49 protein-coding genes and 1 pseudogene (1 of these 50 cut by a window edge) are annotated in these 56,364 nt (G+C 56.5%); 14 read left to right on the forward strand and 36 right to left on the reverse strand.

The window, feature by feature from the left end; all coding sequences use genetic code 11:
• From B1526_RS00735 to B1526_RS00760, 6 genes are all read right to left on the reverse strand, one after another.
• Positions 1 to 846: the 5' portion of a S9 family peptidase gene (locus tag B1526_RS00735; RefSeq protein ID WP_095614224.1), read on the reverse strand. 1,608 nt of this gene lie to the left of the window's left edge; 846 of the gene's 2,454 nt are visible here — the first part of the coding sequence; the start codon lies at positions 844 to 846; the stop codon falls past the left edge of the window.
• Positions 847 to 912: 66 nt separating this feature from the next.
• Positions 913 to 2,091 carry an App1 family protein gene (locus tag B1526_RS00740; RefSeq protein WP_407640976.1) on the reverse strand — a complete coding sequence of 393 codons (1,179 nt, stop codon included), beginning with the start codon at positions 2,089 to 2,091 and terminating at the stop codon, positions 913 to 915.
• Positions 2,092 to 2,453: 362 nt separating this feature from the next.
• Positions 2,454 to 2,852, reverse strand: a complete 399-nt coding sequence (gene gcvH / locus B1526_RS00745; protein WP_095614226.1) for a glycine cleavage system protein GcvH — start codon at positions 2,850 to 2,852, stop codon at positions 2,454 to 2,456.
• 73 nt (positions 2,853 to 2,925) lie between these two features.
• Positions 2,926 to 3,996, reverse strand: a complete 1,071-nt coding sequence (gene nudC / locus B1526_RS00750; RefSeq protein ID WP_095614274.1) for an NAD(+) diphosphatase — start codon at positions 3,994 to 3,996, stop codon at positions 2,926 to 2,928.
• Between the two features lie 143 nt (positions 3,997 to 4,139).
• Complete coding sequence (locus B1526_RS00755) at positions 4,140 to 5,030, reverse strand: alpha/beta fold hydrolase (RefSeq protein ID WP_235606960.1); 891 nt, start codon at positions 5,028 to 5,030, stop codon at positions 4,140 to 4,142.
• 43 nt (positions 5,031 to 5,073) lie between these two features.
• Positions 5,074 to 5,709, reverse strand: coding sequence for an NUDIX hydrolase family protein (locus B1526_RS00760; RefSeq protein WP_095614227.1), 636 nt, complete (start codon positions 5,707 to 5,709; stop codon positions 5,074 to 5,076).
• A 586-nt stretch (positions 5,710 to 6,295) separates the two neighbouring features.
• Between B1526_RS00760 and B1526_RS00765 the strand changes: the two genes are divergently transcribed.
• Both B1526_RS00765 and B1526_RS00770 read left to right on the forward strand, forming a co-directional pair.
• Complete coding sequence (locus B1526_RS00765; RefSeq protein ID WP_095614276.1) at positions 6,296 to 6,694, forward strand: thioredoxin family protein; 399 nt, start codon at positions 6,296 to 6,298, stop codon at positions 6,692 to 6,694.
• Between the two features lie 295 nt (positions 6,695 to 6,989).
• Positions 6,990 to 8,042, forward strand: coding sequence for an aggregation-promoting factor C-terminal-like domain-containing protein (locus tag B1526_RS00770; protein ID WP_095614228.1), 1,053 nt, complete (start codon positions 6,990 to 6,992; stop codon positions 8,040 to 8,042).
• 191 nt (positions 8,043 to 8,233) lie between these two features.
• Here B1526_RS00770 and B1526_RS00775 read toward each other — a convergent pair whose 3' ends face one another.
• From B1526_RS00775 to rfbB, 5 genes are all read right to left on the reverse strand, one after another.
• On the reverse strand, positions 8,234 to 8,713 hold the full coding sequence (locus B1526_RS00775; protein ID WP_095614229.1) for a hypothetical protein: 480 nt from the start codon (positions 8,711 to 8,713) through the stop codon (positions 8,234 to 8,236).
• A gap of 217 nt (positions 8,714 to 8,930) precedes the next feature.
• On the reverse strand, positions 8,931 to 10,892 hold the full coding sequence (locus B1526_RS00780) for a DUF4012 domain-containing protein (protein WP_095614230.1): 1,962 nt from the start codon (positions 10,890 to 10,892) through the stop codon (positions 8,931 to 8,933).
• A gap of 179 nt (positions 10,893 to 11,071) precedes the next feature.
• On the reverse strand, positions 11,072 to 11,962 hold the full coding sequence (gene rfbA, locus B1526_RS00785) for a glucose-1-phosphate thymidylyltransferase RfbA (RefSeq protein ID WP_095614231.1): 891 nt from the start codon (positions 11,960 to 11,962) through the stop codon (positions 11,072 to 11,074).
• 12 nt (positions 11,963 to 11,974) lie between these two features.
• On the reverse strand, positions 11,975 to 13,423 hold the full coding sequence (locus tag B1526_RS00790) for a sugar nucleotide-binding protein (RefSeq protein ID WP_095614232.1): 1,449 nt from the start codon (positions 13,421 to 13,423) through the stop codon (positions 11,975 to 11,977).
• A gap of 90 nt (positions 13,424 to 13,513) precedes the next feature.
• Complete coding sequence (gene rfbB / locus B1526_RS00795; protein ID WP_095614233.1) at positions 13,514 to 14,533, reverse strand: dTDP-glucose 4,6-dehydratase; 1,020 nt, start codon at positions 14,531 to 14,533, stop codon at positions 13,514 to 13,516.
• Positions 14,534 to 14,655: 122 nt separating this feature from the next.
• On the opposite strand from rfbB, the gene B1526_RS00800 reads away from it, so the two are divergent.
• From B1526_RS00800 to B1526_RS00810, 3 genes are all read left to right on the forward strand, one after another.
• Positions 14,656 to 15,621, forward strand: coding sequence for a glycosyltransferase family 2 protein (locus B1526_RS00800; protein ID WP_095614234.1), 966 nt, complete (start codon positions 14,656 to 14,658; stop codon positions 15,619 to 15,621).
• Positions 15,622 to 15,817: 196 nt separating this feature from the next.
• Positions 15,818 to 17,218, forward strand: a complete 1,401-nt coding sequence (locus B1526_RS00805; RefSeq protein WP_235606961.1) for a flippase — start codon at positions 15,818 to 15,820, stop codon at positions 17,216 to 17,218.
• An 8-nt stretch (positions 17,219 to 17,226) separates the two neighbouring features.
• A complete protein-coding gene (locus B1526_RS00810; RefSeq protein ID WP_095614236.1) occupies positions 17,227 to 18,066 on the forward strand; it encodes a glycosyltransferase in 840 nt (279 codons plus the stop codon).
• Positions 18,067 to 18,106: 40 nt separating this feature from the next.
• Here the strand turns inward: B1526_RS00810 and B1526_RS00815 are convergent, their stop codons facing one another.
• From B1526_RS00815 to B1526_RS00850, 8 genes are all read right to left on the reverse strand, one after another.
• Positions 18,107 to 18,985, reverse strand: coding sequence for a glycosyltransferase family 2 protein (locus B1526_RS00815; protein ID WP_095614277.1), 879 nt, complete (start codon positions 18,983 to 18,985; stop codon positions 18,107 to 18,109).
• A gap of 16 nt (positions 18,986 to 19,001) precedes the next feature.
• Entirely contained in the window at positions 19,002 to 20,027 is a 1,026-nt protein-coding gene (locus B1526_RS00820; protein WP_095614237.1) for a glycosyltransferase family 2 protein, read from the reverse strand.
• Positions 20,024 to 20,920, reverse strand: a complete 897-nt coding sequence (locus tag B1526_RS00825) for a glycosyltransferase (protein WP_095614238.1) — start codon at positions 20,918 to 20,920, stop codon at positions 20,024 to 20,026. The genes B1526_RS00820 and B1526_RS00825 overlap by 4 nt, the downstream gene beginning before the upstream one ends.
• Positions 20,921 to 20,990: 70 nt before the next feature.
• A complete protein-coding gene (locus B1526_RS00830) occupies positions 20,991 to 21,743 on the reverse strand; it encodes a DUF4422 domain-containing protein (protein ID WP_235606962.1) in 753 nt (250 codons plus the stop codon).
• Between the two features lie 22 nt (positions 21,744 to 21,765).
• Positions 21,766 to 22,650, reverse strand: a complete 885-nt coding sequence (locus tag B1526_RS00835; protein WP_095614239.1) for a glycosyltransferase family 2 protein — start codon at positions 22,648 to 22,650, stop codon at positions 21,766 to 21,768.
• Positions 22,651 to 22,868: 218 nt separating this feature from the next.
• Complete coding sequence (locus B1526_RS00840; protein ID WP_095614240.1) at positions 22,869 to 23,768, reverse strand: capsular polysaccharide synthesis protein; 900 nt, start codon at positions 23,766 to 23,768, stop codon at positions 22,869 to 22,871.
• A 40-nt stretch (positions 23,769 to 23,808) separates the two neighbouring features.
• Positions 23,809 to 25,053, reverse strand: a complete 1,245-nt coding sequence (locus B1526_RS00845; RefSeq protein ID WP_095614241.1) for a nucleotide sugar dehydrogenase — start codon at positions 25,051 to 25,053, stop codon at positions 23,809 to 23,811.
• Positions 25,054 to 25,114: 61 nt separating this feature from the next.
• Positions 25,115 to 26,650: a sugar transferase gene (locus B1526_RS00850; protein ID WP_095614242.1), complete on the reverse strand. Its 1,536-nt coding sequence runs from the start codon at positions 26,648 to 26,650 to the stop codon at positions 25,115 to 25,117.
• Between the two features lie 360 nt (positions 26,651 to 27,010).
• Between B1526_RS00850 and B1526_RS00855 the strand changes: the two genes are divergently transcribed.
• Together B1526_RS00855 and B1526_RS00860 are read left to right on the forward strand one after the other, a co-directional pair.
• Positions 27,011 to 27,508: a hypothetical protein gene (locus tag B1526_RS00855; protein WP_133088390.1), complete on the forward strand. Its 498-nt coding sequence runs from the start codon at positions 27,011 to 27,013 to the stop codon at positions 27,506 to 27,508.
• Positions 27,509 to 27,552: 44 nt separating this feature from the next.
• Positions 27,553 to 29,283 carry an MDR family MFS transporter gene (locus tag B1526_RS00860; protein WP_095614244.1) on the forward strand — a complete coding sequence of 577 codons (1,731 nt, stop codon included), beginning with the start codon at positions 27,553 to 27,555 and terminating at the stop codon, positions 29,281 to 29,283.
• A 17-nt stretch (positions 29,284 to 29,300) separates the two neighbouring features.
• On the opposite strand, the gene B1526_RS00865 is transcribed toward B1526_RS00860, so the two are convergent.
• The 4 genes from B1526_RS00865 to B1526_RS00880 all read right to left on the reverse strand — a co-directional run bounded on the left by B1526_RS00865 (position 29,301) and on the right by B1526_RS00880 (position 34,213).
• A complete protein-coding gene (locus tag B1526_RS00865) occupies positions 29,301 to 30,497 on the reverse strand; it encodes an acyltransferase family protein (RefSeq protein WP_095614245.1) in 1,197 nt (398 codons plus the stop codon).
• A gap of 61 nt (positions 30,498 to 30,558) precedes the next feature.
• Positions 30,559 to 31,923 (reverse strand): Nramp family divalent metal transporter, encoded by a 1,365-nt coding sequence (locus B1526_RS00870; RefSeq protein ID WP_095614246.1) that lies wholly within the window; start codon positions 31,921 to 31,923, stop codon positions 30,559 to 30,561.
• 102 nt (positions 31,924 to 32,025) lie between these two features.
• Positions 32,026 to 32,772, reverse strand: coding sequence for an HNH endonuclease family protein (locus B1526_RS00875; protein ID WP_095614247.1), 747 nt, complete (start codon positions 32,770 to 32,772; stop codon positions 32,026 to 32,028).
• A 49-nt stretch (positions 32,773 to 32,821) separates the two neighbouring features.
• Positions 32,822 to 34,213, reverse strand: a complete 1,392-nt coding sequence (locus B1526_RS00880) for a Maf family nucleotide pyrophosphatase (RefSeq protein ID WP_095614248.1) — start codon at positions 34,211 to 34,213, stop codon at positions 32,822 to 32,824.
• 156 nt (positions 34,214 to 34,369) lie between these two features.
• Between B1526_RS00880 and B1526_RS00885 the strand changes: the two genes are divergently transcribed.
• Positions 34,370 to 35,575 carry an acyltransferase family protein gene (locus B1526_RS00885; protein WP_157908655.1) on the forward strand — a complete coding sequence of 402 codons (1,206 nt, stop codon included), beginning with the start codon at positions 34,370 to 34,372 and terminating at the stop codon, positions 35,573 to 35,575.
• Positions 35,576 to 35,870: 295 nt separating this feature from the next.
• Here the strand turns inward: B1526_RS00885 and B1526_RS09040 are convergent, their stop codons facing one another.
• From B1526_RS09040 to B1526_RS00900, 4 genes are all read right to left on the reverse strand, one after another.
• Positions 35,871 to 36,017, reverse strand: coding sequence for a hypothetical protein (locus B1526_RS09040; protein WP_157908656.1), 147 nt, complete (start codon positions 36,015 to 36,017; stop codon positions 35,871 to 35,873).
• The gene (locus B1526_RS00890) at positions 36,014 to 36,379 is read right to left on the reverse strand and encodes a hypothetical protein (protein WP_133088392.1); all 366 of its coding nucleotides are present in this window, start codon (positions 36,377 to 36,379) and stop codon (positions 36,014 to 36,016) included. The genes B1526_RS09040 and B1526_RS00890 overlap by 4 nt, the downstream gene beginning before the upstream one ends.
• Before the next feature lie 12 nt (positions 36,380 to 36,391).
• Positions 36,392 to 36,886 (reverse strand): hypothetical protein, encoded by a 495-nt coding sequence (locus B1526_RS00895; RefSeq protein WP_133088395.1) that lies wholly within the window; start codon positions 36,884 to 36,886, stop codon positions 36,392 to 36,394.
• A gap of 714 nt (positions 36,887 to 37,600) precedes the next feature.
• Entirely contained in the window at positions 37,601 to 38,539 is a 939-nt protein-coding gene (locus B1526_RS00900; protein ID WP_157908657.1) for a restriction endonuclease, read from the reverse strand.
• Between the two features lie 298 nt (positions 38,540 to 38,837).
• Here B1526_RS00900 and pdxS point away from each other — a divergent pair, with 298 nt between their 5' ends.
• From pdxS to pdxT (B1526_RS00920), 4 genes and pseudogenes are all read left to right on the forward strand, one after another.
• Positions 38,838 to 39,713, forward strand: coding sequence for a pyridoxal 5'-phosphate synthase lyase subunit PdxS (gene pdxS / locus B1526_RS00905; protein WP_095614253.1), 876 nt, complete (start codon positions 38,838 to 38,840; stop codon positions 39,711 to 39,713).
• A gap of 18 nt (positions 39,714 to 39,731) precedes the next feature.
• Entirely contained in the window at positions 39,732 to 40,382 is a 651-nt protein-coding gene (gene pdxT, locus B1526_RS00910) for a pyridoxal 5'-phosphate synthase glutaminase subunit PdxT (RefSeq protein WP_095614254.1), read from the forward strand.
• Positions 40,383 to 40,503: 121 nt separating this feature from the next.
• Positions 40,504 to 41,748 (forward strand): acyltransferase family protein, encoded by a 1,245-nt coding sequence (locus B1526_RS00915; protein ID WP_095614255.1) that lies wholly within the window; start codon positions 40,504 to 40,506, stop codon positions 41,746 to 41,748.
• Positions 41,749 to 41,909: 161 nt separating this feature from the next.
• Positions 41,910 to 42,389: pseudogene (gene pdxT / locus B1526_RS00920) on the forward strand (pyridoxal 5'-phosphate synthase glutaminase subunit PdxT); the annotation flags it as partial.
• Positions 42,390 to 42,478: 89 nt separating this feature from the next.
• Here the strand turns inward: pdxT (B1526_RS00920) and B1526_RS00925 are convergent.
• Positions 42,479 to 43,180: a hypothetical protein gene (locus tag B1526_RS00925; protein ID WP_095614257.1), complete on the reverse strand. Its 702-nt coding sequence runs from the start codon at positions 43,178 to 43,180 to the stop codon at positions 42,479 to 42,481.
• A 49-nt stretch (positions 43,181 to 43,229) separates the two neighbouring features.
• Positions 43,230 to 46,811, reverse strand: a complete 3,582-nt coding sequence (locus B1526_RS00930) for an ABC transporter ATP-binding protein/permease (protein WP_095614258.1) — start codon at positions 46,809 to 46,811, stop codon at positions 43,230 to 43,232.
• A 261-nt stretch (positions 46,812 to 47,072) separates the two neighbouring features.
• On the opposite strand from B1526_RS00930, the gene B1526_RS00935 reads away from it, so the two are divergent.
• Together B1526_RS00935 and B1526_RS00940 are read left to right on the forward strand one after the other, a co-directional pair.
• Positions 47,073 to 48,893 carry an AMP-dependent synthetase/ligase gene (locus B1526_RS00935; RefSeq protein WP_095614259.1) on the forward strand — a complete coding sequence of 607 codons (1,821 nt, stop codon included), beginning with the start codon at positions 47,073 to 47,075 and terminating at the stop codon, positions 48,891 to 48,893.
• 378 nt (positions 48,894 to 49,271) lie between these two features.
• On the forward strand, positions 49,272 to 50,294 hold the full coding sequence (locus B1526_RS00940) for a glycosyltransferase family 1 protein (RefSeq protein WP_268802215.1): 1,023 nt from the start codon (positions 49,272 to 49,274) through the stop codon (positions 50,292 to 50,294).
• Between the two features lie 104 nt (positions 50,295 to 50,398).
• Here B1526_RS00940 and B1526_RS00945 read toward each other — a convergent pair whose 3' ends face one another.
• The 7 genes from B1526_RS00945 to B1526_RS00970 form a co-directional block, all read right to left on the reverse strand.
• Positions 50,399 to 51,268 carry a glycosyltransferase gene (locus B1526_RS00945; protein WP_095614261.1) on the reverse strand — a complete coding sequence of 290 codons (870 nt, stop codon included), beginning with the start codon at positions 51,266 to 51,268 and terminating at the stop codon, positions 50,399 to 50,401.
• 14 nt (positions 51,269 to 51,282) lie between these two features.
• Positions 51,283 to 52,269: a glycosyltransferase family 2 protein gene (locus tag B1526_RS00950; RefSeq protein WP_157908659.1), complete on the reverse strand. Its 987-nt coding sequence runs from the start codon at positions 52,267 to 52,269 to the stop codon at positions 51,283 to 51,285.
• Between the two features lie 13 nt (positions 52,270 to 52,282).
• Positions 52,283 to 53,191 (reverse strand): capsular polysaccharide synthesis protein, encoded by a 909-nt coding sequence (locus B1526_RS00955; RefSeq protein WP_095614263.1) that lies wholly within the window; start codon positions 53,189 to 53,191, stop codon positions 52,283 to 52,285.
• On the reverse strand, positions 53,178 to 53,345 hold the full coding sequence (locus B1526_RS09045) for a hypothetical protein (RefSeq protein ID WP_157908660.1): 168 nt from the start codon (positions 53,343 to 53,345) through the stop codon (positions 53,178 to 53,180). The genes B1526_RS00955 and B1526_RS09045 overlap by 14 nt, the downstream gene beginning before the upstream one ends.
• Before the next feature lie 171 nt (positions 53,346 to 53,516).
• Complete coding sequence (locus B1526_RS00960) at positions 53,517 to 54,626, reverse strand: EpsG family protein (RefSeq protein ID WP_095614264.1); 1,110 nt, start codon at positions 54,624 to 54,626, stop codon at positions 53,517 to 53,519.
• Positions 54,627 to 54,744: 118 nt separating this feature from the next.
• Positions 54,745 to 55,575, reverse strand: a complete 831-nt coding sequence (locus B1526_RS00965) for a DUF4422 domain-containing protein (protein ID WP_157908662.1) — start codon at positions 55,573 to 55,575, stop codon at positions 54,745 to 54,747.
• Positions 55,576 to 55,849: 274 nt separating this feature from the next.
• A partial coding sequence (locus B1526_RS00970; RefSeq protein ID WP_162287912.1) for an ATP-binding protein occupies positions 55,850 to 56,364 on the reverse strand: 515 nt, incomplete at its 5' end.

The raw sequence follows: 56,364 nt of genomic DNA on the forward strand, positions 1-56,364 counted from the left end.
CTCACCTTCCGGGTCACTCACCGGCAGCATGAGGACCTCACTCGTCGTCTTCGACCCGGTCCCGATCACGAGATGGCGTTCATCGAAGGACACACCAATGCCGGCCCAGAACCGCTCATCCTCCTCACGGTAGACGTCCACGTCATCGGACACGTCGGTGCCGACCTTATGCCTGCGGATGAGCCACGGACGCTGCGCGTCATCGAGGACCGTGTAGAACACATAGCGCGCGTCGGGCGTGAAACACGCCGCCGCGATGCCTTCGAAACGTTCGGGCAGCTCATGTCCCGTCGCGATCTCGCGAATCGTGAAATCATAGCGCTCGTCACCGTTCGTGTCGACGCCGAGCAGCATCCACCGGCCGTCCTTGCTGATGTCCATGCCGCCGACGCGGTAGAACTCATGGCCTTGCGCCTCGATGTTCGCGTCAAGGACGATCTGCTCGCCGTCAAGCGTCCCCGGCTCCTGCTGCGCATCGATGAGCGGCGGATTCCAATCATCCTCATCGGTCACCGGAATACGGCATTGCACCGCGTACTGCTTGCCCTCCTGCGTGCGCGCGTAATACCAGTAGCCGTCCATGCGCGTCGGCACCGACATGTCCGTCTCCTGCACATGCGAACGGAACTCCTCGAACAGGCGCTCGCGCAATGGTTCGAGATGCGCCATGCGCGCAGCCGTATAATCGTTCTCCTCGCGCACATACCGTTGCAGCTGCGGGGATTCCTTGTCGCGCATCCACTCGTAGGGGTCGTCAAAGACGTCATCATGGAAACGGCGCTCGCTTGCGATGCACGCGGCGTGCGGCGGCCGCATATCCGCCTGTTCGTTGTGCTCGTTGGTCATGCGCCGATTATACGCACGCACCCGCCATCCCCCCTTCGCTGTCCGTGCCGGTTCCTGCGCACCCGCTCAGCGGAACTGCTCAAGGTAGGGCAGCATCGTCTTCATCATGTTCGCGCCGGTCGCGCCGGTGAACACCGGCACATCGGTGTCGGGAACCGGTTGCGTCGTCGCGAATCCGGACATCGGCACGAGGCCGCCGCCCGCTTCACGCGGCGACAGCTGCCGGATGCCGATCGCGAGCACACGTCCCGGATACCGCTTGACAATCTGCGCATACGTCGTCGGATCCTTCTGCCCGTCGTCACCGAGCAGGATGAACTTCATGTCCGGGAAGTCCTCCATGAGCTGTTCGGCGTATTCGAGCTTGTGCTGCACGCCGGACGGCACGAAGGTCTTCGGCCTTGGGTCGAGGTCGCGCAACAGGAGCGGGCCGTCCGGGAACCCGTAGTCGGTGATGAACCCGCGGATCTGGCTTTCGACGTTCCACGGCGACGTCGACAGGTAGAAGAACGGCGCGTTCGGGAACATCGCGCGGATCTTGTTGTACATGACGGCCATGCCCGGCACGGACGCGCGCTTGTGCGGCGACAGCAGCATCATGTTGTAGACGGCCTTCCACAACGTCGGCACCTGCGTGACCATGATCGTGTCGTCGACGTCCGAAATGACGCCCACGTTCGTGTCGCTCGGGATCGTGAACAGTTCCGCCTTGACGGGTGGACGCCGCGGCACCGTGCAGCTTATCGTGTGGATGCCCGGCTGCAGGCGGTGTTCGGCGAGCAGGTCGAGGTATCCGGCCGAGTCGGACATCGAATAGTCCATTGTCTGGTTGCGCGTCGAATCGATCGGATCATAGACTTCCATCGTGCCGACCTGCACGGTCTTGAGCGGCACATCATCGATGTCGATGCGCACACGCTCATGCGCGGCCGGCACTTCGAGCATCGCGTGGATGCCGCGCATCGGCGTGTGCGGTTTCGCGCGCGTCGGCGCATAGATCGTGCGGCATACGAGGCGCGAGTATTCCTCGGTGCCGTATCCGACATACGTTTTGACGCTCGGGAACCAGTTGAGCCGCCGCACGAGCGACGTCGAGACCTTGATCCACACGCCGAAGAGCGCGATGACCGCCTTCCTGACAATCGTCTTGACCGGATTCGCGACGCGCAGGCGACGTTTGCGTACGAAACGCCGACGTGGCACGCCCGTCGCGATCTCGCCGAGCGGTACGGCGACCGTCGGCATGTCGTCCGCCGCGGTCGCCGCGGACGTCGTGCGCAACGCGACGGCGGCCGCCGCGCCGATGCCGTCGCCGTTGTCCTCGTTCGTCTGCGCCCTGAGCGCCTCCGGATCCTCGACGATCTCGGCGTCCGTCGCGCGCGAACTGCTCACGCGGCGTGCGGCGCGCCCCTGCTGCTCGATTTCGTCGAGTGCGCGGTCGAGCAGTCGTTTCGTCGTCCGCAGCCGCCGTTCCGATGACTGGGGGTCGCTCATGTCAGGTTCCTTCGTTTCCGTATCCGTCATGTTCCACGTATGTTTCACGGGTCCCTCCCGTGGGGGTCGGCGAGCGCCGCGTGGTGCACATATGCGCCACGCGGCGCGCCGTGTCACTTCGTGATGATGGCCGCGTATTCTTCCGCGCTGAGCAGTTCGGGCATGTCGTCGTCGAGTTCGATCTTGACGAGCCATCCCTCGCCGTAGGGGTCGTCGTTGATGATCGCCGCGTCGTCCTCGGCTTCGCGGTTGACGTATTTGACCGTCCCCGCGACGGGGCTGATGACCGGTTCGACCGCTTTCGCCGATTCGAGCTGCACGAGTTCGTCGCCCGCTTCGATATGTGTGTCCACTTGCGGCAGGTCGACGAAGACGATGTCGCCCATGCGTTCCGCCGCGTATTCGGTTATGCCGATGACGGCCGGTTCGACCGAGTCATCGACCCACACGTGGTCCTCCGAATACTGCAGGTGCTTCGGGATGTCGAGCCTGTCCGCCTGTTCCTGTGCCATGTCGTCCTTCTTTCGTTCCTATGTGTTTTTCGTTCCTATGTGTTCCTGTACGTGTGTTGTTGGGCGCCGACGTTCAGATCTCGCGACCGTACCATTCCTCGATCATGACGCGCGCGATCGTCGCTTTGCCGGGGACTTCGATCTGGCCGGTCACGAGCAGTTCGGTGTATTCGTCCCTCGTGACCCACCGCGCGTCGGAGACTTCCTCGCCGTCCACGTGCACGTCTGTGTTGAGCGCCTGCCCTTTGAATCCCATCATCAGTGAGATCTTGTACGGCCATGGTTGCGAGCCGAGGTATTTGACTTCGCCGACACGCACGCCCGTTTCCTCGAAGGTCTCACGCCGGCATGCATGTTCGAGGTTCTCCCCCGCTTCGACGAATCCGGCCGATACCGAGTACATCAACGGGTTCTTCCACGCTCTGTTGTGCTGGATGAGCAGCCGGTCCTGCGCATCGACGACCGTCATGATGACGGCCGGTTCGACGCGTGGGAACAGCACACGGAAGTCGTCCTCCGCGTTTGTGCACCGCTGCGCCCATCCGCTCATCGCCTGCTCGACCGGATATCCGCAGTGTGGGCAGTGGCGTTGGTATGCGTACCAGTTCGACAATGCGAGCATCGTCGTCGCCTGTCCGATCTCACGTGCCGACGCGCGTGGCGCGAAGCCGCGCAAGTCGACCCAATCGAATCGTGCGACGGCGGACGCGAATATGCTGTCGTGCACATCGTGTGCGGTGTCGGCTTCGTCGAACGCGTCGTCGACGCGCCGCGCATCGTCGCCGCCGACGGGGTCCACGACGACGTCGCTCACGTCGAGCGCGACGACATGCTGCGACTGCGCGCCGTGATACGCGCCGAGGTAGATCGCCTTGACTTCCGGATGGTGCGGGAGCGCGTCCGCGACGTATGCGCCGGGCAGTGTCGCGAGACGCATATGCGCGGCCGACTGCCGCACAAGCGCGCACTGCCCGAACGGCACGGCGAGGAGCCCCGCGCGCGTGAGCACGACGCTCGTGCCGGCTTCACGTAGGACGTTCCCGATGAGCCTCGGGTCGGCGCGGCGGTCCACGCCGTAGTCGATGTCGCCTTGTGCGAGCGGCAGATACGGCAGCACCTGCGTGAGCGCGAGCGATGAGAACATCGGTATCATCTCCTAGGTCCCGCGGACGGTGTGACCGTCCATTCCCGGCCGCGCCGTCCGCGACACCGTCCCCTCCACTGTAGGGCACGGTGTCGCATGACGCCGCCACACCGGCTACGCGTTGCGCGATACGTCCGTCGTCCTCAGCGTACGCCGCCAATCGCACGCGGCACACGCGAAACGAGGTCGAGGAGCGCGTCCGCTACGATCTGCGGACGTTCCCACGCGCTGAAGTGCCCGCAATCCTCGATCGCCGTGAACGCGACGTCTGTTTGTGTCATCTGTTGTGCGATCGGTTCCATGACCGTTGGGCTGCTCGACGGATCGTTCGTACCGCATATGACGGCCGCAGGTGCGGTGATGCGCGCGAACTGGTCGTTGAGGTCGGGCCTTCCCCCCGCCATCCGTTCGCGCCATGCGATGCCCGCGGGCTGCTGTTCGCGGATCCATGTGCCGAACTGTTCGATGTACGCGGACGATTGCTTGACGCTCGAATCCCCCGGTTGCACGTCGACGAAGAACATGACGGGGTCGGTCGTGTGCCGTTCGACGCATGTGCGAGCGATGCGCACACGGTTGTCGCGTGACGCTTCGCTGTCGGCGTCGCCTTTCGTGTCGAGCAACGCGATGCCGGCGACCGCTTCGGGATGGCGGCGTTGGATGTCGAGCACGACGTAACCGCCCATCGACAATCCCGCCCAGATGGCCTGTCCGTAGCCTGCCGCGTGCAGCAGCTCGACGTAGGCGTCAGCGATGAGGTCAAGACCTTGCGGATACGTGCCGTCCTCGGCGAGTGTCCCGCTTGCCGCTTCGCTCGGCACGGGCGATGCGCCCGCGCCTGGCATGTCCGGCGCCCAGATCGGGAACTGTGTGAGCTCCTGCGCGTCGGTCGTCTCCATAAGCGCCGTCGCGCAGCGGTCCCACATCCTGTGGTCCACCGGGAATCCGTGGACCAGGATGAGCGGGATCCCTTCCCCATCGCGGTAGATGTGGTTCTCGATCGTCAACGTCATCGGCTTGTGCTCCTTGTCCATCCGTGTTCTTCCGTGTACCCTGTGTGCGCTCTTCCGCCTGTGTTCACAGTCCCGTCCACGCGAGCGCCTGTCGCACAATATAGTCGTGTCCGTCACTCATCTGTCCGAGGAATTCATCGAACGACGCGGAGCGTGGATCGACCCATTCGACGTCGAGCGTCTCGTCCTGCGGCTTGCAATCGCCTGCGATCGGCACGATGTAGCACAGCGCGATCGCATGCTGCCGTTCGTCATGGTACGGCGAGACACCCGGCGTCGGGAAGAACTCGGCGACCGTGAACGGCGTGAGCCCCTGCGGCAGCACCGGAAGCGCGATGTCCCCGAGGTCCTTCGCGATGTTGCGTGCGATTGCCTCGCGGATCGTCTCATGGTAGAGCACACGGCCCGCGATGAGCGTGCGTTCGACGATCATGCCGCTGTCGGAAACGCGCAGCAGCGAACCGATCTGCGTGACACGGCCGAAATCGTCGACGCGTACGGGGACGACCTCGACGTACGCGACCGGCATCTCCCTGCGCACACGCGCGAGTTCGCGTTCGTCGACCCAACCGGGAGGCGTCACGCGCCCCGAACCGCGCGCACGTGTGAAGTCCTCAGGTGTGATGTGGTCGAATTCGCCACGGCGGCGCCCCGCATCGTAATCGTCGTCGTCCGGCACTTCATCATTCAGAACTGGCATGTACCCATTATCGATGCGCCACGTCCCGAAGGAAAGCGGCGTGTCGGACGCACACCACAGCGTCCCACTCCGCAGAGCCGGCCTACCAACCCACCCACAAACCACCCCGTTCGCGTCCCACTCCGCAGACCCGGCCTACCAAACCACCCACAGCATCCCACGCCGCAGACCCCACCTACAACCCCACCCGCAAACCATCCCGTTCGCGTCCCACTTAGCAGCTACGTCCCGCCAACCTACCCGTAGCGTCCTATTCCGCAGAACCCATCTGCAATCCCACCCGCAAACCACCCCGTTTGCGTCCCAATCCGCAGAGCCGGCCTACCAAACCACCCACAGCATCCCACTCCGCAGGCCCCATCTGCACCCCCACCCGCAAACCACCCACAGCGTCCCAATCCGCAGGCCCGGCCTGCACAACCTCCCACCCACCGCGCGGACGCCAAGCACGGTGACGCGGCCGACCCCAGCAGATTCCCCTTTCGGCTTATTCAGACTCCGCCAAGGTGATTCGTGGAATGTTAGGGAAGGAATGCGGTTGTTCCAAACAACGCATCCGATCACGAACGTCATTAAGGAGACCACCATGGCAGTTCAGGAAATCACAACGGAGACCTTCCCGCAGGCCGTCAAGGACCATACACTCGCACTCTTCGACTTCCACGCCACTTGGTGCGGCCCGTGCCGCGCCTTCGGCCCGATTTTCGAAAAGGCGAGCGAAGCGAATCCGGATGTCTTCTTCGGCAAGATCGACATCGACAAGAACCAGGACCTCGCCGCGCAGGCGGACGTCCAGGCGGTGCCGACACTCATGATCGTCAAGGAAGGCCACATCATCTACCAGGAGCCGGGTGCACTGCGCGCCCCGGACCTCGACGATATCATCGAGCAGGCGAAGAAGCTTGACGTGCAGGCCGCGCTCGCCGAAGCCGAGAAGAACCATGAGGATCCGCATGAGGTCCTCGAGGAGAACGAAGACAAGTAACCCCAACGTTTTCCACAGGCAGTCCGACAACGTCCGCCCGACATGACGCCGAGGCGGACGTCGTCGTTCTGCCGCGCTTCCTGCACCGTGGCACACCCCAATCATCCATATATGGACACGGATGTATGAAGTGTGAAGATATGGGAATCGACGGACCGATCCGCAGTGCGTGAGCTATAATGTTGCGCAGTGTGCATTCCGGCGGCGACCTCGAACGGCCGCGCGCACCGCCGCCCTCCCTGAGTCGAGGGATCCCATACCGCCGAGGATTATTGGACGTACGTTTAGGAGCACAATGGCTACCCATCATAAAGCAGACCAACCAACGCTTCGATCGCTTACGAAAAGGCAGTGGATTCGCATCGCCTCCGTGGTCGCAGTCGTGGGTCTGGTCGTGGCTGGAGGTGCGGCCACACGCAGCATCTATTCTCATGCCAATGCCGCACCTACCGCCGAACCGACCGCATATTCGATTTCCGACGCGCATGCGGCGTCGCGCGGCAACGCACGTGACGCGCTCGAAGGCGAGCCGACATATGTGAACGTCACGATCAATGGCAAGACGCGCACCGTGCTTGGCACGAACTTCACCGATGTGAAGTCGGTCCTCGACGCCGGTGACATCACGCTTGAGAGCGGCGATACCGTCGAACCGTCGCTCAAGACGAAGGTCGACGAATCGACGACGATCACGATCAGCCGTGCGGGTGCGAAGATGGAGACCGAGGAATCGAAGATTCCGTTCAACACCGTCAAGAAGGAGACGTCGTCGCTGCCGAAGGGCACCGAGAAAGTCGAGACGGAAGGCCAGGAAGGCATCCTCGAGAAGACGAACCTCGTCGAACGCAGCGGTGACAAGATCATCTCGTCGAACACGTTCGCTTCGTGGGTCAAGAAGGCCCCCGTCGAGAAGGTCATCCTCGTCGGCACCGCGGAACAGCAACCGCAGACGACGACGGACACGTCGAACAATTCGTCTTCGTCGAACTCGAATGCGAACAACAACGCGCAGTCCGCGAGCAACAACGTCGGCACGACGGCACCGGTCGGCGAAATGCAGCAGTGGGCGCACGACTATCTGCTCGCGAACGGTGGCACGGAAGCCGACTTCACGGCGACCGTCTACATCATCTCCCATGAGTCCGGATGGTCCGTCTCCGCGACGAATCCGGGTTCGGGCGCATACGGCCTTCCGCAGGCGCTCCCGGGCAGCAAGATGGCGTCGCACGGTGCGGATTGGGCGACGAACTACCAGACGCAGCTCAAGTGGTTCTGGGATTACTGCAAGAGCCGCTACGGCTCGGTTCAGGGTGCGTACAGCTTCTGGCAGGCGAACCACTGGTACTGATCGGCGGTGGTGTGCGGTACCGCTCAGTACCGCACACCATATCGGCAATCCGATTCCGATAGATATACGGTGAGGGCTCCAATGGCAATCCATTGGAGCCCTCACCGTATATTCGCGGCCTGTGTCCCGTCTGCTCAATCCATGCGCGTATCAACGCACGGTACGGTTCATGTCACCCATAGGGGAACGGGTCACTCGGCATGTTCGGCCGTGCTGGTGGCCTTGCGGCTGGACGCGCTGTAGTCGACGCCCTTCTTGCGGCCACGCTTCTTCATGACGCCCTGCCTACAATCGTTCACATCGAAGATGATCGTCTTGTCATCCGGGAACGGTGTTCCCTTGAGCTGCGCGAACGCGACCTCGTCATCCTCGACCTCCGGGAAATCGAAGAACTTGAGGATGGCGTTGAGCACAACCGGCAAATTGAGCGTGACGGAAGCCGTCGTACGGGTGGGTTTCACGAATTCAATGGCGTTGACATCCGATTCATTGCATTCGCGGATGGCGATCTGCTTGGTATGGGGGTTCGTCAGGATCTGCACATAGCGCGGGGCGCCCAATTCCTCCACCGTGTTCTTGTTGAAGCGCGCGTATCGTGGCGTCACCGTCAGCACGCACTTACCAACAGTCGCAGAGGGATTGACCGGCTCAAAACCTTGTAAAACCGACATATTCAAACTTCCTTACGTCGAGATTTTGACTGTTTGCCCTTTAACTATATATTTTACCGTCGATTTTTCAAAATCCGAAGTGTCGCACGGCGACCGCTTCCTCATTATCCAATATGTATCCGTCGTACCTACCGCAATACTGAATGCAAAGGCGTGGGGGTGGCACAGCATATGCCGTGCCACCCCCACGCCTGTCATGATGCGCGCATCGCATCACTCATTCGACGCGACACAGTTTCGTATACGTGACGGACGGTTTCTCCGATGTCGTCGGTGTCTCGTCAATGCCGAGTTTCTGCATCGCGTACGGAGAGACCGTCACATCGAACGAATACGTGACTTCACTTTCCGGCTGCACCTGCGTCAGCGTCGTGTAGATGAGCCTAGAGTTGAGCGAATCGGCGACCGGCGTCCCGCTGTTGCCGGTGACTTCGAAGTTGCTTATCGCACCTCCCGCCGGTGGCATGAAGACGATCCGTTCCATGCCTGCGCCTTTGCTTTGTGCGTATGACATGCCGGTGAGATATTCCGGCAATGTCATCGATTCCTCTTTCGTCATCGTGTTCTTGATTGTGTACGTCACATGGTATTTCGCAGGTCCCTGTTCGCCGCAGTCGAGCTGTGTGATTGTTGTGGACCGCTTGAGATACCAGCCCATCTTCGAAGGATTGTTCTCGGTGAAATAGATGCCGACTTCCGGTTCGGTCTCGTCGATAGGAAGTGTGGATGTCAGTTCCATATCGCTGAACAGTTTTTCGAGTGTGGGGTCGAAGGAGTACACGGACAGATGACGGTTCTTTCCGAGTTCTATCATCTGTGACGCGAGGCTCACGATCTTGCCTTTCTGCAGATCACCCATGAGGCGCTTCACACAGGCTTCCGCGACGGTGCTGAACATCGCGTCGGTCTCCCGGTAATCGTATTCCCTGTATGCGGTGTTGATCAGGAAGTCCGCCGTGTTCGAGCCGTTCAACACGGTGCCGTCGGGCAACGTCACGTCACCGAGCACCCTCACGAGTGCCTGTACGACGAGGGGGTCTGCGAATACGACGCCGTTGAGTTCGGTGTCCTTGCCGGTTTCCGTCCGCTCCCAGATGTCCTTGAACATATCCGCGGCGTGGGCGTTGTCCGGCGAATTCGCTATATCGCGCACATCATAGCTCAGATGCAGGGGGCCTTGCTGCTGGTAGAGCAGCCATTCGTCCGTCGTCACATTCGTCGCGGTGATATCCTTGCCGCCGAATTTGAGGTTGTTGACGAAGTCCCCGATCTTTATTGCGCCGTCAGTGATTGTCACCGTGCCAACGGCGCCGATAAGGCCGCCGCCGCCGCGCATCTCCGCTGGCGTCGTCGCAAGCACCGCATAGGTCTGCTTGCCTTTATATCCAAGCCATTCAGGGAGTTTCGGAGCGTATTCGAACGTCCCATCCTGCACGTACATGTTGATTGCATCGAGCTGTGTACGGCTGTCAATGAGCGTATCCGCAACGATGCCTATACGTGGCACCGGGATTTTGTCGAACGCCTCGGTGTTCCGCTGCAGCGACCGTGCCGCCGTCTCGAGTTCCGGGAGCGCTTTCAGAATCGGTTCGGCATTGACGTGCCCGTCTTTGTAGATTGATTTGACGTCGATCTGTTTGACCGCGTCCGCGTATTTCGGTGCCGTGTCCTGTGCCATATCGTCGACGACGTCCGTCATCATCCGCACGACGCGCATGCTGCCTTTGATGCCGGGAATCTTCTCGGTGAACGACCACAAGCCGCCGTTCGTGATGTCTTTCGCCGCGCGAGTCTCCTTCTGCACATCGGCGATGACACCATCGAGGTCGTTGAGCCGGTTCTGTTTGACGGCGTCCTTGACGACGGCGATTGCCGCTTCCTCATGTTGCTTGACGAGGAGCGCCTGCGTGCCGACCGCGCCGAAGAACACAACAATGACCGCCGCGATCGCGATGAGGATCCATCCCCACCAACGGATGCGCCGGTACCACACCGGCTTGTCTGTCTCATCGGCCGCCTCGGTCTCATCTGCGTCGGCGGCATCAACCGCCTGGGACTGTGCCACGGGGCTTTGCGATCCGTCTACCGTATCGGTGCCGGCATCATTCACCGCTGCACCATCCTGTGCGGCCTCATTGACATGCTCGTCCATATGCTCGTCATCGTCATGTGTCGGCATAGCGATTCCTCTCAACCGTATTCTTCAGGTTCGAAGTTTGGGCCATCCATCATGCCATCCATGATTGGCCCCATAGACAGCGGTACCGGCATGGACGCTCACATGGAGATGCGTGCTCATGCCGGTATGCCATTGTAGCCACGCACTGCGAATTCAGACGTGGCATTCACCGAATCCACTCAGTCGTCGTGTCCGACCTTGATCTTGTTGTCGGCCACGTCGAGCAGATGCCTGCCGTAAGGGCTTTTGCCGTATTTACGCCCGGCTTCGACGAGTTGTTCCTTCGTGATCCAGCTGTTTTCGTATGCGATTTCCTCGATGACCGAGATCGGCATGTTCTGCGCACGTTGGATTGTTCGTACGAATTCGCCCGCTTCGAACAGGCTGTCCATCGTGCCGGTGTCGAGCCATGCATATCCGCGGCCGAGGGTCTGCACATGCAGGCTGCCATCGTCAAGATACATGCGGTTGAGGTCGGTGATCTCAAGTTCTCCACGTGGGGACGGCGTGACGCGCTTCGCGAATTCGACGACACGTTCGTCGTAGAAATACAGGCCGGTCACCGCATAGTTCGAAGCCGGATGTTCCGGTTTCTCGACGATGCTCACGGCTTTGTTGTCGTCATCGAATTCGACGACACCGTAGCGTTCCGGATCGTCCACATAATATCCGAACACGGTCGCGCCGTGGTCGAGCGTCGCCGCACGCCGCAATTGCCGCCCCAGACCGTTGCCGTAGAAGATGTTGTCGCCGAGCACGAGCGCGCATGCGTCACCGTCGATGAACTCCTCACCGAGCAGGAACGCCTGCGCAAGGCCATCTGGGCTCGGCTGCACCTTGTATTGCAATGAGACGCCGTATTGCGATCCGTCGCCGAGGAGACGCTCGAAATTGGGCAGGTCCTTCGGCGTCGAGATGATGAGGATGTCACGGATGCCGGCGAGCATCAATGTGCTCAGCGGATAGAAGATCATCGGCTTGTCATAGACCGGCAGCAGTTGTTTCGACGTGACGGTCGTCAGCGGATAGAGGCGCGTGCCGGAGCCGCCGGCGAGGATGATGCCTTTCATGCCTGTCCCCTTTCACCGCTTCGCCGCGGCCACATAGGCGTGCAACGACTGCCGCCAATCCGTCGTCTCGAAGCCCGCGTCCTCGATCTTTGCAAGGTCCAATGTGCTGTAGGTCGGGCGGGGGCTCACCGGGGCCTTCGCATGCGCGAAGTACTCCTCGGTGCTGATCGGCCGCACATGCTCGCCGTTGTCGTTCGTCTCGGCGAACACGTCCTTCGCGATTTGCGCCCAGCTCACGCTCTCTCCCGAGCCGGTCAGGTTGTAGGTGCCATACGGTGCGTCCGAGTCAAGCAGGAAGAAGATCGCCTTCGCCATATCATCGGTGAACGTGAGACGGCCGAACTGGTCGTCGACGACCGTCACCTCGTCCAATGCGTCGTTGCCGTCGGCCACGCGGTCGGAAAGCGCCATCATCGTCTTGACGAAATTGCGGCCATCGCCGATGACCCAGCTCGAACGCACGATGTAATGCTTGTCCGCCATCGCCACGGCGATGTCGCCGGCGGCCTTCGACTGACCATAGACGCCAAGCGGGGCGAACGGTTCGTCCTCACGGTGCTGTTGCGTTGTCCCGTCGAACACATAATCCGAGCTGATATGCACGAGTGTCAGATGGTACCGCTGCGCGGTTTTCGCGAGGAGCGCCGGCCCTTCGGCGTTCGCCTTCCATGCGAGCGCGCGTCCTTCTGGTGTTTCGGCCTTGTCTACGGCCGTATAGGCGCCTGCGTTGATGATCGTGCCGTACAGGCTCCAGTCGATCTGCGCATAGGCGTCCGGATCGGAGAAGTCGAATTCGTCGATGTCGGTGAATTCGAAGCCCTTGAGGCCATGCGCCTCGACGTATGCGCGAATCGCGCGGCCGAGCTGGCCGTTAGCGCCCGTCACCATCGTACGCTTCGGCTCCATTGGTTTCGCGTCCTTGAGCATCGGATGGTGCAGGTCGGCTTCGCTACGCTCTGACTCGTCAAGCGGAATCGGCCATTGAATCGCCAGTTCAGGGTCGGCGAGGTTGACGAACGTGTACGTCTTCTTCATTTCGAGCGACCAGTGCGCATTGACGAGGTACGAATACGCGGTGCCGTCCTCAAGTGCCTGGAAACTATTGCCGACGCCACGTGGCACGTAGATCGCACGGGACGGGTCGAGTCGCGTCGTGTAGACCTGCCCGAACGAATCACCGGGCCGCAAGTCGACCCATGCGCCGAAGATCTCGCCTGTCGCGAGCGAGATGAACTTGTCCCATGGCTCGGCGTGGATGCCTCGCGTCACACCGCGCTTCGCGTTGAAGCTGATGTTGTTCTGCACCGGCTCGAAGTCCTCGGGCAGCCCGAGGGCCGTCATTTTCGCCTTCTGCCAGTTCTCTTTGAACCAGCCGCGGTTGTCGCCGTGCACCGGCAGGTCGAAGACGAGCAGTCCGGGGATGTTCGTCTTCGTGACCTTGAGTTCCTTTTCGAATTCCATATCGTTCCTATTCCACGCTGTTCGCAGTCATTGCCTCGATGATGCCATTATGGGGTCCCGTCACGGTGACTGGACCCCATAATCGTTGCATCACTGGCCTTGTGCCTTGTATTTCGCTTCGGTCGCGGCCTTCGCCGGTTCCCACCATTGCGGGTTGTCGACGTACCATTGCACGGTCTGGCGCAATCCGGATTCGAAGTCGGTGTGCGTCGGACGCCAGCCGAGTTCGGTTTGCAGCTTCGTCGAATCGATCGCATAGCGGCGGTCATGGCCCGGGCGGTCCTTGACCCAGTCGAAGGCGTCCTCCGGCTGGCCCATGACGCGCAGAATGTCTTTAAGCACCGTCAGGTTGTTGCGTTCGCCGTTCGCGCCGATGAGGTACGTCTCACCGATGCACCCCGTCGTCAGGATCGTCCACACCGCGCTCGAATGGTCCTCAGTGTGGATCCAGTCACGCACATTGAGGCCATCACCATAGAGCTTCGGACGGATACCTTCGATGATATTCGTGATCTGGCGTGGAATGAACTTCTCGACATGCTGGTATGGGCCGTAGTTGTTCGAGCAGTTTGAGATCGTCGTGCGCAGCCCGTAGGTGCGGTGCCATGCGCGCACGAGCATATCCGAACTCGCCTTCGTCGACGAATACGGGCTCGACGGGTGGTACGGCGTCTCCTCGGTGAACTTCGCCGGGTCATCGAGCGCGAGGTCGCCATAGACTTCGTCGGTGCTCACGTGATGGAACCGCACATCGTATTTGCGCGCCGCTTCGAGCAGACGGAACGTGCCTTCGACGTTCGTCTTGAGGAACGGCTCCGGATTCGCGATCGAATTGTCGTTATGCGATTCGGCCGCATAATGCACGATCGCGTCATGCCCCGGCACGAGTTCGTCGAGCAGCTTCGCGTCGCAGATATTGCCGTGGACGAACTCCACCTGATCTCCAAGCAACGGTTTGATGTTCTCGAGATTGCCGGCGTACGTCAACGCATCGAGGACCGTTACATGCACATCGGGATGGTTGTTGACCACGTAATGCACGAAATTCGAACCGATGAAGCCGCAGCCACCGGTCACGATGATGTTCTTGGGAATAAACGCATCAGTCATGGCTTCCACTCTAGCAACAGCTCGCTATCATCAAGGCTTGAAACCTGAGAATGTAATGCATCTCGCTATGTACGAGTAAGTTATATCCAAGCGTAATGAATGTATCTAGGAGTCAGTATCCCATGAAACCTGTAGTAGAGATTCTCATGGCCACGTACAACGGGGCGGACTACGTCAGGCAACAGATCAATTCCATCCAATCCCAAACCTTAAGCGATTGGAAGCTGAACATCTGCGATGACCGTTCGACGGATGGCACCTTGGACATCATCACCAGCATCGCACGTGAAGACCCACGCATCAATATAATCTCGCAGGACATCAAATTCGGCTCTGCACAGGCAAACTTTACGTACCTGATGAGCCAAGCCAGCGGCGATTACGTCTTCCTGGCCGATCAGGATGACATCTGGCATCCCAACAAGCTCAAGCTCTTCATGGACCGTATGCATGAGGCCGAGCGCCGCTATAGTGCCGACACTCCCCTACTCGCTTTTTCCGATCTCACGGTTGTGGACGTCGAAAATCATGTCATCGCGCCTTCATTCCTCACCTACATCGGTCGAGACCCGCACCGCACCAGTCTGAATGAGCTGCTCGTACAGAACCTGGTCACCGGTTGCGCGAGCGCTATGAACCAAGCAATGGTCCAAGTCGTCCAATCCTTCAGTGTCAACGACTCCAAAGCCATGATGATGCATGACTGGGTCTATGCTCTGCTGGCAGCTTCCGTTGGCCATCTGATATATGTAGACGAGGCGACCGTGGATTACCGCCAACATGGCACCAACGTCATGGGCGCACATCCGTACTCATCATGCAAGACGCTTCTTGGCCTCATCATTCCGAGCGGCCGAAGGAAACAGGACCGCATCACGCGCTTGCGCCAGACCATCGAGCAAGCCAAACTTGTTCGAGCATCCATGCAATCTCGCGCATTATCCCCAGCGCGCAGCACACTTGATGCGTATTGCGACATACCCAGCCAAACCCGCATGCAGCGCATCCACACGCTCTTCACATATGGTTTCTGGCCGAACAAGATCATGGACCGCATCAGCCAGCTCCTTACAGCGCTCTCGCTGTAGCATGTCATAGCATGAGGCTCGATCTATATTCGAACCAGAAGCGGACGAATTCGGGTCAGACGTAGGAAACACGGCCAACAGCATCCCGGAGGACACCCAACAGCATGAATCAATCAACATCGTCAGTGGAGTATCAGGCATCATGAATACACCAATCAAGCAGCCGAAGATTCATTCGGTGAAATACAACGTAATCATGAACGCGATTCTCACGACGTCCACGTTCCTATTCCCACTCATTACCGTCCCATACGTTTCACGAGTGCTGGGGCCGGACAACAACGGCATCGTGTCATGGGCCTACACCTTCGTCGGCTATTTCTCGCTTGTCGCGCAGCTTGGATTCACGATGTACGGTACGAGAGAGTGCGCAAAACTCAGGGATGACCGAGCAGCGCTCAGCAAGACCGTACAGGAGCTGCTCATCATTCTGTTCGCTTCCACGGCAATCGTGTATGTCGTCTATGTAGTGTGCCTGTTCGTCATACCACGCACGCGAGAGCAACTACCACTTATGTTCATTGCCGGACTGTCCATCTGGCTCACATCATGTTCGGCGGAATGGCTGTACCGTGCCATCGAACAGTACAGCTACATTACCATCCGCAACATCGCGTTCAAGGTGCTCAGCATCATCCTGCTGTTCATCTTCGTACGCAACACGAACGACACATTGGCCTATGCGACGGTCCTGCTCGTAGGCACGATCGGTTCGAATATACTCAATCTGCTGCGTCTGCGCGTCTATGTGACGTTCTCGCGACACTATACGATGAACATCCGCAGGCATTTCAAAGCGATGTTCACATTCTCCGTCTCCAACATCGCGTCCGGCATGTATGGGCAGATAGACATGCTGCTGCTCGGCTTCCTCACCTCCAACTATGCGTTGGGCCTGTACCAGCTCGTGTACAAGATCCGCAATATGTGCAATTCCGCGGTGGGTGCCGTCAGCGGCGTCATGCTGCCACGCCTTTCCTATTACGAGGCGCAGAAGGGCCACGAGGCCACGACCAAACTGATGGCGAAGAGCTTCAACTTCCTCGTCATGCTGGGTCTTGCGCTGATGGCCGCCGTCGTCATCTGCGTCCAGCCGATCATCCTGTTGCTCGGCGGTCGCGACTACCTGCCCGGCTGGTCGGCACTCGTCATCAGCTCCCCAATGATTCTGTTGGGGCCTATCGGCTCCATGCAATCGCAATACATGGTTGCGGCAAACCGCGAGAAAGAGTACACCTACACCACCGTCACCGGTTTGGTGCTCGCCATCATCTTCGAGCTCATTTTCATCCCGATATGGGGCATCAACGGCGCCGCATTCGGCCTCGTGCTCACTGAGATCTGCGTGTATGCGCTGCGCACCTACATCATCCGTGATTTCATCAAGGAAGTGCACAAGCATACCGATTACTGGAAGATCATCATCTCATGGATCGCCGGATGTGCCGCGGCCGTGGCGATTTCGTGGCTGTGCCGGACGTGGTCCCCCATTCCGCGCATTCTGCTCGCCGCCGTCGGGTTCTGCATGCTCGACGCCATGCTGCTGATCCTCACGAAGGAATCGTTCCTACGGTCCATGCTCCACAGAAGGAAGTAACGAACATCATGGTCATCGCCACTCCCTCGACGAGTTCTGAGATATCTCGCACACCCCAACGTGCCCGCGAGCGCTCCGTCGACATCATTATCATCCTCTACGAGCAGGGCATCGAAGAGATAACTTCACTGGAGTATTTTCTGAACTCCCCTACTGTGCATGGCGTATACATCCGTGACAACAGCAGCCACCCGCACAAGGTCAGCGCCACGCTCCACAACCGCGACCTCATTCACTACCGTTGGATGGGTGGTAATGTCGGGCTTCCCAAGGCGTACAACAACGCCGTCGCCGAGTGTGATGCGCCGTTCATCTGCATCATGGATGATGATACTGCGGTACCTGATGATTTTTTGGAGAAGGCATCCGCATATTTCATCGATGAACCTGCCGTCTATCTTCCGCTTGTGCGCACACAGCGCGAACTTATCAGCCCACATCTGCAGTTCGGCTACCGCGTTCAGGTGATTGCCGATGGTGATTTCTCCGATGCCACGCATATGAGTGGTATTAACTCCGGCATGATTCTCGCGCGCGACGTCTTCACGACCGTGCGCTATGACGAATCGCTGTTCCTGGATGAGGTGGACCACGAGCTGATGGTCCGGGTCCATGAACATGGCATACCGATCATCGTCATGGACGACATCGTGCTTCATCAGTCATTCTCGTATGATTCGAACAACATGCAGGCTGACATCCACCGCTTCCACATCTGGAAACAGGACACACGTACGTACTATGCGATGTTCGGCAAAGACGGCAAGCGCGCCGCAAGCATCCGCATCCGTGCGCGCCGCCGCAACCTGATCAGGAAATACAAGTCCTTGCGTTTCCTGTTCATCTGATTGATGTCATCCTCTCCCCTATGACGCTCTGGCATGCAGGTCAGTGCACATACGTCTCCAGCACCTTGAGCGAACGCACATAATTGCCGAGTGTGAAGATCATCTTGCGCCGTGTGTCCGTGCTCATGCTATCGGTCGACGCGTCCTCGACATGGTGCACGACGATACGCGGGTCGTAGTGCATCGTCAGCCCAGCAATCTGGCAGCGCGCCCACAGGATATGCTCTTCGAAATACAGAAACGTGCGCGGGTCGAAGGCCTCGTCGTAGTGCTGTACGAAAGCGGGCGTGAAGATGAGACATGCACCATGCAGCATATAGGGACGATTCGTGTCGGCTTCCGCCGTGGCGTGCGTGTATGGGTTCGACGTCCAGGCATGGCCGCTTAGACGCTGCTTGAGATGCACGAGCGGCGAGTACAGGTGCAATCTCAGCAGCAGCAGGATGCGGCGGAAGCGGCGTAGTTGGCGGCGCATCTCCTCCTGAGTGTGGATAATGCCATAGCTAGGGTTCTGGTGGCATCCGTCTTTGAGTGAAATGATGTCGGGGCCGATGACGCCGCAATGGGTACGCGCATAATCCTCGATGCACAAGGTCATGAAGTCGTTGCGATCGAGCATCGCATCGTTGTTGATCGTCACGATGTAGTCGCAGTGCAGTTGTTCCTTGCAGTAGTGGTATCCCATGTTGTTGCCGCAAGCAAACCCCTCGTTGGCGTCGTTGTGCAGCAGTGTGACATCATCGGCGTTGGCGTATTGGGCCTGCAGCCGTTCATAGCTGCCATTCGCCGAGTCGTTGTCGACAACGACGATATGGTAATCGCCGCCGGCGCAGTGCTCACGAATCGACGCGACGCATTGCGTCGTGGCGTCGTCGACCAGATAATGCAATACGACGAAACCGAATCGTGGCGTATCCATGGTCATTCTCTCCTCGTCACGCATGGCGCATCCTCATACCGCATGCCGCTGCGGCACGCAGCACCGGATTGCGCATCATCATGTATTTGAGCTTGATTGGCGCACTGAGCACGGATGTATCAATACCAGCCAATCGAGGCCGCAGTTTCCGGACCCGTGTGTTCATCGCCGACAGCCGCCGCCCCGCTGGGGCCAGCATCATCGCTGCCTTGCACTCCTGGAAATACAAGTTGACCTGTTCCTCCTGCCATGCGGCATACAGTTGCGGATCCCCATCCAATCCGTATGCGTGCATGAGCCGCGCACGGGCATCGATGGCTGGATGGTATAACCCCTTGGCGTGGTTGCGGTAGGTGCGTTCCCCCAATCCGCCGACACGGTAATGGTATTCTGCGACATCGAGGTATACGATCTCGCGGGCCGCCGCGAACGCCTGCATATTGAAGATGTTGTCCTGCATCCGGGGCAGCTGTGGATCAAATGTCAACCGTTGTGCTTCGAGGAAGGCGCGGCGGTACAATTTGCCCCACGGCACCCCGATTGCCGTGACGAATCCTTGGGGCTGGACATACGAACCGTCAATCAGCTGATGGTACAACGGCCGTTTGTGTTCCTCATCACCGGCGGTGAACGACTGCGGGAAGAAATGCTGCCGTGCTTCCTGACCATCACCAAAGGCGACACATGCGCTCATGACAATATCCGTATTCTCATGTGCGGCCGCCACGAGCGTGTCCAAATATTCAGGTTCGAGTGTGTCGTCGGGATCGATGAAGCCGATCCACATACCGCTTGACTGCGCAAGCCCTGCGTTGCGTGCCGCGGAGACGCCCCCGTTGGGCTGGTCGATGAGCCGGATGCGGGTATCGCGCTGCGCGTGTTCCGCAATGACCGCAGCGGAACGGTCCGTCGAACCGTCGTTGACGGCAAGCACCTCGAAATCGGTGAATGTCTGCTTCGACAGCGAATCCAGACATGCGCCGATGTACTCCTGTTGGTTGTAGACCGGTATGACAACCGATATTGTGGGTGTCTTCGTCATTTCCGGTACTCCTTGACCTGCATGCGCGCACCGTCCTGTATGCCGCGCGCATAGGCGCGCAGTTTGGCGATGCGGTTGGACTCGAAGAGCAGCGAAAGCGCCATCAGCATCGGGATCTCCGTCACACCTTCCATTCCGGTCCACCGATGGTATTTCTTCCAATAGATGATGCGGTTGCGCGTCTGGTAATAGCAGCGTGTGGGGCCGTATCCAAGCTTGTACAGCGGTTTCCACGTCAGCGCACCGCCCGGTCCACGGCGTGGCACACGCAGCAACGTCTGCTCTGACTTGCCTTTTTCGTGGATGAGGCACGCCTTGTTGTCCTTGATGATCGTGTATCCATTGAGCAGCAGACGTTCGTTGAAATCGAAATCCACATAATCGATGAACAGGTCGTCATCGAAACCACCGACCGCGAGTGCCGCTTCCACATCGTTCAACGTCCCCGACGTGATCGCCCCATGTTTCGCCGCATGGTCAAGCCGTTCGAGCGGCGGCATCGCCATCGCCTTGTACTCCGCCATCGTCATGCGGTTACGATCGAGGATGAATGGGCTGACGAGCGCAACGGTGCCGGACAGGTGGCGTTCCAGCTCGTCACACATGCCTTCCGTCGGCACACTGTCTTGATCGAGCAGCAGGATATGCTCGTAGCCGCCATCATGCGCGGCTGCCAGCAACTGATTGAGTGCAAAAGCGATGCCGCGGTTCTCGGTGTCGGCGATCACTTGCACGTTGTCGAACTCGTCTTCACACAGCGCATGCACGGCCGCCGCGTTCGCCGAACCGTTTTCGTAGATGAACACCTGACGCACCTGTGGCGCGGTGGCGTGCAGGTTCGTCCGCAGCCGGCCAAGGTCGGGATTGTAGGAGACGATTCCAGCGCAACGCATCAGCGACGGTTCCTCGATTTCTTGTGAAGGCTTTTCGGCAGTGGATTGGTTTGTGATACGGCCATGTGGGTCACAGGCTGTGCAGATACATGAGCGATTTAGTGCGCGCTTTCAGATTCGCCCTCCATGCCGCTTCCTCGGGCATATACACCGGATACCGTTTGACACGCAGTCGCTCGGCATCGACCCATACGTTGAGTAGGCGCTCGGCGAGGAAACCGAACAGGCGTTTGTTGTAGCTGTCGTATCCGTTGACGTCGACGCGGGCACGTGCCTCGTCCAGAATGTCGAAAAGCCATGTCATATAGTCATCGAACCGGTCCGAGGACATGACGAACATGTTGTAGCAGCTCAGGTCATGGCGGTGCATGAGCGCATCGAAGGCAGGAAGGAAAACCGGTGTCCGTTCATGCACAATCGCACGCACCGTCTTCAGGTCATCGATGTTGTGGAATTGGGCGAATTGGGCACCTATCGTCTTCGTCAAGACCCAAGGTTCCGGAAGCACGATGTCGTACTGTTCCAGATCCTTCGAAAACCAATCGGCGGGCACGATGCGTTTTTTGTGGTGATCGGTGTAGAAGTAACGGCGGTAATGCACGAATCCCACGTTGCCGTCATCGATATGCGCATTCTTCCACACCCAATACTGCGCCGTCAGCTCACAGAACTCAGGGTTGAGCGTCGAGATGTTGTCCCCAGTGTCATCGCGTACCGCGATCGAGGCATTGTTGGCCGCTGCACCGGCGAGTATCGGCGTGTAGCCCGGAAGATCGGGAGCATCAAAATCCTTGTGGGAGACGATATACATGTGGGTGGGCATCGTATGCAACATCGGTTTCACCTCATGCACGTCTCAATGCGCGCCGGGCATCGAGTGTCCCTTTGCGGTTTCCCGCATACCGGAATATGCAATCAACGAAGAACCAGCCCATGTCGACGATTTTGCCCTGCTTGAGAAGCCCGAGCATCGTGTGTTTCACGAGGGCGAACCCTTCCCCGGTGATGGGCGCATCGCCGAGGATATCGCGGTGCTTTTCCATTTCCACACCTTGGATGTAGTTGCGTTTGAATTGTTGATTCCATGTGAAATTATGCGAATGGACGACTTCTGCTTCCGCCTCATATACGACGTACCATCCGGCGTGCAGCAGACGGGCGGCGATGAACATATCCTCATTCGTCAGCACCGGATCTTCGAATCCGCCGACCTGCTGATAGGCGGTACGGCGGTATGCGGCGCATACATCCGAAGCACGGAACGCTCGTATACCCATCCGCTCGATGTCCTGCGGCTTAACGGTGAAGGACTGCGGACCGTAGGTATAGTTGCGCACGAGGCTTTCGGCAGCGTGGGCATCCGCTCTCGGTATCTGACGCCCGTAGACAAGCCCAACATGCTCATTGCGGAAGGGGTCCAGAATGGATGCGATGTACTCGGAATCCTTCGGGAGCGCGTCCTGCGTGAGAAACAATACGAACTCGCCCGTGCTTTCACGCAGCGCCATGTCCCTCGTGCCGCCATGGTTGAAATCCTTGCGGTCAATGACGATAAGACGTACATGAGGATGTCTGCGGACAACATCGCGCGTATCGTCATCAGAAGAGGAGTCGACGACGATGATCTCATCCGGCACCCTGCTCTGATGCTCCAAACAGGTCAGCAGGTCGTCAATCATCGTTCCCGCGTTCAATGTGGGAATGATGACCGAAACGTTTGTCTGCGGCATTATGGATTCCTTTCGGGAGCACGGGGCACCGTCCACATACGCTGTAAACTGCCCTGCCAGCGGTTATCACCCAGTGTACTCAACCGTGCCTGATCGCGAGCAACCACATGGTCCGGTATACCGGCCGATCTGATGGTGTCCCACCGGCAGCGATGTCGAATGCACATCGTAGCACAACAGTATCCATACCACATGGAAGACCATCGCCACGGTTCCACCTACCATGCACCCTCAAGCAAAGCGCCGTACACCGTACCATGCACCGGTACAGCCCCTAGATTCTTATAGGAGAACTTGTATGCATAGGTATCTGCCGGGAGCGTAACCGACGGTTCGGCGAGCTTATCCGCCAAATACAACCGGTGAATGTTGTTCTCCGGCACTACGTCTATCATCGTCTTCACTTGCGGGATATGTGTATAGGCCGCGGACAGCATCACATCGATCATGAAATAGTCGGGGATCCTGTCGGCATGCGCATACATCGTGACGAACGCTTGGTACATGTACGAGAACAGCGGATTCCCTTTCGCGCCACCCATGAAATACCCTGTCCAATTGCGCGTTGGTGCCGTCTCATGGTTCGGGATCGAATAGAACGGATACTGTGCGATGTCCGGAGAAAGATCGGCGGTCAGATAGATCGTCGCATCCATCCACATGCCGCCATATTCGTGGAGCAATGCGAAACGGATGATATCGGACAACGTCGTGATTGTGATCTTGCCATTGCGCAGTTTGTCCATGATCGATGCATCAAGCGTCACATAGCGCGCGAGCGTGTCCTTCGTGATGATATGCACAGGACGCCCATTGGCATGTCGCCGTATGCTGTCGATGCACGCACGGACGATCGGCGGTTCCGTCCCGTTGAGGCCTTGCCACCACATGACCCAGATGGGACCGTCATTGGGCAATGAACACGTCTCCAAAGCCGCCGCATCGAAAGGGATGTCCTTCATGAAGCTGTTCCAGGACGTGTCGACGAGTTTCGCGTAATACGCAGCCGCATCGCGATGGGTCAGATGGTGGAACAGGCTTGTCACGCCCATCCGCGGCCCGCACAAGCGAGCCGCGCTGCCGACGTACTGCAGGTTCTTCCTGATTTTCCCCATCATCGCAGACAGTCCCTCCGCATACTTCCGGTAGACGATGGACTCAGTCGCGTTTGAACAGGTCTCGCGTGTAGACCTTGTCCGTCACATCTTTGAGCTCGTCGTTCCAGCGGTTCGCGACGATGACGGTCGCCTCGCCCTTGAACGCATCAAGGTCATGCGTGACGGGGCTTCCGAAGAACTCCTTGTCATCGAGCGTCGGTTCGTAGACGACGACCGGAACGCCCTTCGCCTTGATGCGCTTCATGATGCCCTGGATGCTCGACTGGCGGAAGTTGTCCGAACCGGATTTCATCGTCAGGCGGTAGATGCCGACGACCGGCTTCTCGGCGTCTTCAATCTTCGACAGGATCTGCTCGGCGATGAAGTCCTTGCGCGTGCCGTTGGACGCGACGATCGCCTCGATGAGGTTCTGCGGCACATCAGCATAGTTCGCGAGCAGCTGCTTCGAATCCTTCGGCAGGCAATAGCCGCCATAGCCGAACGACGGGTTGTTGTAATGGCCGCCGATGCGCGGATCAAGGCAGACGCCGCGGATGATCTCGGCGGTATTGAGGCCGCGCGATTCCGCATAGGTGTCGAGCTCGTTGAAATACGCGACGCGCAACGCGAGGAACGTGTTGGCGAACAGTTTGATCGCCTCCGCCTCCGTCGTGCCGCAGATGAGTTCGGGGATGCCCGTCGTGCCATCGGCGTTCACGCGCGCATGTTCCTCGGGTGCAGCGCCCTGGGCGAGCAGGTCCGCGAAGGTGTGCGCGGCGTCGACGGCCGCGGCGTCATCCATCGGAGCACCCACGACGATGCGTGACGGGTGCAGGTTGTCATAGAGCGCATGGCCTTCGCGCAGGAACTCCGGGGAGAAGATGATCTTGGCGTCGCCGGTCTTCTCACGCAGTTGCGCGGTGTAGCCGACCGGAATCGTCGACTTGATGACAATCCAGCAATCCGGGTCGTATTCGCGAATCGCCTTGATTGCGGCCTCGACGCTCGACGTATCGAAGTAGTTCTTTTTCGAATCGTAGTTCGTCGGCGTCGCGACAACGGCGTAATCGGCTCCCGTATAGGCGACGGCCGGATTAATCGTCGCCTGGAAATCAAGATTCATCGTGCCGTCACGTTTGCCGTCGAGGAACCATGTGATCTCGGTGTCCACAATCGGACTCGTGCACTCGTTGAGCATCGCGACCTTCTCAGGCACAATGTCGAGCGCGTGCACCTCATTGTGCTGCGCAAGCAGCAATGCGACGGACAATCCCACATAGCCGGTGCCGGCGACTGCGATCTTCATCAGTGTTCTCGATTCTTCTTGACTTGGGTGGATGAGGTTGGGTTATAGGAAACAGTTGGTATCAGTACGCACCGCTCGGATGAAGCACGGTGCCGATCGTGCGCATGATGTAGACGACGTCTCCGAGGACGCTCCAATCCTGCACATAGCTCACGTCGAGCTGGCGACTTTCCTCTTCGTTCAGGTCATTGCGACCGGAGACCTGCCACGGTCCGGTAATACCCGGCTTGACGAGCAGACGCGTCGCATAGACCTGATCGTATTCGGCGACCTCGAACGAGCGCTGCGGGCGTGGCCCGACGACACTCATCGACCCCATGAACACGTCGACGAACTGCGGAAGCTCGTCAAGGCTTGTCTTTCGGATGAAGTTGCCGACCTTGGTGATGCGCGGGTCATGCTTGAGCTTGTACCGTGCGCCCATCTCCTGTCCGTTCGCCTCAAGCACTTCCTTGAGGTGCTTGTCTGCGTCGACGCGCATCGAACGGAACTTATGGATATAGAACGGTTTGCCGTGCAGGCCGATGCGCTCCTGCTTGTAGAACACAGGACCGCCATCTTCGATCTTGATTGCGAGTGCAACGGCGAGCATGATTGGCGACGAGACGATGATCGCGATCGATGAGACGACGAGGTCGAACACGCGCTTCTTGATGCGCGACGCCGGCGTGTATTGCGGCAGGCTGATCGTCATGATGCTCATGCCTTGGATGTTGCGCAATTGCGTCGCATGCTCGGCGATGTCCAACGCCGATGTGATCAACGCGATCTCGAGGTTGAACGCCTCCATCTGTACGGCGAATGTGCTCAGATTGTCGGAGAAGCGGTCGAGTACATCGGTCACCATGACGGTCTGCGCGCCGGTCTGCGCGATGCGCGCGGCGAGATCGTCCCCGTAGGTGATCGGTTGGATGAAATCACCCCAAGCCTCCTCGACCTCGGTGTTCAGCAGGTTCCTGTCGGGGTCGGCTTCGATGAGGCCGGTCTGTGGATTCACACGGATCGGGCATACGCGCACAGGCTTGTAATTGAGTTGCTTGCGCTGGTTGAGGAATTTGAGGATCTGCCCGATGCCTTCCGGGGAACCGACGATGACGGTCGGATAGGAGTATTCACCTTTGCGGTGGCGTACGGTGAGGAAGCGGCGCGCGATGAAACGCACAATCATTTCGACGCCCCAGACACACAGACATGTCACGGTGACGTCGGCGAGCGAGATGTTCGTCTGCATGACATAGTTGAACGCACAAATGCCGATCCATGCGATGCATGCGGCTTTGAACAGCAGGACGTTGAGTTGGTAGCCATCGGCGAACACGTGGCGGTGGTAGACGCCGGCGACACGTGCGCAGAACACCCACAGGACCGCGCACACAGCCGCATACAGGTATGCGTTGATCGGCACGTTCCATTGCAGACGTGTTGTGAAGACGTGCATCTCCTTATACAACGCCATGACGCCCAACCCCACGCAGAAGAACACGAGGGCGTCGAACACCATGAGCGCAAGATTCATGACGAAGCGCCATTGCAGCACTTTGGCGGATTGCCGATCCACTTTCTCGGCAAGCTGCGCGTCACTCTGCACCTGACTCATGTCTCTCCTCTTCAGCCGACGTTCCGTACGATGCGTCCACGGCATTGCATCGACACGCGGAACATCACCCCGTTCCGCACATACGAAACTTCATCATAACTCGCACCCTGTTCAATATCGCAGCCGTGACCTTCCGTCCACGCGGGCATGCGGTTGCGCCGCAGGCATGAGCGTTTCTCGAACAGTGAAGCGGGGATGGGCTTCTGTCTAATATTGAGACAAGGTGTCTCGACTACGCCGAATATCCATGCATCCACGCAGGTCACATGCGACGGCGAGGAATGCGCCCCTGTGCGCCAGATGTACGCCGCCGACGCATGGCGCCGCACAACCATGGATGCCGATTCGAAGGAGGCCATCATGGCAGAACACACGGAATACGTCGCGAATGGGGACGACGACGCGATCGACGAGACGACGGTCACCGTACCGAACGAGGAAGACGAAATCCAGACGGGCGAAATCGACGCCGTGGCCGCGCAGGACGACGATGACGCCGATGTGGAGGACGCAGCCATCGAGGATGACGAACTCCATCAGTTCGAACGCCGCATCGATGAGATCCTCGCGACCGGCGAACTCGATGAGACATTGCGCGTCATCGACGAGGAAGGCGTCGCGCAGGTGCTTCCGGTGCTCGACAGCGAACCGATCTCGCATCTGCTTGACGGCATCGAGGAGATCGGCGGCCGCGCGAATGTCTTCGTGCGCACCGCGGACGGCATCGCCGTGCTCAACGTCGCCGAATACAGCCCACAGCATCAGAACGACTCCCGCTCCGCCGATGACACGCCGACGGGAGAGACACCTGTCGTGGACACGACCGAAACCGCGGAAGCAGAACCAACTCAGGGCTGAACTGCGTCACGCGCCCCACCCACCCATCAAGAACCCAGGAACGCATGGCACAAGACGAACAACATGAGCATCCACAGGACAAGCGGACCGGCAATGGGGCCGTTCCGGCCATCAAGGCGGGGCGCCCCTACACGCGCGAAGTACACCATGAGCCAGAACCGCCCGCCGTCCACCATCGCGGGATTGCCGGATTGTCCGTCATGCTCACGCGCGACAAGGCATACCGCAACGGGCATCTGACACGCCCCGCGTTCATTTCGCTCGCGATTCTGACGTTCATCACGTTCGTCGGCAATTTCACGCAATTGCAGCTGAGCGCCGCATTGCCGACGCTCGTCGATGATTTTGACATCTCGGTCACGCTCGGCCAATGGATGACGTCGATCTTCCAGCTGACGATGGGCGTCATGGTGCCGCTCACCGCATATCTGACGAGACGATTCTCGACGCGGCAGATCGTCATCGCCTCGATGGTCGTGTTCACGGTCGGCTCGGTGCTCGCATGGCTCAGCCCGACATTCCCGCTCGCATTGTTCGGGCGTTTCCTCGAAGCGATCGGCACCGGCGTCATGTGGCCGGTCCTGCAGATCACCGTGTTCTCGATCTTCCCGCTCGACCGCCGTGGCATGGCGATGGGCGTCGTCGGCATGGCGATGGCCGTCGCACCGGCGATAGGCCCGACGCTCGGTGGCGTGCAGACCGATATGAACGGGTGGAGGTCGATCTTCCTGACGCTCACCGTCATCGGCTGCATCTCGATTCTGCTCGCGGTCTTCGGATTGCATAACTTCGGCGAATCGGACAAGACCGCGCACGCCGACTTCTCCTCGGTGGGGCTTTCCATCATCGGTTTCGGCGGCCTGATGTTCGGCTTCACGAACGTCCAGGCCTATCCGTTCACCGCACCAGTCGTGTGGCTGCCGATGGTCGTCGGCCTCGCCGGCATCGTGTGGTTCGTCCTGAGACAGTTCCGCAATGAGAAGCGGTTCAAGGCCGGCAAGACGAACCGTCCCGCATTGCTTGACCTGTCGGTGCTGCGCAACGCGCACTTCTCCGTCGGCACGATTATCGCATCATTGAGCTTCTTCGCGTTCAGCTCGCTCGTCGTGCTCATTCCGCTCTACATCCAGAACTGCCGTGACTATTCGGCCACGATAAGCGGCCTTGTCATGCTGCCGGGAGCGATCGCGCAGGCGATCGCCCAGTTCTTCGGCGGCCGTGCGCTTGACCGCTTCGGAGCGCGCCCTGTCGCGATGGTCGGCACAATCCTGTTGTGCCTGGGCACGACGATGATGAGCCTGATCGGCATGGGCACATGGATCTGGTACATCTCGATATGCCAGTTCATACGCCAGATTGGCATGGGTTTCGTCATGATGCCGGTCACGACATGGTCGCTCAATTGCCTCAAACCCGCCGAGGTCTCAGCTGGTTCAGCGGTCACGAACACGGTGCGGCAGATCGCCGGCGCCATCGGCTCCCCCGTCATGATCCTCACGATGTATGTAATCGCCGCAGCCCAGATGAATGCCGGACATTCGGGCATCGAAGCGAATGTCATCGGCATCGAATGGGCGCTGCGCATCAGCGCGATCATCAACTTCATCATGATCCTGCTGGTCGTCTTCGGCGTCAAAGGCGAGGATGCCGGTTCGACGCGCGACGCCGTGCGTCGTGCGCTCCGCCACGAAAAGGCCGAAGAAGCGAAGGAAGCGGCAGCTGTCTCCACGCAAACCGATGATGGCGCCACATCGAACATTCAGGCCGATGAATGACCCCCGGCCTTGCAGCATCAGTGTTTGGATGAAGCAGCAGTGGAATCTGGCAGAATGAACTTCTCAAGGAACCAACTGCGGGGCACTCCCATGATCCAGATGGCCAAACGCTCATACCAGAGACCGGGATGGCGGTCGACGGTGACTTTGAAGAGTCCACGGCGAACGAAATCGAGGAGCGTGCATACGGCATAGATCCCAAGGAGCATGCCTATGATGCGCAATGACGAAAACGATTCCTGCTGGATGCGGTCCGCATTGAACCATTGCTCCCACAGCAGCCTGCGAATGGGACCGTATTCGGTGATGAGGTAGACGGCGAGCGCCGATTTCGCGACGAAATTGACCGCACGATTATGCCAATGCCACCGTTCGAACAGCAAAAAGACGCCAACACCGATCAACGTCGATGGCAATGAGACCGTGGTGAGAATCTGGCAGCTCACGTCCCTGCCGTGTTGGGCGAGCCAGTACGTGAACACATAGTAGGGAACCGCGATGAGGAAACTCACCACTACTACCAATACGAGCGTGCGGGTGCGGGCTTTTCGGAAATAGAGTTTGTAGCATGAGACGAGCACGAAGAGGTAGAGGAATGTGAGTGGGGTGTCCCACACATATTTCGTCATCGTCTGCGGATTCATGATGCTTGTCGGGATGAGGCTTGCGACGCCGAAAACCAGCAGCAGCAACAAACAGAGCATGATGTGCTTGCGCTTGCCGAGCCGAATGAGTCCTTGTTGGAGGAACGGCAGCATGATGAGGAAGAGCACGTAGCAGGTGATATACCACCACAACACGAAGGTTACGGGCATCAGACAACGAATACCTGCCGAGACGAGCTGGACCGTGCCATTTCCAACCGCATCCGAATTGAGTTTGAGTGAAATGAAGAAGCAGCACAACGCCCAGAAAATGAGTTCCCGCTCCAGGATCCACACACGTTTGAGGCTGGCGTGCACCGTTTGGTTTCTGTCGATGAAATACCACGACGAGATGGTGAAGAAGATGATGACGCCAATCTTACCGCTGTTACGTAGGAAGAACAGGAATGCGTAATCGAAGGGGTTATGGGCGGCACGTTCGATATTCGTGAAATTATGCGTCAGGAAGTGATGGGAGATGATCAAAATCATCGAGAACATGCGCAGCAATTCGACACTGGAGTTGCGCATTGGCTTGGCCGATGCGCTCGTGCTTGTAGTGATGGTCATGGTCACAGTCTAAATAACACAGTTGATAATAATTGGCCGCATATGCAAGTTCCCCTCCCCTTTACGCCTTTCCCATCGCCGTGAGCACGATGAGCACGAGGTTGAGCAGGACGATGACCGCGCAGACGATGAGGCAGATGATGTGCTTGACGGTGCCATCGGCGTATTTGCCCATAATCTCACGATCATGCGTGTACCTCATGAGCGGGATGATCGCGAACGGGATGCCGATTGACAGTACGACCTGGCCGACGATGAGCGCCTCGGTCGGGTTGCTCGCGAACGCGAGCACGATGAGCGCGGGCACAAGCGTCACGATGCGGCATGCCCACATCGGCGCCTTCACCCGCAGCAGCCCCTTCATGATCTCCGAGCCCGCGTAGGTGCCGACGGACGTGGAGGACAACGACGACGCAAGCAGTCCGATCGAGAATATCGTGCCGATGCCCGGTCCGAGCACATGCGCGATCGCATGCTGCGCGCCTTCGATCGTGTCGGTGCCGCCCATGCCATAGAGCGAATTCGCCGCGATGACGAGCAACGCGATGTTCACCGTCCCGGCGATCGCGAGCGCCCAGACGACGTCGATGCGGCTGCCGTGCATCATCTCGGGCACGCCAGGCCTGTCTGTGCCTTTGCCGAAATGGTCGTTGACGAGCGTCGAATGCAGATAGATCGCATGCGGCATGACCGTCGCGCCGAGCATCGACGCCGCCATGAGCACCGAGGCGCCATCGGAGAACCGCGGGATGAGGCCTTCAGCCACTTCAAGCGGATTCGGCGGGTCGAGGAAAAGCCCAGCGATGAATCCGAACGTGATGACAAGCAAAAGACCGATGACGAGCCGTTCGAAGACCTTGTGCGTTTCACCGCCTTGAAAGAACAACAGCAATGTGGATACGGCGCCGATGATGCATCCACCAAGCAGCATTGGGATGCCGAAGAGCAGGTTGAGCGCGATCGCACCGCCGATGACCTCCGCGAGGTCGGTCGCGATCGCGATCACTTCCGCCTGCATGAAGAACATGAAGCGTCCCGCCGCCCCCATCCGTTCACCAAGGATCTGCGGCAGGCTTTTGCCGGTCACGATGCCGAGTTTCGCCGCCTGGTATTGGATGAGCACGCTCATGCAGTTCGCGACGACGAGCACCCAGACGAGCATGTACCCGTATTTCGCACCCGAGGTGAGGTTCGCGGCGACGTTGCCAGGGTCCACATAGGCGACCGCGGCGACGAACGCCGGTCCGAGCATGCTTGCGAGCGCATGCGCGGCCTTCTCCGGTTTTCCTTCGTCTTTGCGTTCGATCGCGATGTCCTGTCGGGCTTCCGCGTCGAGCGCGACCGTGTCGATATCCACCGGTTCCACAGCGTCCGTGCCTTTCGCGGCCGCCTTGGGCCGCTGTGTTCCGCCGTCTCGCCGTGCCATCTTCCGCTCCCTTGTCCGCCGTGTCCTATCCAGCATTCCTAGAAGCCCAGTATGACGAATTGACGTATGTTCGCGGCCCGCTCAATCAGCGTGTCCGGCAGGTCATCGTTCCGGTATCGCCTGTCCGGGACAGCCATGCAATACGGCGAGCATCGCACGCTTCTCCTGTGATGTGACGCTCAGTCCATATTTGTCTTTCACACCGATTTGCCGTGCGACGTATTCGCAACGGTATGCGCCGTTCGTCGGCAACCAGTACGCCGCCGACGCCGACGATTTCTCCTGGTTCGCCGCGCCGTCCACGGCGATGAGGTTGAACATGTCGTTGCCGAATTGGTAGCGTTTCCTCGCGTCCCATGTGTTCGCGCCCGACTGCCACGCGTTCTGCAATGCGACGACGTGGTCGATCTGCACGGCCGCGCTCGTGTCCTTGCCCCGTTGGAAATGAATTTCCGTTCCCGTGTACGGATCTTCGAGGATGCCTGATTTGACTTTGCAGCCACCGCGTTTCGTATAGGTCACGTTCGTCAGGTCGCGCGCGAGCACGTCGTCGCGTACGTCGCAGCCGTTGCCGTCGGTGTCCGTCTGTCGATAGCCGAATTTCTCGCGGTCGTAGCCTTTCGTTGATGGATGGTCATCGACGGTGAGTTTCGCGAGCGTCTCCGCGGCCGTTCCGGTCGCCTGGTACCGACCGGTGAGTTCGGCGAGTTTCGGGCTGATACGCGGCAGCAGCACACCGATTGTGACACCGATGACGATGACGATCACGAGCAGGATGAGGATCCGCTCGAACAGGCCCGCGCTGTTGATGTAGTTGCGGCCGAAATGCTTGGAGCGTCTGCGTGTCATGTCTGTACGTCTACGCGTTCTTCACCGCAAAATCAAATCGTCGGCGATGTCATTGTTGTGCTGCGGCAAGTGCGTCGATGCGTTCGCGGAAGCGCGGCCAATCGGTGCGCATCGCCGTGAGCAGACGGTGGTTGGGGACATCATCGATATCGACCCATTCGATTTCCATACTCTCGTCATCGTTCGCTTTCGGTCGCACCGTGTGTCCCGGTTTCTCGAACGCGAACACGGTCGTATACGACCACGGCCCATGATCCTCACAATACGAACCAACGACCTCGATGTCCTCCGGCGTGATGTTCGCCTCTTCGTTGGCCTCACGCAGCGCGCCTTCAAGCGTCGACTCGCCGTCCGCGATCGCGCCGCCGGGAATGCCCCACGTGCCGCCTTCGGCGCTCCATTCGGCGCGGTGCTGCATGACAATGTCGGTGACCTTGCCAGTTGCCGCGTCGCGGCGCGCGAGCAGCACGCCGGCGGCGCCATTGAGACCCCAATGCCTGCGACCGCATGCGCATTCAATCCAACCGTCGCCCGGCTGGTGCACGTTCGTCTTCGGAGCCTTCGACGAGGATTGCGGGAACCGCTCATCACGCGTCACATTCCACAGGTCGGTCCATTCGATGCCCATGCGTTCGACGAGCTCACGTGCGAGCGGCAGGCTCAGGCCGATGATGCCGCTCGGCGCACCGGTTATCGAATCGATGAACGCGCCGCCAAGCCCGTCCAAGGTAAACGAACCGGCCACTTCAAGCGGCTCCCCCGAAGCGATGTAGCGGTCGATCATCGGCTCGCTGAACTCGCAGAACGTGAGCGTCGCCATGCTCGCCGCCGTCTCAACGCGTCCGGTCGCGAAATCAATGAGCGTATGCCCGGTCCACAGTTCGCCCGTCGCGCCGCTCATCTTCTGCAAACGCTCGCGCGCGACCGCCTCGGTATGCGGTTTGCCATACGCGTGGCCGTCGAGCAGGAACATCGAATCGCACCCGAGGATGAGCGGACCGACCTTGCGGTCGGCGAGACCGCCGGTCGTGTCGATCGGTTCGCATTCGGTGGGGATGTCGACGCCGGAGAAATCGCGTGTCTGCGCTGAAGCGATGGCTTCGGCCGTATATTCGGCGGCCGGCGACCCCGCGTCGACCACCGTCTGCTCCGAGGCCACTTCGAGCGGACGGCCGATGACGCGTTCACCTGTGGCCTCCGAGGCCGTGCGCACAACGTTGCAGTAGATCTCATAGACGGCCATCGCCTTCGCACGGGACAACGTGCACACCTTGTCGGCGATCGGCAACTCGTCCACGCTCACGCCCTCCTCCCGCGCCCTGCGTTCAAGCACGGCGTCCTCATCGACATGCGACACGCGGATCGTCGGGCAGATGCCTGCGTTGAACAGCACATCGCGGCGCGGCTGGGATTTGGAGGCAAGAATCAACGGAATGCTCATGGTTCCACCATACTGCAAGGCCCTGCGCAAGAGGTTGCCCGACCACCCTGCCGTTTATCTGTCTTACATTGCAATATGCGCATGTGTTTTACGTCATGGTAGTCGATATGGACCAGCAAAATGGATACAGAGAGAAGTATTAATGGAGGGATATCCATGACCGAAAACATGGTCGTCGCAAAAGCACGACATGCATCGACAACGCATACGAGACGCAATTCAAGCATTGAATTATTGCGCATCATCGCGATGGTGATGATATTGTCGCATCACTTCGTCTTGCACAATGGAAGCCGTCTATCAGCTTTTCCGTTGGCACCTGCCCGGGAAGTATTCTCCTTCTTCTTCCTCAATGGCGGTAAAATAGGCGTTGTCATATTCTTCTCCATCTCCACATGGTTCCTCATCAGCTCGGAGCAGTCCATCAAGAAGAATTTCACACACATATGGCTCATGGAACGCGAACTGTTGTTCTGGAGCCTCACATTGCTCATGGTGTTTGTATGCATCCGTCGGTCACCGTTATCCCCTGTAACCACACTGTCCAGTTTCCTTCCTGTCATCACCAACCTGTGGTGGTATGCGACCGCATATGTCATGTTCCTCGCCGTGCTGCCGTTCCTGCAATATGCGCTGCGGACCATGGGACGCAAGCGCCACTGCCAATTAGCGCTGATGCTCCTGCTGGCCCTCGGACCGCTGAGTATGCTCCCACTGTCCATATTCAGCCTTTTCACCATCAACGTGTTCGGGTTCATCTATATCTTCATTGTGTTGTCCTGTTACAAGCTATACCTGAAAAAACTCAACAACAAACAGTTGTGGATCATCCTCGTCGCGGGTCTGGCAATCGGTGTTCTCGGTTATCTTGTGAAATATGGTGCCATGCTATGCACCAGCGGGACTATGCGGACCGCCATCAGTGACAAATACACACCGTTCATCGATTTCTCGCTCCCCGCGCTCATGATTGGTATCCCGATGTTCCTGCTCTTCAACCACATGCACTTTTACAATAAACCAATCAACTTCATCGCAAAGTCAGCATTTGCGGTGTATCTTATCTCAGAGTATCCAGCCATGCGCAATTGGCTGTGGATTAATGTATTTGATTTGAAAACCATATATTACAAGCCGTTCATGCCGCTGTATGTCATCGGCATATTGCTCGCCGTGTATGCAGGTTGCACGTTGTGCGACTTTATACGTCGCGGGCTGTTCGCTCTCACTGTGGACCGGCATCCGGGACGTTGGTTCGACGCACTTTGGAACAAGGTGGCCCACTGGTCCTGGGTCCAGTCGCTGCCGAAACTCATGAACGATTACCCCACTGAGACCAAGGCACTCAATTCCTTGGAATAAGGGTTTCGTACCACACGCGGCGTTCCCGGCTGCACATATCCACCGATCCGCTCCACGGAGTTCATATATCGCCACTTCGACCCCACGGCCGATATATGAACTCCGCCTCTTTCCCACCCTCCACCAATACTCACATTTTTCACCACATCACCTCCAGAAACTTACAGCCCCAATCAATATCAACCATTTCCACCCATATACCGTGGGCACTTGCTCTCCGATACCATCTTGCTGAATTCACAAAATCCTCATACACTCCCAACTCCGATATATGACCTCGCACACGCCCGCACACTCACTTCCTCCTGCGCGCATCGGCGATGCGCGCATAGGTGAGTCGCGCAATATGCGGCTGTTCACCCGTCCGCGATGCGATGACGCACATGATGCGCATCGCGAGCCTATCCACCGCATCCTCGGAATTCAGATCATCCTGTGTCACTTCGAACACCTGCCATCCCAACGCCGCCAACGCACCATGCTTGTCGCGATCCCTCCGATACTGCCGATAGTCCGAACGATGCTGATCCCCTTGATATCAAGCCCCACCCGATATTTCTCTAACGCGAGATCCAACGTATGCTCGACACCTGTGTCATACGCCGAACCGAACACTGTGCAATTAATGGAGAATCCACGAATCCCCCTCAATTCCAACCGCACCCGTAACTCGGTCTCCTTGACCGATGCACTTCCGGGTTGTGCGATTGCGAGCGCAAGCTGGCACCGGCTTTTGCCATGGAATCGATATTCGCGCACGAACGCAGCCAATTCCTCAAGCGTCGCCAATCCATACCGTTCCATCGACTCCGCGATTTAGATGAGTTGCAGTTTCGTCGCCTCCCGCGCGACCGACGCCCACGCCGCCGCAGGCTTCAGGCATTGCACGCCATTCGCCAACAGCTGCACGCAGGAATCATCAAGTGCTTTCCGCACATGCATGCGCACGCCTTGCACGGCACGCCGATCCTTGTCAGCGCGCACGACGACATCCAAGCAATCATCCCGTTGCGGACGTGGCGGATCATCCCATGTGCCGCCCGGCGCCTTCAGATCCTCTGGTGCTTCCACCCCTAACAGCCGCAGTGCCGTCGTGCCGCTGTACACATACGCGGTTCCGCCGTGCATGCACTTTCGCATCATCGACGACGTGCGCTCCCGCAGATTCGCCTTGAGCAACGGATATGGGTTGTTTCTGGATTCCACACGTCCATACCGCCGAATCGGTTCTCTCCGTTCATCATCCACAGGTATCGCATCCCACGCATCCTCTGTGAACTCCTCACTCGCCCCGAACGTTGTCATCCCCATCGCGTTGCTCTCCTATGTCCTACGAATACACATAACGGCTCACCACCATATATTCGTGGTTTCTGATGCCGCAATCTCCCCCACTACCACTGTGGAAATGTGGATTCCCACCATTTCCACTCCCCATGATGTCCCCATGATGTGCACAATGTTGTGGATATATCAGCGTGCGTGCTCCAACATGCAATATGTGGCGCGAGGGTACTTTTCCTGTCTCCTCACAAATCGGATTTCGATCCATATTCCAGATATATGAGTTCGCGGAGATGTCTTGGAGACACCACACATATCACCAATCACCCCAATGCGCACATTTCCAACCAAATCAACCCCTCGACCAACCAGTTTGAATCAAATCAGATCACATCCTCACGCACCATCACCACCACTGCATCCGTGGCGCTTCACAAATCCTTCCACATCTCTGCAATCCCGATTTATGACCCCACACAGACCAAGAGATACATACCAGCACAGAGGCGCCACAGAGCACACACATACAATGCAACCGCTGCCGCATCCACAAGGATGCAGCAGCCGGTCGCCACCTAACGAGGCACCGAAAAGAACGCACCTCACCGGAGGGGAATCCAACGGAATGAAGCTTCAAGTGCGCGCCACAAGATTTCCGAAGTGAACCGATTCCCGATTCAGCACTATCAATATACCGTTGGGGAGCATCTCACACAAACTGCAGTCCCATACGAATACAATTCAGAATCTGTCGCGCATATCCGCGGGGATGTACTCCATCAACTCATTCCTCGTCAATGTGAAGGCCTCCGCAGGTATTGGTTGCACATCAGATTGACCAAATGCCTGTGCACACAACCGCACGAGTTCATCACCGTCAACCAGTTGCACGCCAACTTGATTTGCGTAGGCAATAGCGTCACGCGAGAACCCACTTGTCGTGATCACCATCATGCCCTGTGCCATCACCGTCGAATTTGCGCCCTGCAGTTTCTGAATGATGGGACGCCCCACACGATGGGTGGGTTCATAACATTTGCACTCTGCGATATAGCTGATGCCTTGAGGATTCACCATCCTGAGGTCATATCCCCCATCCCGCACAGGAGGTGTCACTTCCGCATGCCAACCCAGCTTTCGGAACAGATCGGCGCAGAATGGCTCAAAATCGGTAGGTTGATTCTTGAATTGCGCCACGATGTTGGCGACACTGGTAGCTGTACGCTGCGCATTCACCTGCTCCATAACCGCTTGACGCTTTTTTCGCTCCACTCGGCAGTACCCAACCGCATGTCCTTGTGCACGCAACGCCAGCGCGGTTTGATACATCACGAACGGATTCTTACTGCTTAATTCCCATGTCCCAATATCAATCAATGATTTTTGGTAGCAGATGGATGTGTTGTTGGTACGCTGGTCACGCGTACCATCGCGCTTGGCCGCTTTCCAATATGGAAATCGCAATGTCAAAGTCCCTATCGGATCCCCGTCTCCGCGATAACGCGCAATGCGCACACCACGTGGAACAGTAACGTCGTATTGTTTATTGAATTTGCTGCGTAATATTTTTTGATGGATGATATCCACCAACCACACTACCAATGCGAGCACAGCGATGGCACCAACCACCAAAACACAGTATTTCCAAATGCTGTCAAGCTGCATGCTCTCTGCTGGCATAGTCATCATCACCCGTTTTCTCTTCGAGCATCATTCCAATACTCGTGCCGTACTGTTGCCACCAATCAGACTATGTCTTTCTCTTCCAACCTCTCTCTCATCCGCCCACCTACTGAACATGGCACGTGTATTCCACACATTCGTGTGGTATCTGTCGTAGAGGTCGCGCGCGAGCACCATTGATCCGCCCACGCGCGTCCGGGAAGGTTCCGATGTCGTCGCCTGCGCAATCCGCGTGGGCACGCGCATGCCTGGCGCAACCACCAACCGCATATCCGAAAAACCCAAGAAGGTCTCCATGGAAGCCAACCGCAACGAACTGAACAAGAATCTCGCCCAGATGCTCAAGGGCGGCGTCATCATGGACGTCACGACGCCCGAGCAGGCGCGCATCGCCGAGGATGCGGGCGCGTGCGCCGTCATGGCGCTCGAGCGTATCCCTGCTGACATCCGCGCGGCCGGTGGTGTGAGCCGTATGAGTGATCCCGCGATGATCAAAGGCATCCAGGAGGCCGTTTCGATTCCGGTCATGGCGAAGGTGCGCATCGGGCATATCGCCGAGGCGCGCATTTTGCAGGCGATCGAGATCGATTACATCGACGAGTCCGAGGTCCTCTCCCCCGCCGATGACGTCTACCACATCGACAAGAACGAGTTCGCCGTCCCGTTCGTGTGCGGCGCGAAGAACCTCGGCGAAGCGCTGCGCCGCATCGAGGAGGGTGCCTCGATGATTCGCACGAAGGGCGAGCCGGGTACCGGTGACGTCATTCAGGCCGTGCGCCATATGCGCACGATGAACAAGCAGATCCGTGAGCTCGTCTCGCTGCGCGACGACGAGGTGTACGAGGCGGCGAAACAGCTCGCTGTGCCGTTCGAGCTCGCGAAGTTCGTGCATGACAACGGCCGTCTTCCGGTCGTCAATTTCGCCGCAGGCGGTGTCGCGACACCCGCCGACGCCGCGCTGATGATGGAGCTCGGCGCGGAAGGCGTGTTCGTCGGCTCGGGCATCTTCAAATCCGGCGATCCCGCGAAGCGCGCCGCCGCGATCGTCCAGGCGACCGCGAACTGGCAGGATGCGGACCTCCTCGCCCGCCTGTCCGAGAACCTCGGTGAGGCGATGGTCGGCATCAACGAGGAGGAGATCGACATCATCATGGCCCAGCGCGGCGAGTGACGGACACGGGCGGAACCGATGGTTGTTGACGTTTCCTATATTTCGAAAGAGCATTCCGACGGTGTCGATGCCGTGACGCATGGCGTCGCCGGCATCCTCGCCGTCCAGGGTGCGTTCGCCGAGCACGCCGCGATGCTCGACCGTCTCGGCGCGCCGTGGAAGCTGCTGCGCGCGGCCGAGGACTTCGATGATGCGATTGACCGCATCATCCTGCCCGGCGGCGAAAGCACGACGCAGGGCAAGCTGCTGCGTTCCACGGGCCTGTTCGAGCCGATTGCCGCGCATATCGCAGACGGTAAGCCGGTATTCGGCACATGCGCGGGCATGATCCTGCTCGCCGAGCGCCTCGACAATGATCCGAACGTCTACTTCGGCGCACTCGACGCGACCGTCCGCCGCAACGCGTACGGCCGCCAACTGGGTTCGTTCTCGACGACCGAGGATATCACGACATTCGGCGCTGACGGCGTACCAAGCGGTACAATTTCTGATTTCCCGCTCGTGTTCATCCGCGGTCCGTTCGTCGCCGAAGTCGGCCCACGCGCGCATGTCATGTGCAAGACGAACAGCAACGTGGTAGCCATCCAGCAGGGCAGGATTCTGGCGACAGCATTCCACCCGGAAATAACGTCAGATACAATGATGCACAAGTTCTTTCTAACTCTATAATATGTTGCCTTCGGCGTTATACTCTGTGTATCAATGACAACAATCCCCTGAGTTACAACAATTACATCCATTATTGAGTGAAGTTGTTAGTAACGCAAGAAGGAGAGAAAGGCAATGTGAGATGACATCTGCACGACCAAAAGTTAAAACAATACCAAAACACGCAACGCAACGCAATTCCAGCATTGAGTTACTCCGCATCATGGCCATGTTCATGATCATCTCATCCCATTATGTGGCACCAATGTTCATTTTCAACCACAATCTTCCGCCCTTTTCTCTCAAATCGTATTTCTTCCTAATCGTTGGATCTCTCGGAAAGATTGGCGTAATTATTTTCTTCTCCATTTCAGCATGGTATCTTTGCATGGAGAAACAACCATCGACACGCAAAGCACTCAAGCGATCATGGCTTCTTGAGCGCGAGGTACTTTTCTACTCGTTAGGACTAGTAATTGTTTTTCATTTTTTAGGTCGTCAGTACCTAAGTCTATCCATTATTCTTGAATCTATATTCCCCACCGCTACCGCAACAATATGGTGGTACGTCACAGCATACATCATCTTTCTCTTACTTAGCCCATCCATCACACGAGGATTACACGCAATCGGCAAGCGTGCCCATTTATCACTTTGTATAATCATATTGATTGGATGGGGACTGATTGCAGGTATCTTACCCCTAGGAATTCTCGAAAGCCGAGCAAACGATTTCACGAATTTTCTGTTTATCTATGTTCTCATCTCCTTCTACCGCTGGTATTTTGATGATTGCAGTACCAGAGCCGCATGGACCATGCTTATTGCTGGCGTTTCGATGCTCATACTGTCAATCGGAGCAATCCAAATCGCAGGAACCGTATTGCATAACACTTCTATACGTAATAACTCTATATATCTTGCAGAAAGTTGTATCAAATTCCCTATATTATTGATAGGATTTGGTACTATCGTGTTGTGTGAGAAGAAATTCTTTGTAAACAAAATTATTAATACCATTGCCACAACTACTCTCGGCATCTATCTCGTTCACGATTATCCGGCAGTAATCAAAATGATCTGGCAATCAAGAATTGGTATAGAGAATGTCTACGATAATCGATATATGATTGCAGTATTCTTTGCTGCCATTCTGGGTATTTTTACCATTTGCAGTATTATAGATTTCATTCGACAAGGATTATTCCGAATTACGGTAGATCGCCATAAAGGACGCTGTTTTGAAATGTTTTGTCAGTTTGTTACATCTCAGCAATGGGCTCAACACATCTATAATACGATAATGACAAAGCCTCTACCCCGAGATGCCCTCATTCCAGGCAAAGAGCTCGCCAATCAAGCGGATGAACCAATCCCCCAGCAATGATTCGATGTATTGACGATATTGAGATGCGAGTATCTTGCGATATAGGTCATAACGTGTTGATTATGGTATGTGTTGGCTATTGAGCGGTAAGTATGTCTTGGCGTCTTTTTCGAGTTATCCGTTAGTTACCCGTTTCGAACCAAGTCAGAACCGTCGGACTATATCATGAAACCATAGTAAAACTAATTTGTGAGAGCACGACGCAGGGCAAGCTGCTGCGTTCCACAGGCCTGTTCGGACCGATCGCCGCGCATATCGCTTCCGGCAAACCGGTCTTCGGCACATGCGCAGGCATGATCCTACTTGCCGAGCGCCTCGACAACGACCCGAACGTCTACTTCGGCGCACTCGACGCGACCGTCCGCCGCAACGCATACGGCCGCCAACTGGGTTCGTTTGCGACGACCGAAGACATCACGACATTCGGTGCCGATGGCGCACCAAGCGGCACGATCGCCGATTTCCCGCTCGTGTTCATCCGCGGACCATTCGTCGCCGAAGTTGGCCCACGCGCGCATGTCATGGCGAGCACGGGCGGCAACGCCGTCGCACTGCAACAGGACAACATCCTCGCGACCGCGTTCCACCCGGAAATCACCGACGACACCCGCATCCACGAGTATTTCCTGACGCTCGGTTAAGCGCGACCAAACAAACACAGACAAACAGACAAGTGGTGGCCTGCATCTCGCAGGCCACCTTGTATTTACAGCCAAGCCAATTCCAGAAATCACAGCTTGTCGCGCACCGCCGTCACGACATCATGGTTGATCGCATTGATGCGTTCATCCGCAAGCATATCCGCGATGGTCATCCATTTGCACCGATGGCCGCCGATTTCGAATTCACCTTCCAGTGACCACTGCTCGGGAAGCGTCCGCACAACACCTGCATAAAAGCGATAGAGATAGTGCCGTTCCTCATTATGCTCGGTAGATTGCTTTGTGCTTTCTTCAGTGCCATGTAGGTCAAGCGTGCAATCCTGCACCGGAATCTTGAACTCGGTATTCAAATAGTTCAAGAGATCACGCTCATCGTCCGAAATGTCCGGAGTGGAGCTCCGATTCGGGAAGAACCAGCAATCCCAACCTGCATCATAATACAGCAAATACTGATTTGAATCAGGGACGCCAGGTTGAGCAATCGCAACGATAGAACTGCTGATGATGTTCATTCCGGCTATCTCCTTGTACAAGTTTTCAGTGGTGAAACGCCGTCCACAAATCTCCACTATTCCATACCCCGTAACCAGCGCACCAAAACCGATCATGATCCATTTGCATATTTCGTTAGGTATCACCACAGCTGCGGGAATGTAGAACAAACCAGTGATGAAGATGAGAATTGAATCCCAGAGAGGGCGCACTCCGATGAAGTTACGACGCTTGGCAAGTACCAGCGTCAGATCGTCCTCCCGAATCATCAACATCATGCGTCACCATTGTACACAGGCCCATTTGGATTCCGCGGACCGCTCACCCTCACACGACGCGCACCTCGTCGGCGATCTTCATCGTCGACTCCCTGTGCGAGACGAGGACGACGGCTGCACCGCTTTCCTCGACGAGTTCGTTGATGGACTGCAGGATGTACGCTTCGTTGAGCGAGTCGAGGCGGCTCGTCGGTTCGTCGAACAGATAGAGCCGCGCGTCGCGCAGGAACATACGCGCGAGGCCTATGCGTTGACGTTCGCCTTCGGAAAGCCGTCCGCCGAGTTCGCCGACCGGAGTATCAACGCCCTGTGGCAGCGTGTCTACGAGTCCGAGCACCGACGCTTTGCGCAACGCTTCGCGGATATCGTCCTCCGTCGCGTCGGGTGCCGCGATCCGCAGATTGTCGGCGATCGTACCGTCGAACAGATACGTCTCCTGGCTCATCATCGTCTGCAATTTGCGCCGCGTATGCGCGTCCACGGTCGGCAGCGTATCCCCGGAAAGCGTGACGGCGCCCGATTGCGGATCCCAGTAGCGCATCAGCAGCTTGAGCATCGTCGACTTGCCGCGTCCGCTCGGTCCCCGCAGACCGAGGATGCCCGACACCGGCACGTCAAGCGTCACATTATCGAGCACCGGCGCACCGTCGCGATAGGCGAAGGTCACGCCGTCCATCCGCATGCCGTCGTACTGCGGCGCGAGCGTGCCGCGTTCGACGACCGCCGGCGCCTCGTCCATCAACGCGAACAGGCGCCGCGCCGACGCGAACGTCTGCGTGAGGCTCGCCGGGAGCGCGCTCAATGCGAGCGTCGGCCCGAATGAACTGACGACGAGCACGAGCGCCGTCACGTCCGCCGCGATATCCGCGCCCGTCGTGAGCGCGAGCGCAAGTGCGAGGAACGCTGCCGCTGCCGAAACGAACACGATGATGACATGGTCGACGCCGCCATAGGTCGCGTTCCGCGCGCTCAATGCGACGCGCTGCTTCCACAACGCCCGCGAACTCGCGTCGATGCGCGCGAGTCGCGTTTCGCCCTGGTCGAAGCGGATGATCTGCTCAAGACCTCGCATGTCGTCGAGGACGATGTCGTCGAGTTTCGCCGATTCCTCACGCAGACGCGTGCCGATGCCGCGCAACGTGCCCGCGAAGAGCTTCGGTACGACGACGCCGATGAGCAGATGTGCGATCACGAGCAGCAGCGCGAACCATGGGCTGAGGAACAGTAGCGCGACCGTGTAGATGAGCGTCGTCGAGATGGCGATGACGGTCGGTGAAATCGTATGCGCGAAGAAGATCTCGAGGAGTTCGACGTCGGTCGTGACCATCGAGACGAGGTCGCCTTTGCCTTTGCCCGCGAGTTTCGCCGGTGCGAGCCTGCGCAGCGCCGCGAACATCTTCCCACGGAACAGGGCGAGCAAGCGGAACGCGAGATTGTGGTTCATGTATTGTTCGCAATACCGCATCGCGCCGCGGATGAGCGCACATACGACCATCAACGCGAGCGCCCACCCCGCACTCATTCCCCACACCGGACGACCGAACGCCGCGAACAGCGCGATTGTGCCGAATACCGGCAGGAACGTCGCGGCGACGTGTCCGATTGTACCGAACACGCACGCAACAATCATCAATGGCCGTAACGCGCCGACCTGTCCAAGCAATCTGCCGATGAGTTGCGACGTCGGCATATCCTCGTGTGCTGTTGCACGCGCATCCGCGTCCGCCGTCGTCTCCGAGGCGCCCGTTCTCGACACATCCGCACGCATACGCACGTCCGCATCCTGTGACGCATACCGGATGCCGGTGTGTGCACCGCGTTTGCCGACGTGTTCGACGTTCGTCTGTGCGCGGAACATCGTCGCATATGTGCCATCGGCGGCGATGAGTGCATCGTGTGTCCCCGTTTCAACACGCATCCCGTGGTCGAACACAACGATATTGTCCGCGTCGACGGCGTCGGCGAGGCGATGGGTGATGAGCAGGACCGTTTTGCGCGCGGCGAGTTTGTGGACCGTTTCGATGATGAGGCGTTCGCTTTCGGCATCGACCGAGCTCGTCGCCTCATCGAAGACCATGACGGGCGTATCGCGCAGCAATGCGCGCGCGACGGCGATGCGCTGCCGTTGGCCGCCCGACAGATTCGCCGCGTCCTGTTCGATGCGCATATCCAGACCCGCAGATTGCGCGTCGACGAAGTCGAGGATATGGGCATCGGCGAGCGCACACCGCAGTTCGCCATCATCCGCGTCCGGTCTCGCCATCAACAGGTTGTCGCGCAACGTTCCTGTGAACAGATGGCTGCGCGCGCCGACGATCGAGACCGCATTGATGAGCGCGTTCTCCGAGCAGTCCTTGAGTTCATACGTCTCATCGCCATTGGTGAGGGCGAGCGACCCCGTGTACCCTTCGAGTTCACCTGCGACGAGCGCCGCGAATGTCGACTTTCCCGATCCGGATTCACCGACGATCGCCGTGAGCGAGCGCGCGGCTACATCGATCGTGACGTCATCGAGTGCATGTGCACCTTCTGTTTGCGCATACGCGAAGCCGAGCGATTCCGTACGCACACCGAACGTGCCATGCGCCGGCAGCGTTTTCGTGCCGTATGTCGGTTCGGGAAGGTCGAGCAACGCGAAGATGCGTTTGCTTGAGGCCATGCCGTTCATCGCAACGTGGAAGTATGAGCCGAGTTGGCGCAGTGGCAGGAAGAAATCGACCGACATCAGGATGACGAACAATACGCCTGCGACTCCGAGCATCGGACCATCGAACACCGAGCATGCGCCGGACATTGCGCCAAATGCGCTGTGCCCCGCATGCATGACCTGCCATACGGCGACGAATATGCCAGCCGCCGCGCCGCCGTAAGCGACGACGTCCATCGCCGTCAGCGAGCGCAGCTGGATCTGCAAGACGCGCATCGTCATGACGCGGAACCCTTCGGCTTCGCGGCTCATCTTCTTCGCCGCACGCTCGTCGGCATCGAAGGTCTTGAGCGTTTCGAGGCCCTGCAGATCGTCAAGGAACACAGCGCCCATGTCTGTGTATTTGCCCCAGTATTTGCGGAACGTCTTCGCCGTGCGCATCGCAATGAGGCCGACGATGATGACGATGAGCGGCGCGCATACGAGCAAGGTGACGGCCGTCGGCATATTGATCGGCGCGATGACGGCGAATAACGTGAGCGGTGCGAGAATCGCGTAACCGAGCTGTGGCAGGAACGATTCGAAGAAACTCTGGATCTGGTCGACGCCTTCGCCGGTGAGCTGCACGACGTCCGACGTGCGCGTGTGTTGCGCATACGACGGCCCGAGCCGCAACATCTTCCTGTAGAGCGCCGACCGCAACCCGAGTTTGACGCGTTCGGCGGCCTTCGTGCCGAGTGCCGTTGCAAAACGGTGCGCGACAACACGCACGATCGCGACAACGATGAACACGGCGCACCACACCCAGATATCCGATACGACGACCGCAATTGAACCATGGTATCCGATGAGCGGGGCCACGATCATCACGAGGCTCGCGGCGAGCGCGATGTCCGCAAGCAACCCGACCCATAGCCAGACGATCTTCGCGATGACGAGCATTCTGACGTCTGGCACGAGGGTGAAGAGTCGTTTGTCGACCATCGTTTGCTCCCTGTCCGTCTGTTATCTCAACGTGTCTCAATGTGCGTCCGTATGCCGGAACACGACAACCATCCGTCAATCTAGCAGGATTGTCACGCGCTGAACAGACCCCAGACACGATTTTTTCCGCGACGTTGCTCACAGCTTGTCCATTCATACAAAACTGTTCTCGCGATTCTTGTCCCTTCTCACAATGCCGCGCACGCGCGCGTCAGCTTACGATGGCGTAGCTTACGCGACCGTTTTCCAGACAGGACTTTGATGCTTACCGAATTCACGACTCCCGGCGCCGCCCTGACCGTTTCCGATTCCGCAACCGTCTATTCGATGCTCACCGACCGCATCGCCAAGACAGGACCTGACCTTCCACTCGCCGAGTACAAAGACAAGACGGGTACATGGGCTACGATGACGGCCGGCGCATTTGACGCGCGAGTCCGTGCAATCGCGAAAGGGCTCATCCAGTTCGGCATCGCGAAAGGCGACGCCGTTACGATCTTCTCGACGACGCGCATCGAATGGGGATTGTTGGATTTCGCGCTCGCCGCGATCGGTGCCGTGACGGTGCCGATCTACGATACCGATTCCGCCGCGCAGGCGCAGCGCATCCTCAATGACGCCGACGTGAAGCTCGCGATCGCCGACAACCAGGAACGCTTCGACAACCTCGACTCGGTGCTCGACGTGTGCCCATCGCTCGAACGCATCCTCATGCTCGACGCGAAAGCGCTCGACGCCCTCGAAGGCCTCGGCGTCATGGTCTCGGATGAGGAACTCGACGCGCGCATCGCGACCGTGCACGCCGACGACCTCGCGACGATCGTCTACACGTCCGGATCGACGGGAACGCCGAAAGGCGTTGAACTGACCCACAGGAACTTCACGAGCATCACGCGTTCGGCGCAGCAGTGCATGCCGAAGGTCATCGAAGGCGAAGCGCGTCTGCTGCTGTTCCTGCCGCTCGCGCACTGCTTCGCGCGCATGATCCAGTATTTCACGATCGCGTCGGACGAAGGTGTCGTCGGCTATCTCGGCGACACGAAAACGCTCCTCAAGGACATGCAGGTCTTCCAACCGACGTTCGTGCTCGCCGTGCCGCGAGTGTTCGAGAAAGTGTACAACGCGGCGTCACGCAAAGCGGGAACCGGTTGGAAAGGACGGATGTTCGCGAAAGCGGCGGCCGCGGCGATCGCATGGTCGACGATGGAACAGGACGGCGTCAAACCAACCATCACACAGCGCGCCGAACATGCGAAATATGAAGCGACCGTCTACCGGACAATCCGTTCGGCCTTCGGCCCCAGAATCAAATACCTCGCGTCGGGCGGAGCGCCGATCGGCACCGACCTGCTGCATTTCTTCAACGGCATCGGCATCCCAATGGTACAGGGCTACGGCATGACGGAAACGGCGGCGCCATTCGCGTTCACACGCGTCGAGGACCTCGCGATCGGTTCGGTCGGACAGCCGGTTCCCGGATCGTCGGTGCGTATCTCCCCGAGCGGCGAACTCGAAGTCAAAGGGCAGAACGTGTTCCGCGGCTACCATCATCTCCCCGAGAAGACCGCGGAAGCACTCACCTCGGACGGGTGGCTCCGGACAGGCGACCTCGCGCAGATCGACGACGAAGGCCACATCACGATCACCGGACGCGCGAAGGACATCATCATCACCGCGGGCGGCAAGAATGTCTCCCCCATTCCACTCGAACAACAGATCAGCACATGCCCGCTCGTCGAACATGCGGTCGTCATCGGCGACGGACGCCCCTTCATATCCGCACTCGTCACCCTCGATCCGGAAGGCGTCGCGAGCTGGCTGCCAACACAGAAGCTCCCCACCGACCTCACAATCGACGAAGTCGCGACGTTGCCGGAAACGGTCGCCGAAATCCAGCAGTACGTCGACCTCGCGAACGCCGACGTGTCACGCGCTGAATCCGTCAGGAAATTCGCCGTGCTTCCCGTGCAGCTCACCCAGGACAACGGCTGCCTGACACCATCGCTCAAAGTCGTCAGGCCGAAAGTGAACCAGGTGTTCGCAGAGGTCATCGACGGGGATGTGTATGCGGGGAAGCGGTGAGGACGCGAGACGAGAAGCATTAGCGCTTACCTAGGGGCTTTCTCAAGAAAGTCAACAAAACGTGTGCCGCTCAATGCATAAGCGGCACATTGCCCTTTTATCATCTAGGACATCGACTATCAACGGCATTCGATGTGAATATATAATTTATAATTTCATCATTACTGTAAAATTGCAATACCAATCTATAATATTTTATATCAAATAGACGTAAGCATATTCACCCATCACAACTATCTTTAGTCAGCGCGCCACTATACTATGCGTCATAGAGCTTACGATAAGTACTACGACTACGGGAAGAACATAACGTGAACGGCGCACAGGGAACCAACTCAACCATGTCTGATCCTATCCGCGTGACTCATATCATGGGCTATATGGGGGGGCGGTGGCGTCGAAGCGACGACCATGAACCATTATCGCCTGCTTGATCATTCCAAGATTCATTATGATTTCATTGTCTACGAAGGCTCTCCCTACGTCCCTATCGATGAAATCAAAAAGCTCGGAGGGAGAGTGTTCTACGTTCCCCCCATTACACATCTCGCAGGTTTCGAAAAGGAGCTGGCGCGAATCTTGAAAACAACGAATCCAGATATCGTGCATTCTAATCTTAACGCGCTCAGCATCTTCCCGCTTCGCGTCGCAAAAAGAATCGGCATACCAGTCCGCATCGCACATAGCCACAGCACAAGCAACAACAAGGAGCTTCTCCGCAACACGGCCAAAAAGGTGCTACGACTCTACTCAAAAACCTATCCCACCCACCTTGCCGCTTGCAGCCTCGATTCAGCCACTTGGCTGTTTGGCAAGAAAGCCGTGGCGGAACATAACGTGCATTACATCAAGAATGCGATTGATCTGCAACGCTATGCCTTCAACGCATCACACCGCTTGGAACTGCGCAAGAAGTACGGGCTTGAAGACAAACATGTCCTTGGACAGATCGGTCGGTTCACCACACAAAAGAACTACAGCTTCTCCATGGATGTCGTCGCCGAACTCGTCAGCACAGACCCGAACGCGGTCTTCGTCGCACTGGGCAGCGGCAATCTCATGCGCGCCATCAGACAGAAGGCTGCCGCGCTCGGCATAGCCGATCACGTGATGCTACTTGGCAATCAAAGCAATGCCAACGCTTGGTACAGCGCCTTCGACGCCTTGCTTTTCCCTTCTCTCTACGAAGGACTACCGCTGACGATGATAGAGGCACAAGTCGCAGGTCTACCTATCGTATCGTCCGATAAAGTCACCCCCGAGGCATTCATTGACAAAGAACTCGTCACTGTCCTTCCTCTGGAACTGACAACAGCAGCGTGGGCACACGCCGTGACCGATGCATTCAGTCAAAGCAATCACAGTCGATGCGTCGATGTCACTCAATTCATGCGGAAATGATATGATATCCAAGAAAGCGCCTCGAGATTGCAGAAATGGTACGAGACGTTGGCATCTTGACTCATCAGATAGTATCACTGGAAAATACATCAAGATGGAAGAAACTATTTAATGTATTCTTTGAGCACATTATATGATTGAAGCTGGTACTTCATCGTATTCAATTCTTTCAAATAATCGCTATGTTTCACCTGTGCGTCGGTAGATGCATCTTCCCGATGATACACTTTGATTCGCGAATCATACAGCATCGTAAGCCCATCTTTCTTACAACGAATATAGAGAATATCTTCCTCGAGATATAGGAAAGTTCGAGAATCAAAAGGTTCATTAAAATGTCCTATAAATGATGGGGTGAACACAAGACAAGCCCCATGCAACTTATAAGGACGCGCCGCTTGAGCAGGTTCACGCGAAGAAACGTTGCTTCCCCTTTTACGAGATACGACAACTTTATTGAATAAATCGAATAGATTGAGAGCAGAGAGAACACTTCTGCAAATCAAATAGCGATGAAACTTCTGTAACGCTTTCGGAGTGTCGATAATAGAATACACTGGATTTTGAGGAATATCATTCTTCCCAGATTGGATATCCGGGCCGACCACCCCTACACAAGGGTTCTGAGCATCTTCGACACATAAATCCACAAAATTATCAGATTTCACGCATGCATCGTTGTTAATTACACAGACGAAGTTACATTTAAGCGTTTCGACACAGTACTTATATCCTATATTATTCCCTTGCGCAAAACCCAAATTATAACTATTGTGTATAAAATGAATATTTGATACACCATCGTACTTTCTCAACAGTCTTTCATAACTTCCATTGTCAGAATTGTTATCCACAACCGTGATATGGATCAAATGATTGGACGGGAGCTGTCGAATGGAGTCAATACACTTCGCCGTCTCGTCATCTACAAGATAGTGCAGTACGACAAAACCGAAACGAACATTTGCAGTCATGTATTATCCTTAAACTACTTCACCTTTTGTGCCTTGCTGATTTTACGTTTGATATATAAATAGGAGAGGAACGGGGATGCCGATACCAGCTGGCGAATATCGAAACTCGAAGTCGTACACTCAAGCGATTCAATCATGCGTCGGTACTCGGGCATATGCGCCTTCACTACTTTCCTGAAGGGACGATACCTCTTGACCGGCAGGCTGTTATAACAATTCTTGTAAAAGCCGATGGCTGCATGCAGCTTCCAGAATTCCTTAATCCCTCTCACATATGCATGTGTTTTTCGCTCGTAATCATTCAATGCCGCATACATCGCTTCCTGATCAGCAAAAAACGTATCTTGGAATTTAAACGACGATGAAGAGGAGGACATCAACACATACTTGTAGATGGGCTGATTGCAGACATAGAGCGATTCAGCATGGGCAAAGAATCTCAAACAGAACTCTGCATCCTGACCCGACCGAAGCTTTTTAGCGCGAATATCATTATTTTTTATGACAGAAAGCTTGAAGATCTTGTTCCATAAGACATTAACCAAGCTTTCACTAAATATTCTATCAAAGTTTTGAGCAATTGACCGTATACTACCATACTCTATCGATTGTGAATTTGATACGATTGTTTTCTTGTTCGCAAAAATCTTTTCATATCCAAATACATAGCAATCTACAGGATGCTCATGAATCGTTCTTAGTATCAGTTCGATCGCGTTATCCGCTATGCTGTCATCCGCATCGACAAACCATACATATCGAGCATTACTTTTCTCGATGCCATGGTTTCGCGTCGGGCCCACCCCTTGATTGGCCTGATGAATCACCCTGATATACTCATTGGCATATCGTTTGGCGATATGAAGCGTGTTGTCCTTCGAACCGTCGTCAATGACGAGCACCTCCACCTCATCATTGGCCTGTGAGGTAAGTTGCGTCATCAACTTTGCTATATGTTCACCAGTGTTGTAGGCAGGAATGACGATAGACAGTGTCTTCATTTCTTCTATCTCCTTATGCATAATTATTGATTAGCGCATCACCGAACGAACCGCGTGGGAATGCTTTCGGCTTCTTCCATGACAATTTGAACACGCATGTATCAGACGTCAGTTGTTCCCATACAGTTGAGTCAAACTCCTTGGACATCAGCGGAGCCAAATCAAACAACTTTGGATCATCTTTCCCGTTTTGCGTCTTCGTCCAATTCCAAAGGCTGCCTATTCGATGCTCATAGGCATATCGTAGCGCGTAGTCTATGAGGAAGTAGTCAATCAATTCAGTATGTGTTTTCCAGTAGCAAAGGAAGAATGAATTCATGAATGCGAATAGAGGCTCATCAGCCGATCCACCTATAAAGAAACCAGTCCATTTGCCTTCTGTCACAAAGAAATGTGTCGGATCATCAAATCCGCTACACGTATAGAATGGGCCAAAGCAACGGTCTTCATTCAGAGCGTTTGCAACATACAAGGTTGCATCCATCCATAGTCCACCATGATGATGCAATAGGTTGAAACGAACGATATCAGAAAGATGAGTGAGCGTAATGCTGTGATTATTCACATTTTCATAAATATAATCAGGAAGATTACAATATTCTCGAATATTGTCTTTCGTTATTATCACAACATCTCGATCGGAGACATGCCTCCGCATTGTTTCGATGCATACGCGCACCACTTGAGGAGCCGCATGCTCCCCCTGCCACCAAAACACCCAGATCGGTCCATCATCGCGCGTCTCAGTGCACTCTCCTAGCGCTGTATCATCAAAGTTTTCCTGCACCTTCTCACATAGAGGACGAATCTGCCGCTCGATCTGTTCATGCCGCCTTCTGTTGTAACGTCGTGCGAGACCCTCAGCATACGGCACCCTTTTCAGCCCCTTACTGATAAAGAGAGAAAACTCATTGGAGATCATCGTCCCTCCCCATCCTTCGCTTTTCCTCGTTCATCGAATCAACACTTCGGATCTTTTGCAATGCCACCTTCAGATAACGTGCAGAAAAATCGATAACATCATCTAGTGCAGTGAAAGGTGTATCTCCGGCAACACCTACGAGTTTACCTTCCATTCGTAACAACTCCCTAACGGCTCAGACTGCACGCAGTTTCTCCCGATGAGCTGCGGTTACATATACTATCATGAACTATATAAGTACAGTGGCTGGTTTCATTCATACTGATACGACATCGAATCCTATGTGTTATGAGCAATTCATATTTATCATATTGTTGCATATGCGTCATAATGTATCTGCCGCGACAACAAAGGGATATATCTCACCAGAGCCATTTCTAATAGTCTGAATATAAAAATAGGACATTAGATAAATGACATAAATGATATATGCTATTTTGCTCATACCACGGAACTTTTTACATAATAAAGGATACCCTGGAATCTTATAGACGCCATAATATAAAGCAACTCTAAAAGCACTTGATGATATGTTTTGCAAAGGAAGAAGAAGAAGCTCTGCTCCGACAATACCAAAAAGACTCTTGTCTATTTTATTAGAATCACTCCTTTCTTTTATTAAGTAGTATGCAGAAAGAACAAAAAAGGGAATTCTAGCAATCAAGGAACTGATTAAACTTATCGACAAAGATGTATCAACCACGTATTGTGAGTATTTATCAGAAAGCAAACCTTTACTATCAAGCCATGAAACTACTGTTGGAACAAAAGCAGAAACACACAAGAAAACAAGTACAATCATATTCTGCCTATGCGCAGCATTTACTCTACATATTAGATATATAAATATATATATAATAAAAGCAAATACTGCTGAATTATGAAATGAGCACGCTGCAAGTATACAGAGAAGTGCACTGATGTTCTTGTTGGAAAGCAAAAAACTTCCCATAAGTGATATAAGAGCTAAGGCTACACCTTGTCTCAGCAAATTGAGAGTCGCAGGATAGATTATCATCAAGTATGTAATCCATGCAATCGAAAATGGTATACGCTCACGGTTCCTGAAACCTGATATATAAAATATACTGTTAACGAAAATACCTAGCAAAAAATAAAATATATGTATATTGGAAGAAAATTGCGCGATAATGTAATTAAATATTGCATAACCGTATTCTGTCATACCAATTGCTTTGCATTCAAACATATAATCATGGAAGCTGAGCATATTGGCGCGCGCCTGTATAAAAACATTGTTACCGTATACACCTAAATCAGTACCAATTGATAAATCTCGGATTCCATTCAATACAGAAACTGACACAACCGAACATATGGAAAAGAATGCTGAATAGTACCTATTAAGGACATGGGAAGAAGACAAAAAAGCGAACAACGCTGACGCGCTTAACATAACGAATAGAATCATCATACTTCCTCATGGCACGTATGTATGTACACGTGACTTGGATACACATAAGGCCTTATTATTCAATACTCTTCTCCTGAAGATAGAATATATACTATAACGAGATACTGCGGTAGATCACTCAACCTTTACGATTTGCTTTATCTAGTCTTTGAATTTCTTTTTTGGCGGGATTCATAATTCCCATCTTTTTCAGTAAACCGATTGCATATCGCTTCGGAAGATTTTGATGCTGGAGAAACAGTACGGGGACTTCGACGCAGGAAAAATTGTTGACCTCAATCCAGACGTCAAGCAAGAGCTCGCTAAGATACCCATACACACGTTGTTCATATGCAGAATATGTCGACACATCAGTGCGCTCTTCAACATACTCCAATACCGGGAATAACCATGCCGAGTATGCATTGAAGGTCGTGGCTCGAGACACAAACATATTGAAGAGGTGTGAACTTTTGCGCTGCAGCACACTCTCAAAAACAGAAAGATATTCTGTCTCGTTTTCTTTCATATATTCACGTATTATATCAAAACAATATCCTGTAATATGTGTCTTTTCGTAATGCTCAAGGGCTGTTTCACTGATATAATTATGGGCTTTGGGCAAAATAACATCATATTGACTTAAAAGTTCATCAACATCTTCACTGGTTAGAGCTTTTGCTTTTCTCTCATCCATTGATTCAAAAGGAACTGCTCTCACCCCAGGAGATCCAAGAATGCGGCGATAATGCATGAGGCCCTTGACTTGAGCATCGGAATTCTTCCATAGCCAATAATGAGCAGTCAGTTCGCAATATGTTGGATTCTTCTGAGATATGTTAATCCCCGTGTTGTCACGTTCCCACCCCTCGATGTCAGCGCCGTCTCCAACCTGCACGCCGACATACATTTCATCTCTGGGAAGGCTGACCGGTTTCGCGCCTACTACCGCGATTGCTTTACTCGTCATACCTGTTATCCAATCTCCTCCAGTGCCGAACCTTACGTCCATTGCTTGTTCGCAACACATGAATTCCATGCGCGGTTCCCGCTCATGCTTGTGACTCAATACACTTCTACTCCTACTGCCACGCACCAAATGCTATCATCTCTGAGGTACACACCTTCTTTTACCGTGCTTATGCGTCCGTTCTTCCTATTCCCTCCCATTCTGTTGTATCAAGTTACCTGTATTTTGTCAAGTCGGTGTTTTGGTTTTGGTCATGTAGTTTTTTCGGTTTTGGTCATTGGGGCATGCTGGTCGTGGTTGATTGGTTGTTGGTGTGGTCGAACATGAGGGCTTCGCTCATGCGTCGGCTTGGTCCGTGGAATTCGATGAGGCGTCCGTGGTGGACGATGCGGTCGACGATCGCGGCGGCGAGTTTGTCATCCGCGAAGATGGTGCCCCATTTGCCGAATTCGATGTTGGTGGTGAAGATGATGCTGCGTCGTTCATAGGCGCCGGCGATGATCTGGTAGAGCAGGCGGGCGCCGTCGATGTCGAAGGGCACGTAGCCGAATTCATCGAGGATGATCAGATCGGCGCGGGCCAGGTCCTTGAGGATCTGATCGAGACTGCCGGCGCGTTTGGCCTTGCCCAGTTGCAGGACGAGTTCGGCGGTCTGGCAGAAGCGCACGGCGCGTCCCTGTCCGATGGCTTTGACGCCCAGGGCGGTGGCCAGGTGGGTCTTGCCTCGTCCGGTGCGTCCGTAGAAGACGAGGTCCTGGGCGTGGTCGAGGAACTCGAGGCTGGTGAGTT

This window comes from Bifidobacterium criceti, from assembly GCF_002286935.1.
Lineage (GTDB): Bacteria > Actinomycetota > Actinomycetes > Actinomycetales > Bifidobacteriaceae > Bifidobacterium > Bifidobacterium criceti.

What these genes read in the sequence shown, in the direction of transcription:
- nudC (WP_095614274.1), bottom strand. Translation starts at nt 3,996, where the DNA reads ATGTTCTCATCGCTCGCGCTCACGCAGGTGCTGCCGTATCTGCCGCTC.
- pdxT (WP_095614254.1), top strand. Translation starts at nt 39,732, where the DNA reads ATGGTTGTTGACGTTTCCTATATTTCGAAAGAGCATTCCGACGGTGTC.
- pdxS (WP_095614253.1), top strand. Translation starts at nt 38,838, where the DNA reads ATGGAAGCCAACCGCAACGAACTGAACAAGAATCTCGCCCAGATGCTC.
- B1526_RS00740 (WP_407640976.1), bottom strand. Translation starts at nt 2,091, where the DNA reads ATGCCGACGGTCGCCGTACCGCTCGGCGAGATCGCGACGGGCGTGCCA.
- B1526_RS00960 (WP_095614264.1), bottom strand. Translation starts at nt 54,626, where the DNA reads ATGATGATTCTATTCGTTATGTTAAGCGCGTCAGCGTTGTTCGCTTTT.
- B1526_RS00930 (WP_095614258.1), bottom strand. Translation starts at nt 46,811, where the DNA reads ATGGTCGACAAACGACTCTTCACCCTCGTGCCAGACGTCAGAATGCTC.
- rfbA (WP_095614231.1), bottom strand. Translation starts at nt 11,962, where the DNA reads ATGAAAGGCATCATCCTCGCCGGCGGCTCCGGCACGCGCCTCTATCCG.
- B1526_RS00775 (WP_095614229.1), bottom strand. Translation starts at nt 8,713, where the DNA reads ATGTCGGTTTTACAAGGTTTTGAGCCGGTCAATCCCTCTGCGACTGTT.
- B1526_RS00965 (WP_157908662.1), bottom strand. Translation starts at nt 55,575, where the DNA reads ATGACGAGTAAAGCAATCGCGGTAGTAGGCGCGAAACCGGTCAGCCTT.
- B1526_RS09045 (WP_157908660.1), bottom strand. Translation starts at nt 53,345, where the DNA reads ATGGAAGGTAAACTCGTAGGTGTTGCCGGAGATACACCTTTCACTGCA.
- B1526_RS00950 (WP_157908659.1), bottom strand. Translation starts at nt 52,269, where the DNA reads ATGAAGACACTGTCTATCGTCATTCCTGCCTACAACACTGGTGAACAT.
- B1526_RS00875 (WP_095614247.1), bottom strand. Translation starts at nt 32,772, where the DNA reads ATGACACGCAGACGCTCCAAGCATTTCGGCCGCAACTACATCAACAGC.
- B1526_RS00755 (WP_235606960.1), bottom strand. Translation starts at nt 5,030, where the DNA reads ATGGACAAGGAGCACAAGCCGATGACGTTGACGATCGAGAACCACATC.
- gcvH (WP_095614226.1), bottom strand. Translation starts at nt 2,852, where the DNA reads ATGGCACAGGAACAGGCGGACAGGCTCGACATCCCGAAGCACCTGCAG.
- B1526_RS00895 (WP_133088395.1), bottom strand. Translation starts at nt 36,886, where the DNA reads ATGGGGATGACAACGTTCGGGGCGAGTGAGGAGTTCACAGAGGATGCG.
- B1526_RS00870 (WP_095614246.1), bottom strand. Translation starts at nt 31,923, where the DNA reads ATGGCACGGCGAGACGGCGGAACACAGCGGCCCAAGGCGGCCGCGAAA.
- B1526_RS00845 (WP_095614241.1), bottom strand. Translation starts at nt 25,053, where the DNA reads ATGAAGATCGCAGTCGCCGGCACCGGCTATGTGGGATTGTCCGTCGCA.
- B1526_RS00835 (WP_095614239.1), bottom strand. Translation starts at nt 22,650, where the DNA reads ATGCCGCAGACAAACGTTTCGGTCATCATTCCCACATTGAACGCGGGA.
- B1526_RS00770 (WP_095614228.1), top strand. Translation starts at nt 6,990, where the DNA reads ATGGCTACCCATCATAAAGCAGACCAACCAACGCTTCGATCGCTTACG.
- B1526_RS00810 (WP_095614236.1), top strand. Translation starts at nt 17,227, where the DNA reads ATGGTCATCGCCACTCCCTCGACGAGTTCTGAGATATCTCGCACACCC.
- B1526_RS00935 (WP_095614259.1), top strand. Translation starts at nt 47,073, where the DNA reads ATGCTTACCGAATTCACGACTCCCGGCGCCGCCCTGACCGTTTCCGAT.
- B1526_RS00815 (WP_095614277.1), bottom strand. Translation starts at nt 18,985, where the DNA reads ATGGATACGCCACGATTCGGTTTCGTCGTATTGCATTATCTGGTCGAC.
- B1526_RS00945 (WP_095614261.1), bottom strand. Translation starts at nt 51,268, where the DNA reads ATGACTGCAAATGTTCGTTTCGGTTTTGTCGTACTGCACTATCTTGTA.
- B1526_RS00860 (WP_095614244.1), top strand. Translation starts at nt 27,553, where the DNA reads ATGGCACAAGACGAACAACATGAGCATCCACAGGACAAGCGGACCGGC.
- B1526_RS00840 (WP_095614240.1), bottom strand. Translation starts at nt 23,768, where the DNA reads ATGATGGGGAAAATCAGGAAGAACCTGCAGTACGTCGGCAGCGCGGCT.
- B1526_RS00830 (WP_235606962.1), bottom strand. Translation starts at nt 21,743, where the DNA reads ATGCCCACCCACATGTATATCGTCTCCCACAAGGATTTTGATGCTCCC.
- B1526_RS00800 (WP_095614234.1), top strand. Translation starts at nt 14,656, where the DNA reads ATGAAACCTGTAGTAGAGATTCTCATGGCCACGTACAACGGGGCGGAC.
- B1526_RS00820 (WP_095614237.1), bottom strand. Translation starts at nt 20,027, where the DNA reads ATGACGAAGACACCCACAATATCGGTTGTCATACCGGTCTACAACCAA.
- B1526_RS00890 (WP_133088392.1), bottom strand. Translation starts at nt 36,379, where the DNA reads ATGGAACGGTATGGATTGGCGACGCTTGAGGAATTGGCTGCGTTCGTG.
- B1526_RS00850 (WP_095614242.1), bottom strand. Translation starts at nt 26,650, where the DNA reads ATGAGTCAGGTGCAGAGTGACGCGCAGCTTGCCGAGAAAGTGGATCGG.
- B1526_RS00880 (WP_095614248.1), bottom strand. Translation starts at nt 34,213, where the DNA reads ATGAGCATTCCGTTGATTCTTGCCTCCAAATCCCAGCCGCGCCGCGAT.
- B1526_RS00765 (WP_095614276.1), top strand. Translation starts at nt 6,296, where the DNA reads ATGGCAGTTCAGGAAATCACAACGGAGACCTTCCCGCAGGCCGTCAAG.
- B1526_RS00760 (WP_095614227.1), bottom strand. Translation starts at nt 5,709, where the DNA reads ATGCCAGTTCTGAATGATGAAGTGCCGGACGACGACGATTACGATGCG.
- B1526_RS00855 (WP_133088390.1), top strand. Translation starts at nt 27,011, where the DNA reads ATGGCAGAACACACGGAATACGTCGCGAATGGGGACGACGACGCGATC.
- B1526_RS00865 (WP_095614245.1), bottom strand. Translation starts at nt 30,497, where the DNA reads ATGACCATCACTACAAGCACGAGCGCATCGGCCAAGCCAATGCGCAAC.
- B1526_RS00780 (WP_095614230.1), bottom strand. Translation starts at nt 10,892, where the DNA reads ATGCCGACACATGACGATGACGAGCATATGGACGAGCATGTCAATGAG.
- B1526_RS00925 (WP_095614257.1), bottom strand. Translation starts at nt 43,180, where the DNA reads ATGATGTTGATGATTCGGGAGGACGATCTGACGCTGGTACTTGCCAAG.
- rfbB (WP_095614233.1), bottom strand. Translation starts at nt 14,533, where the DNA reads ATGACTGATGCGTTTATTCCCAAGAACATCATCGTGACCGGTGGCTGC.
- B1526_RS00825 (WP_095614238.1), bottom strand. Translation starts at nt 20,920, where the DNA reads ATGCGTTGCGCTGGAATCGTCTCCTACAATCCCGACCTTGGCCGGCTG.
- B1526_RS00790 (WP_095614232.1), bottom strand. Translation starts at nt 13,423, where the DNA reads ATGGAATTCGAAAAGGAACTCAAGGTCACGAAGACGAACATCCCCGGA.
- B1526_RS00955 (WP_095614263.1), bottom strand. Translation starts at nt 53,191, where the DNA reads ATGATCTCCAATGAGTTTTCTCTCTTTATCAGTAAGGGGCTGAAAAGG.
- B1526_RS00915 (WP_095614255.1), top strand. Translation starts at nt 40,504, where the DNA reads ATGACATCTGCACGACCAAAAGTTAAAACAATACCAAAACACGCAACG.
- B1526_RS00900 (WP_157908657.1), bottom strand. Translation starts at nt 38,539, where the DNA reads ATGCCAGCAGAGAGCATGCAGCTTGACAGCATTTGGAAATACTGTGTT.
- B1526_RS00885 (WP_157908655.1), top strand. Translation starts at nt 34,370, where the DNA reads ATGACCGAAAACATGGTCGTCGCAAAAGCACGACATGCATCGACAACG.
- B1526_RS00805 (WP_235606961.1), top strand. Translation starts at nt 15,818, where the DNA reads ATGAACGCGATTCTCACGACGTCCACGTTCCTATTCCCACTCATTACC.